The 56,262-nt window shown below is 64.9% G+C and carries 53 protein-coding genes and 1 tRNA gene; 12 read left to right on the plus strand and 42 right to left on the minus strand.

Going from position 1 to position 56,262, the window contains the following annotated elements; genetic code table 11:
* Positions 1–131: 131 nt before the first annotated feature.
* Positions 132–1,241, minus strand: a complete 1,110-nt coding sequence (locus SF06_RS13725) for a patatin-like phospholipase family protein (protein ID WP_437123613.1) — start codon at positions 1,239–1,241, stop codon at positions 132–134.
* Between the two features lie 108 nt (positions 1,242–1,349).
* On the opposite strand from SF06_RS13725, the gene SF06_RS13730 reads away from it, so the two are divergent.
* Both SF06_RS13730 and SF06_RS13735 read left to right on the plus strand, forming a co-directional pair.
* The gene (locus SF06_RS13730) at positions 1,350–2,666 is read left to right on the plus strand and encodes a Na+/H+ antiporter family protein (RefSeq protein WP_039562111.1); all 1,317 of its coding nucleotides are present in this window, start codon (positions 1,350–1,352) and stop codon (positions 2,664–2,666) included.
* Between the two features lie 112 nt (positions 2,667–2,778).
* On the plus strand, positions 2,779–3,855 hold the full coding sequence (locus SF06_RS13735; protein WP_039562113.1) for an AI-2E family transporter: 1,077 nt from the start codon (positions 2,779–2,781) through the stop codon (positions 3,853–3,855).
* Here SF06_RS13735 and nuoN read toward each other — a convergent pair.
* From nuoN to SF06_RS13845, 22 genes are all read right to left on the minus strand, one after another.
* A complete protein-coding gene (gene nuoN / locus SF06_RS13740; RefSeq protein ID WP_039562114.1) occupies positions 3,837–5,297 on the minus strand; it encodes an NADH-quinone oxidoreductase subunit NuoN in 1,461 nt (486 codons plus the stop codon). The genes SF06_RS13735 and nuoN overlap by 19 nt on opposite strands.
* Before the next feature lie 5 nt (positions 5,298–5,302).
* Positions 5,303–6,832 (minus strand): NADH-quinone oxidoreductase subunit M, encoded by a 1,530-nt coding sequence (gene nuoM / locus SF06_RS13745; protein WP_039562115.1) that lies wholly within the window; start codon positions 6,830–6,832, stop codon positions 5,303–5,305.
* A gap of 22 nt (positions 6,833–6,854) precedes the next feature.
* Positions 6,855–8,699: an NADH-quinone oxidoreductase subunit L gene (gene nuoL, locus SF06_RS13750; protein WP_039562117.1), complete on the minus strand. Its 1,845-nt coding sequence runs from the start codon at positions 8,697–8,699 to the stop codon at positions 6,855–6,857.
* The gene (gene nuoK, locus SF06_RS13755; RefSeq protein WP_027590934.1) at positions 8,696–9,004 is read right to left on the minus strand and encodes an NADH-quinone oxidoreductase subunit NuoK; all 309 of its coding nucleotides are present in this window, start codon (positions 9,002–9,004) and stop codon (positions 8,696–8,698) included. Before nuoK ends, nuoL begins: the two co-directional genes overlap by 4 nt.
* Before the next feature lie 8 nt (positions 9,005–9,012).
* Entirely contained in the window at positions 9,013–9,513 is a 501-nt protein-coding gene (gene nuoJ, locus SF06_RS13760; RefSeq protein ID WP_027590933.1) for an NADH-quinone oxidoreductase subunit J, read from the minus strand.
* A gap of 30 nt (positions 9,514–9,543) precedes the next feature.
* Positions 9,544–10,092, minus strand: coding sequence for an NADH-quinone oxidoreductase subunit NuoI (nuoI, locus tag SF06_RS13765; RefSeq protein ID WP_027590932.1), 549 nt, complete (start codon positions 10,090–10,092; stop codon positions 9,544–9,546).
* Between the two features lie 12 nt (positions 10,093–10,104).
* Complete coding sequence (nuoH, locus tag SF06_RS13770) at positions 10,105–11,097, minus strand: NADH-quinone oxidoreductase subunit NuoH (RefSeq protein ID WP_039562120.1); 993 nt, start codon at positions 11,095–11,097, stop codon at positions 10,105–10,107.
* Positions 11,094–13,796, minus strand: coding sequence for an NADH-quinone oxidoreductase subunit NuoG (gene nuoG, locus SF06_RS13775; protein ID WP_039562122.1), 2,703 nt, complete (start codon positions 13,794–13,796; stop codon positions 11,094–11,096). The genes nuoH and nuoG overlap by 4 nt, the downstream gene beginning before the upstream one ends.
* Positions 13,797–13,840: 44 nt before the next feature.
* Positions 13,841–15,181 carry an NADH-quinone oxidoreductase subunit NuoF gene (gene nuoF / locus SF06_RS13780; RefSeq protein WP_039562123.1) on the minus strand — a complete coding sequence of 447 codons (1,341 nt, stop codon included), beginning with the start codon at positions 15,179–15,181 and terminating at the stop codon, positions 13,841–13,843.
* Positions 15,178–15,675: an NADH-quinone oxidoreductase subunit NuoE gene (gene nuoE, locus SF06_RS13785; protein WP_039562124.1), complete on the minus strand. Its 498-nt coding sequence runs from the start codon at positions 15,673–15,675 to the stop codon at positions 15,178–15,180. The genes nuoF and nuoE overlap by 4 nt, the downstream gene beginning before the upstream one ends.
* A gap of 2 nt (positions 15,676–15,677) precedes the next feature.
* Positions 15,678–17,480, minus strand: coding sequence for an NADH-quinone oxidoreductase subunit C/D (nuoC, locus tag SF06_RS13790; protein WP_139182076.1), 1,803 nt, complete (start codon positions 17,478–17,480; stop codon positions 15,678–15,680).
* Positions 17,473–18,147: an NADH-quinone oxidoreductase subunit B gene (locus SF06_RS13795; RefSeq protein ID WP_027590926.1), complete on the minus strand. Its 675-nt coding sequence runs from the start codon at positions 18,145–18,147 to the stop codon at positions 17,473–17,475. Before SF06_RS13795 ends, nuoC begins: the two co-directional genes overlap by 8 nt.
* Positions 18,148–18,157: 10 nt before the next feature.
* Positions 18,158–18,568 (minus strand): NADH-quinone oxidoreductase subunit A, encoded by a 411-nt coding sequence (locus SF06_RS13800; RefSeq protein WP_027590925.1) that lies wholly within the window; start codon positions 18,566–18,568, stop codon positions 18,158–18,160.
* A 153-nt stretch (positions 18,569–18,721) separates the two neighbouring features.
* Positions 18,722–20,317: an isocitrate lyase gene (locus SF06_RS13805; protein WP_039562125.1), complete on the minus strand. Its 1,596-nt coding sequence runs from the start codon at positions 20,315–20,317 to the stop codon at positions 18,722–18,724.
* A 429-nt stretch (positions 20,318–20,746) separates the two neighbouring features.
* Positions 20,747–21,496, minus strand: a complete 750-nt coding sequence (locus tag SF06_RS13810; RefSeq protein ID WP_027590923.1) for a secretin N-terminal domain-containing protein — start codon at positions 21,494–21,496, stop codon at positions 20,747–20,749.
* A 51-nt stretch (positions 21,497–21,547) separates the two neighbouring features.
* Positions 21,548–21,976, minus strand: a complete 429-nt coding sequence (locus tag SF06_RS13815; RefSeq protein ID WP_027590922.1) for a GNAT family N-acetyltransferase — start codon at positions 21,974–21,976, stop codon at positions 21,548–21,550.
* On the minus strand, positions 21,966–23,135 hold the full coding sequence (locus SF06_RS13820; RefSeq protein WP_039562127.1) for a ribosomal protein uL16 3-hydroxylase: 1,170 nt from the start codon (positions 23,133–23,135) through the stop codon (positions 21,966–21,968). Before SF06_RS13820 ends, SF06_RS13815 begins: the two co-directional genes overlap by 11 nt.
* Positions 23,136–23,220: 85 nt before the next feature.
* Entirely contained in the window at positions 23,221–24,591 is a 1,371-nt protein-coding gene (purB, locus tag SF06_RS13825; protein ID WP_039562128.1) for an adenylosuccinate lyase, read from the minus strand.
* Between the two features lie 86 nt (positions 24,592–24,677).
* Complete coding sequence (gene hflD, locus SF06_RS13830; protein ID WP_027590919.1) at positions 24,678–25,301, minus strand: high frequency lysogenization protein HflD; 624 nt, start codon at positions 25,299–25,301, stop codon at positions 24,678–24,680.
* Positions 25,298–26,407, minus strand: a complete 1,110-nt coding sequence (mnmA, locus tag SF06_RS13835; RefSeq protein ID WP_267882109.1) for a tRNA 2-thiouridine(34) synthase MnmA — start codon at positions 26,405–26,407, stop codon at positions 25,298–25,300. Before mnmA ends, hflD begins: the two co-directional genes overlap by 4 nt.
* A gap of 11 nt (positions 26,408–26,418) precedes the next feature.
* Positions 26,419–26,856 (minus strand): NUDIX hydrolase, encoded by a 438-nt coding sequence (locus SF06_RS13840; protein ID WP_027590917.1) that lies wholly within the window; start codon positions 26,854–26,856, stop codon positions 26,419–26,421.
* 140 nt (positions 26,857–26,996) lie between these two features.
* Positions 26,997–29,222 (minus strand): NADP-dependent isocitrate dehydrogenase, encoded by a 2,226-nt coding sequence (locus SF06_RS13845; protein WP_027590916.1) that lies wholly within the window; start codon positions 29,220–29,222, stop codon positions 26,997–26,999.
* A 353-nt stretch (positions 29,223–29,575) separates the two neighbouring features.
* Here SF06_RS13845 and icd point away from each other — a divergent pair, with 353 nt between their 5' ends.
* Entirely contained in the window at positions 29,576–30,832 is a 1,257-nt protein-coding gene (gene icd, locus SF06_RS13850) for an NADP-dependent isocitrate dehydrogenase (RefSeq protein WP_027590915.1), read from the plus strand.
* A gap of 73 nt (positions 30,833–30,905) precedes the next feature.
* Here icd and cspD read toward each other — a convergent pair whose 3' ends face one another.
* A complete protein-coding gene (cspD, locus tag SF06_RS13855) occupies positions 30,906–31,163 on the minus strand; it encodes a cold shock domain-containing protein CspD (protein WP_027590914.1) in 258 nt (85 codons plus the stop codon).
* A gap of 213 nt (positions 31,164–31,376) precedes the next feature.
* On the opposite strand from cspD, the gene clpS reads away from it, so the two are divergent.
* The gene (gene clpS / locus SF06_RS13860; protein ID WP_027590913.1) at positions 31,377–31,739 is read left to right on the plus strand and encodes an ATP-dependent Clp protease adapter ClpS; all 363 of its coding nucleotides are present in this window, start codon (positions 31,377–31,379) and stop codon (positions 31,737–31,739) included.
* Between the two features lie 25 nt (positions 31,740–31,764).
* Positions 31,765–34,032, plus strand: a complete 2,268-nt coding sequence (gene clpA, locus SF06_RS13865) for an ATP-dependent Clp protease ATP-binding subunit ClpA (RefSeq protein ID WP_039562129.1) — start codon at positions 31,765–31,767, stop codon at positions 34,030–34,032.
* A 105-nt stretch (positions 34,033–34,137) separates the two neighbouring features.
* Here the strand turns inward: clpA and infA are convergent, their stop codons facing one another.
* The 4 genes from infA to trxB all read right to left on the minus strand — a co-directional run bounded on the left by infA (position 34,138) and on the right by trxB (position 36,884).
* Positions 34,138–34,356: a translation initiation factor IF-1 gene (gene infA, locus SF06_RS13870; RefSeq protein ID WP_027591103.1), complete on the minus strand. Its 219-nt coding sequence runs from the start codon at positions 34,354–34,356 to the stop codon at positions 34,138–34,140.
* Between the two features lie 97 nt (positions 34,357–34,453).
* Positions 34,454–35,161 (minus strand): arginyltransferase, encoded by a 708-nt coding sequence (locus SF06_RS13875; RefSeq protein ID WP_027591102.1) that lies wholly within the window; start codon positions 35,159–35,161, stop codon positions 34,454–34,456.
* A 55-nt stretch (positions 35,162–35,216) separates the two neighbouring features.
* Positions 35,217–35,897: a leucyl/phenylalanyl-tRNA--protein transferase gene (aat, locus tag SF06_RS13880; RefSeq protein ID WP_027591101.1), complete on the minus strand. Its 681-nt coding sequence runs from the start codon at positions 35,895–35,897 to the stop codon at positions 35,217–35,219.
* Positions 35,898–35,933: 36 nt separating this feature from the next.
* Positions 35,934–36,884, minus strand: coding sequence for a thioredoxin-disulfide reductase (trxB, locus tag SF06_RS13885; protein WP_027591100.1), 951 nt, complete (start codon positions 36,882–36,884; stop codon positions 35,934–35,936).
* Between the two features lie 293 nt (positions 36,885–37,177).
* On the opposite strand from trxB, the gene SF06_RS13890 reads away from it, so the two are divergent.
* The 6 genes from SF06_RS13890 to cysG all read left to right on the plus strand — a co-directional run bounded on the left by SF06_RS13890 (position 37,178) and on the right by cysG (position 44,713).
* A complete protein-coding gene (locus tag SF06_RS13890; RefSeq protein ID WP_052199829.1) occupies positions 37,178–39,532 on the plus strand; it encodes a DNA translocase FtsK in 2,355 nt (784 codons plus the stop codon).
* A 14-nt stretch (positions 39,533–39,546) separates the two neighbouring features.
* Positions 39,547–40,170 (plus strand): outer membrane lipoprotein periplasmic chaperone LolA, encoded by a 624-nt coding sequence (gene lolA / locus SF06_RS13895; RefSeq protein WP_027591098.1) that lies wholly within the window; start codon positions 39,547–39,549, stop codon positions 40,168–40,170.
* A 21-nt stretch (positions 40,171–40,191) separates the two neighbouring features.
* Positions 40,192–41,517, plus strand: coding sequence for a replication-associated recombination protein A (locus SF06_RS13900; protein WP_039562132.1), 1,326 nt, complete (start codon positions 40,192–40,194; stop codon positions 41,515–41,517).
* Positions 41,514–41,888 carry a fluoride efflux transporter CrcB gene (crcB, locus tag SF06_RS13905; RefSeq protein WP_039562133.1) on the plus strand — a complete coding sequence of 125 codons (375 nt, stop codon included), beginning with the start codon at positions 41,514–41,516 and terminating at the stop codon, positions 41,886–41,888. The genes SF06_RS13900 and crcB overlap by 4 nt, the downstream gene beginning before the upstream one ends.
* 15 nt (positions 41,889–41,903) lie before the next feature.
* Positions 41,904–43,184, plus strand: a complete 1,281-nt coding sequence (gene serS / locus SF06_RS13910; RefSeq protein ID WP_039562136.1) for a serine--tRNA ligase — start codon at positions 41,904–41,906, stop codon at positions 43,182–43,184.
* Between the two features lie 140 nt (positions 43,185–43,324).
* Entirely contained in the window at positions 43,325–44,713 is a 1,389-nt protein-coding gene (cysG, locus tag SF06_RS13915) for a siroheme synthase CysG (protein WP_039562137.1), read from the plus strand.
* A 45-nt stretch (positions 44,714–44,758) separates the two neighbouring features.
* Here cysG and SF06_RS13920 read toward each other — a convergent pair whose 3' ends face one another.
* The 7 genes from SF06_RS13920 to SF06_RS13950 form a co-directional block, all read right to left on the minus strand.
* Positions 44,759–45,766: a glutathione S-transferase family protein gene (locus tag SF06_RS13920; RefSeq protein WP_039562139.1), complete on the minus strand. Its 1,008-nt coding sequence runs from the start codon at positions 45,764–45,766 to the stop codon at positions 44,759–44,761.
* 81 nt (positions 45,767–45,847) lie between these two features.
* On the minus strand, positions 45,848–46,831 hold the full coding sequence (locus SF06_RS13925; protein WP_039562141.1) for a glycosyl transferase family protein: 984 nt from the start codon (positions 46,829–46,831) through the stop codon (positions 45,848–45,850).
* On the minus strand, positions 46,828–47,163 hold the full coding sequence (locus tag SF06_RS13930; protein WP_027591091.1) for a TusE/DsrC/DsvC family sulfur relay protein: 336 nt from the start codon (positions 47,161–47,163) through the stop codon (positions 46,828–46,830). The genes SF06_RS13925 and SF06_RS13930 overlap by 4 nt, the downstream gene beginning before the upstream one ends.
* The gene (tusB, locus tag SF06_RS13935; RefSeq protein ID WP_027591090.1) at positions 47,160–47,456 is read right to left on the minus strand and encodes a sulfurtransferase complex subunit TusB; all 297 of its coding nucleotides are present in this window, start codon (positions 47,454–47,456) and stop codon (positions 47,160–47,162) included. The genes SF06_RS13930 and tusB overlap by 4 nt, the downstream gene beginning before the upstream one ends.
* Positions 47,456–47,815 (minus strand): sulfurtransferase complex subunit TusC, encoded by a 360-nt coding sequence (tusC, locus tag SF06_RS13940; RefSeq protein WP_039562144.1) that lies wholly within the window; start codon positions 47,813–47,815, stop codon positions 47,456–47,458. Before tusC ends, tusB begins: the two co-directional genes overlap by 1 nt.
* A complete protein-coding gene (gene tusD / locus SF06_RS13945) occupies positions 47,815–48,207 on the minus strand; it encodes a sulfurtransferase complex subunit TusD (protein WP_039562146.1) in 393 nt (130 codons plus the stop codon). The genes tusC and tusD overlap by 1 nt, the downstream gene beginning before the upstream one ends.
* A gap of 98 nt (positions 48,208–48,305) precedes the next feature.
* A complete protein-coding gene (locus SF06_RS13950; protein WP_039562147.1) occupies positions 48,306–48,974 on the minus strand; it encodes a Bax inhibitor-1/YccA family protein in 669 nt (222 codons plus the stop codon).
* A 137-nt stretch (positions 48,975–49,111) separates the two neighbouring features.
* Between SF06_RS13950 and SF06_RS13955 the strand changes: the two genes are divergently transcribed.
* Positions 49,112–49,199: transfer RNA gene (locus tag SF06_RS13955), tRNA-Ser, on the plus strand.
* A 445-nt stretch (positions 49,200–49,644) separates the two neighbouring features.
* Here SF06_RS13955 and SF06_RS13960 read toward each other — a convergent pair.
* The 7 genes from SF06_RS13960 to SF06_RS13990 all read right to left on the minus strand — a co-directional run bounded on the left by SF06_RS13960 (position 49,645) and on the right by SF06_RS13990 (position 56,184).
* Entirely contained in the window at positions 49,645–50,424 is a 780-nt protein-coding gene (locus SF06_RS13960) for a PFL_4669 family integrating conjugative element protein (protein WP_052199825.1), read from the minus strand.
* Positions 50,425–50,579: 155 nt separating this feature from the next.
* On the minus strand, positions 50,580–51,842 hold the full coding sequence (locus SF06_RS13965; protein WP_039562149.1) for an STY4528 family pathogenicity island replication protein: 1,263 nt from the start codon (positions 51,840–51,842) through the stop codon (positions 50,580–50,582).
* Positions 51,839–52,396: a DUF2857 domain-containing protein gene (locus SF06_RS13970; protein ID WP_039562150.1), complete on the minus strand. Its 558-nt coding sequence runs from the start codon at positions 52,394–52,396 to the stop codon at positions 51,839–51,841. Before SF06_RS13970 ends, SF06_RS13965 begins: the two co-directional genes overlap by 4 nt.
* A 12-nt stretch (positions 52,397–52,408) precedes the next feature.
* Entirely contained in the window at positions 52,409–53,782 is a 1,374-nt protein-coding gene (locus SF06_RS13975; RefSeq protein ID WP_039562152.1) for a ParB family protein, read from the minus strand.
* Complete coding sequence (gene dnaB, locus SF06_RS13980; RefSeq protein WP_039562153.1) at positions 53,782–55,125, minus strand: replicative DNA helicase; 1,344 nt, start codon at positions 55,123–55,125, stop codon at positions 53,782–53,784. Before dnaB ends, SF06_RS13975 begins: the two co-directional genes overlap by 1 nt.
* Complete coding sequence (locus SF06_RS13985; protein ID WP_039562156.1) at positions 55,122–55,967, minus strand: ParA family protein; 846 nt, start codon at positions 55,965–55,967, stop codon at positions 55,122–55,124. The genes dnaB and SF06_RS13985 overlap by 4 nt, the downstream gene beginning before the upstream one ends.
* A gap of 4 nt (positions 55,968–55,971) precedes the next feature.
* The gene (locus tag SF06_RS13990) at positions 55,972–56,184 is read right to left on the minus strand and encodes an AlpA family phage regulatory protein (protein WP_039562157.1); all 213 of its coding nucleotides are present in this window, start codon (positions 56,182–56,184) and stop codon (positions 55,972–55,974) included.
* Positions 56,185–56,262 lie beyond the last annotated feature (78 nt).

Here is a 56,262-nt window from a genome sequence, read left to right on the forward strand (position 1 = left end):
CCATGTGAGAGTAGGTCATCGTCAAGCACCTAAAACCAAAACCCCAATCCGCAACCGCGGGTTGGGGTTTTGTCTTTTTCTGCTTAGAAAACAGCGAACTGCAGCCGACACCTCGGCCGCAGTTCACATGATCAAAGCGGCTTCAGGCGCTCCGACAGCTTTCCGTTTTCCACGAGATCCAAGAACTCATCACCCAGCCGCTGGCTTTCTGCCATGGCCTGACGCCAATAGCGAGCACGACCTTCATCATTCCCAAGGTAACGTTTGAAGTCGGTTCGGTCAGGCAGTTTTCCGTGCGGGAGGCCATCGAGGTATTCGGCTGACGGCGACAGCAGTACCACGCGGGAGAGCCTTTGTTGGTTGGCCTTACGCCAAGGCATGCTCTTATCGAACCAGCCGGGGATGACGCGATGGGTGAAGTGCGGGTAAAGAACCAGTCCCGGCTCCTGGTAGGGCAGGTCGAGGTGATAATCCAGCAATCCGCCGTCACGATAGGTGCCTGGTCCCGCTCCCGGAATATCGCGAATGCCTTCCATGACCAGCGGGATGGAGCCGGAAGCCAGCAACGCGGCTCGCAGATTGAGCCGATCCATTGGGATGCAGCGCGAGGGAAAATCGCTCAGTTCTCCGAGCGGGGGTGCCTGCCGCGGGTCATGCATGACGATACGCTCGAAATGGCCTGCCAGGCGTCGTCGGCTCAGCAAATTGCTGGCGATCACGGAGGTCAGGCCAAGGGCAACCTGCAGTCGGCGCTCACCCGCGAGCAGGCCCTGACTGCGAACGACCATCACGGTGAGCCGATAATGCGCATTGTCGAGGATCGCGTCGTCCTGATCCTGCAGCAGTGCTTCGAGCATTTCGCGGCAACTGCGGGTTACTTCGGCGATGCTTGTCTTGCGACCGAAACGCAGGCTGGTGTAGAGCTCGCCGAGGCGGCGGAAACCCGCCACGGGATCGGGCAGGCAAGCGCTGGCGAAGCGCCATGAGCCAATGGATGCCCCGATCAGCGTCCGTACGCGAGGTGCGCGTGGCAACCAGTCACCGAAGAGCGCCAGGTCCAGGCCCTGAATGCCAAGGGCCTTGGGTCCGCCAGCCGCCCCTGGGAGGATGGCGACATCTTCAGGATTCAGGCCGCGCTCGCGGATGTGTGCAAGGGCGAGGGATCCAGCACGTATTTCCAAGGCTGGACGGGAGATATGGATACTGCTCACGGGACGTCCTTCTACAAGCGGCGAACGCATTATACGGGTGCATGCCGCAAGGGACAGCCGGAGCGCAGGAACGCTGGATTTTTCGGGCTTAGATGCGGAGAATGCGCGTTTTTTCGCGCGTATTCGCAGAGAACTCCTATGAATGCTGTAGTCGTAGCCGTTGGCCTCATGCTGATCCTCAGCCTGTGCCGCGTGCATGTGGTGATTGCCCTGATTGTCGGTGCGCTGGCGGGTGGTCTGTTGGGTGGCCTGGGGCTTGAGGGTTCACTGAGTGCGTTCAACAAGGGGCTGGGCGGCGGTGCGACCGTTGCGCTGTCCTATGCTTTGTTGGGTGCTTTTGCGGTGGCCATCGCCAAGTCCGGTCTGGCGCATGCCCTGGCCGACAAGGCGCTGATTCTGGTCGGCCAGCAGGCCAAGCGGGGGACCGGGCTGCTCAAGTGGGCCATGATCGGTTTGCTGATGAGTGTGGCGATTTCCTCCCAGAACATCCTGCCCATCCACATCGCCTTCATCCCATTGCTGGTGCCGCCTCTGCTGTATGTACTTAGCCAGCTGAAGATCGATCGGCGCCTGATCGCCTGTGTGCTGACCTTTGGCCTGGTGACGCCGTACATGTTCCTGCCGGTGGGGTTCGGCAGCATCTTCCTGAACGACATCCTGCTGGCCAACGTGGCGCGCGCCGGGGTGGATACCAGCGGTATCCAGGTCACCCAGGCCATGCTGATTCCAGCACTCGGCATGGTGAGCGGTCTTCTCATCGCCCTGTTCAGTTATCGCAAGGCGCGCAGCTACGACATGGAGCGGATCGAGCAGACCAAGCGAGTGGCTGTCCGTTACAGCCCCAAGAGCATGCTGGTCGCCGTGTTGGCGGTCGCCGCGGCGTTCGTTATTCAGCTGTGGCTGGATTCGATGATCATCGGAGCGCTGATCGGTTTCGTGATTTTCTCGGCGTCCGGCGTCGTGCGGTGGCGCGAGGCGGATGACCTGTTTACTGAAGGCATGAAGATGATGGCCATGATCGGCTTCATCATGATTGCAGCCGCCGGTTTTGCCGAGGTGATGCGCGAAACCGGGCAGGTCGGTGCGCTGGTTGAAGCGTCGGTGGCCTGGATCGGCAACAGCAAGGCGTTGGGTGCGCTGCTGATGCTGCTGGTGGGCTTGCTGGTGACCATGGGCATCGGCTCCTCGTTCTCCACGGTGCCGATCATCGCGGCCATCTTCGTTCCGCTGGGCGTCGAGCTGGGCTTCAGCCCGCTGGCCATCGTCAGCCTGGTCGGCACCGCCGGCGCGCTGGGTGACGCGGGTTCGCCCGCTTCCGACTCGACCCTCGGCCCGACTGCGGGCCTGAACGTCGACGGCCAGCACAACCATGTCTGGGATACGGTCGTACCCACCTTCCTGCATTACAACCTGCCGCTGCTGGCCTTCGGCTGGTTGGCGGCGATGGTGCTCTGAGCATCGCCTGATCTGCCCCCAGATGGAGCCTTCGGGCTCCATTTGACTTTCCGGGCCGCACTTACCGCCAGCGGGAATGCCTAAGCCAGGGGACGCCTCGACAGGGATACCCATGGCCAATCACCGACTCGAGAACAAGGTCTTTCTGGCCTTGCTGCTGCTGGTCTCCATCGCCTTCATCTGGATATTGCTGCCGTTCTACGGCGCGGTGTTCTGGGCCGTCATCCTGGCCATCATCTTTGCGCCCCTGCAGCGTCGGCTTACGCGCCGGATGCCCGGGCGGCCCAATCTGACGGCGACCATCACCCTGTGTGCCACGTTGCTGGTCGCCGTTCTGCCGGTCGGCATCATCGGAACATTATTGGTGCAGGAGGGCGCGAACCTGTACCAGCGAATCGAAAGCGGCCAGCTGGATCTGGGGGCCTACCTGGAGTGGATTCGCGAGCGGCTGCCTCCTTCCCTGCAGCAACAGTTGAACCGGTTGGGAGTCGGCGACTTCCAGGACCTGCGTGAGCGGCTGTCCGGCCTGTTGCTGCAGGGCAGCCAGTTCCTCGCGACACGGGCGTTCAGCTTTGGGCAGAGCACCTTTGAGTTCCTGGTGCGACTGGCTGTCATGCTCTATCTGCTGTTTTTTCTCATCCGTGACGGCTCCGCCATGGTGGCCCGGGTGCGTAACGCCTTGCCGCTGGCCGATGTGCAGAAGCACCGGCTGTTCACCAAGTTCACCCAAGTGGTGCGGGCCACGGTGAAGGGCAATCTGGTGGTGGCGATCACCCAGGGGACCCTGGGCGGGTTGATCTTCTGGTTCCTTGGCATCCCCAGTGTGCTGCTGTGGGCGGTAGTAATGAGCTTCCTTTCGCTGTTGCCGGCGGTGGGAGCCGCGTTGATCTGGACGCCGGTGGCCATTTATTACCTGCTCAGCGGGCAGATCTGGCAGGGGGTGTTGCTGACGCTATACGGAGTCGGGGTCATCGGTCTGGTGGACAACGTGCTGCGCCCGATCCTCGTTGGCAAGGACACCAAGATGCCCGATTACATGGTGCTGATTTCCACGCTGGGTGGCCTGGCGCTGTTTGGGCTCAACGGTTTCGTCATCGGTCCACTGGTGGCCGCGCTGTTCATGTCCACCTGGGGGTTATTCACCGAGCGGGAGGAAGCAGCCGTCGACGATCATAGGCCGGCTGCCTGAGCCAGTTGCAGCAGGGGTTGTGGGTAGATGCCCAGGAAAAAGGCGAGTGCGGTGATGGCCAGCAGCATGATGCCGCCGGCGCGCTGCGGCCAGTTGATCGGTGGCTCCCGGCGCATCAGGCCCGGCTCGACCAGGTACAGGGTGACCATGACCCGCAGGTAGTAGAACAGGCCGATGGCGCTGCCGATGATCAATGCGCCGATCAGCCACCAGAGCTGCGCCTGCACGCCGGTGGCGAGGATGTAGAACTTGCCGATGAAGCCGGCGGTCAGCGGTATGCCGGCCAGGGACAGCATCATCACCGTGAGTACCGCGGTCAGGTAGGGCCGCCGCCAGAACAGCCCGCGGTATTCGAACAGGGCATCCGCGTCGCGTCCCTTGAACGGGCTGGACATCAGCGCCACCACCCCGAAAGCGCCGAGCGTGGTCAGCACATAGGTGACCAGGTACACGGCGATGGCCTCGCCGGCCAGCCCGCTGCTGGCAATCAGGGCGATCAGCAGGTAGCCGAAGTGGGCGATGGAGGAATAGCCCAGCAGGCGCTTGAGGTTGTTCTGCTGCAGGGCGAGCAGGTTGCCGATCAGGATCGAGGCGATGGCGATCACCGATAGCGTGCTATCCAGCCAGCCGCCATAGGTGGCCGGCGATAGCTGATACAGGCGTACCAGCACCACGAACACGCCGACCTTACTGGCCGTGGCCAGGTAGGCGGCCACCGGTGCCGGCGCACCCTGGTAAACGTCGGGTGTCCAGAGGTGGAAGGGCACCAGGGAAAGCTTGAAACCCAGACCGACCAGTATCATGACCATGCCCGCCTGCACCAGCGGGGCAAATTCGCCGGTACCCAGGCTGATGCCGATTCCGACGAAGTCCAGGCTGCCCGACTCGGCATACAGCAACGCCATGCCGAACAGCAGGAAGGCACTGCCGGCGGCGGACAGGACCATGTACTTCAGGCCGGCTTCCAGGGAATGGCGATTGAAGAAGGCGTAAGCCGCCAGGCCGTAAACCGGCACCGACAGCAGTTCCAAACCGATGAGCAGCGCCGCCAGGTGCTGGCTGGTGACCAGCACGATGCCGCCGGAGGCGGACAGCAGCATCAGCAGGTAGAGCTCCTCGCGGTTGCCGGGGAAGCCGCCTTCGCCCGGCTTGCGACCCAGGTAGGCGTGGGCCAGGGTAATGCAGGTCAGCGTCGCGACGAGCAGCAGTGCCGTGTAGAAGTAGCCGAAGGCATCCATGCGCAGCAGCGCCGTCACGTCGAGGGGGGCGGCCTCCAGGGCCGGCTGGATCGACAGCAGCGCCAGCAGCAGGCCCGCCACCGAGGCGATATAGGCAATGCGGTGGTTGCGCTTCCAGGCGATCAGCAGCATCACCGCGATGGCGGTGCCGGTGGTGACCAGCAGGGGCAGCAGGGCGATGAAGTGGGCGAACGTCAGGTCCATGCGGGCTACCGGATCGAGGCGAATGGGGTGATGGCCGTGCCTAGCCACTGACGGATTCCCTGCGCGCTGGCCTGCGCGGTATCCAGCGCCGGCTGCGGGTAGATGCCCAGCAGCACCAGCAGCACGACCAGCGTCAGGACCATGCCGATCTCGCGGCCATCCAGGCCAGGCAGCGGCTCCGGGGAGCTGGCGGGCCCGAAGTAGGCACGATGGACCATGGCCAGCGAGTAGACCGAGGACAGCACGAGGCCGAAGGTGGCGATCACCACCACCCAGGGATGTGCAGCAAAGGCACCGAACAGCACCAGGAACTCACCGATGAAGTTGCCGGTGCCCGGCAAGCCGAGCGAGGCCACGGCGAAGAACAGGCTCAGGGGGGGCAGCCAGGGCAGGCGACGCCACAGGCCCCCCATCTGTCGCATGTCACGGGTATGCACACGCTCGTACAACTGACCGCACAAAATGAACAGCGCAGCGGCGGACAGGCCGTGGGCGAGCATGAGGATCACCGCACCCTGCAGGGCCAGCTCGCTGCCCGAATAGATGCCGATCAGCACGAAGCCCATGTGGGAAATACTCGAGTAGGCCACCAGGCGCTTGATATCGGTCTGCGCGAAGGCCAGCAGGGCGCCGTAGAAGATGCCGATCAGCCCCAGCGTCATGGCGATCGGCGCGAACTCCGCCGAGGCGTTGGGAAACAGCGGCAAGGCGAAGCGGATCATGCCGTAGGCGGCGGTCTTGAGCAGGATGCCGGCCAGGTCGACCGAACCGGCAGTGGGCGCCTGGGCATGGGCGTCGGGCAGCCAGGCGTGGAAGGGCACCAGCGGGAACTTCACCGCGAAGGCGATGAAGAAACCGAGCATCAGCAGGTATTCGATGCCGGGGGTGAGTTCGGTTTCCAGCAGCCGGGCGTAGTCGAAGGTAACCACGCCGCTGTTCAGGTAGTGCACCAGCACCAGGCCGAGAATGGCCACCAGCATGAGCAGGCCGCTGGCCTGGGTGTAGATGAAGAACTTGGTCGCGGCGGTGATCCGCGTCTTCTTGCCGTCGCCGCTATGCCCCCACAACGCGATGAGGAAGTACATCGGCACCAGCATCATTTCCCAGAAGAAAAAGAACAGGAACAGGTCCATGGCCAGGAACACGCCGACCACGCCTCCCAGGATCCACAGCAGGTTGAGGTGAAAGAAGCCGACATGCCGCTGGATCTCGTTCCACGAACACAACACCGACAGCACCCCGAGCAGCCCGGTCAGCACCACCATCAACAACGAGAGTCCATCCAGCGCCAGGTGCAGGTTGATGCCCAGGCGGGCGATCCACACCTGCCGGTACTCCATGGCCCAGACCCCGGCGTCAGCGGGAGAGGGGGCCAGGCGGTAGTCGCCCAGCAGCCACAGCCACAGGCCCAGCGCGAGCAGCAGCCCCATGGCGAACAGGGCGATCCAGCGCGGCAGCGTCTGGTTGACGCGCTCGACCAGCCAGCAGAGCAGACCGCCGAGAAAGGGAACCAGGATCAGCCAGGGAAGCATCACGGTGTCGAATCCTTGCGCACGTTCAAATCAGGACCAGGCCAAGCAGCAGCACGGCTCCACCCACCAGGGACAGCGCGTACCAGCGCAACTGGCCAGTCTGGGTCCGACTGGTAGCCCGGTGCCCAGCCTGCGCCAGCTTCGCCAGCAGGCCCATGCCGCGATCGATGGGATCGCGACCCAGCAGGCGGCACAGCAGCAGGTAGGGCCGCACGAACAGCCTGTCGTAGAGCCAGTCGAATCCCCAGGCGGCCCGCCACCAGGCATGCAGCAGCCGTCCCGGCGGGCTCTGCGCGAGCGCCGTGACCCGCGTGCGCTTGCCAAGGAACAGCCCGGCGGCGAGCAGGATGCCGGCGACGGCAATCGCCCCCGAGGTGATTTCCAGTGTCATGCGCCCCTCGTCCGTGGTCTGCCCGGCGCCCGGCGGCAATACATCGGCCAGCGGCGGGCTGATCCAGGCGCCGAGGAAGGTGGACAGCAGGATCAGCACGACCAGTGGCAGACCGTGGGCCAGGCCGCGTCCCGCGTGAGCCTCGATACGTGGTGAGCCGTGGAAGACGATGAAGATCAGTCGGAAGCAGTAGAGCGAGGTCAGCAAGGCGCCGACCAGGCCGGCGAACAGCAGTCCGAGATGGCCGCTGGCGAAGGCTTCCCAGAGAATCGCGTCCTTGGAATAGAAGCCGGCGGTGAGCAGCGGCAGGGCCGCCAGCGCCGCGCCCCCCACCAGGAAACTGACATAGGCCAGCGGCAGGCGGCGCCATAACCCGCCCATGCGGAAGATGTTCTGTTCGTGGTGGCAGGCGTTGATCACCGCGCCGGCGGCGAGGAACAGCAGGGCCTTGAAGAAGGCGTGGGTCATCAGGTGGAAGATCGCCGCACTCCAGGCGCCCACGCCCAGGGCGAGGAACATGTAGCCGATCTGGCTCATGGTCGAGTAGGCCAGGATGCGCTTGATGTCGGTCTGCGCCAGGGCGGCGAAGCCGGCCAGCAGCAGGGTCGTGGCGCCGATAAGGCCGACCAGCTGCAAGACCTCCGGCGCCAGCAGGAAAAGGCCGTGGGTGCGGGCGATCAGGTAGACGCCGGCGGTGACCATGGTAGCGGCGTGGATCAGCGCGGAAACCGGCGTCGGGCCGGCCATGGCATCGGCCAGCCAGGTCTGCAGCGGCAGTTGCGCGGACTTGCCGACCGCGCCGCCGAGCAGCGCCAGCGCCGCCAGGCTGATCCACGGGTCGCCCTCGGCGAATCGCTGCGGCGCCAGGGCGAGCAGCGCCTGGATGTTCAGGGTGTCGAGCTGCACGAACAGGATGAACAGGCCGAAGGCCATTAGCACGTCGCCGACCCGGGTGACGATGAAGGCCTTGAGGGCCGCGTTACCGTTGGCCCGCTCGTCGTAATAGAAGCCGATCAGCAGGTAGGAGCACAGGCCGACGCCCTCCCAGCCGAAGTACAGCAGCAGCAGGTTATCGCCCAGCACCAGCAGCAGCATGCTGAAGATGAACAGGTTGGTGTAGGCGAAGAAGCGCGAATAGCCCTCTTCGCCACGCATGTACCAGCTGGCGAACAGGTGGATCAGGAAGCCGACCCCGGTCACCACGCCCAGCATTGTCAAGGACAGGCCATCCAGATGCAGGCCGACGCTGGCCTGCAGGCCCGCCACGTCCAGCCATTGCCATAGGCGCTGGGTGTGGATGCCGCCCGCCGGCGGCGAGGTGACGAACTCTACGGCGACCCAGGCCGTGACCAGCGCCGCCAGACCCACCGAGCCGACCCCGATGACGGCGGCCAGGCGATCCGGCAGGCGTCCACGCGAGAAGGCCAGCAGCAGGTAGCCGAGCAGGGGAAAGAGGAAGGTCAGGGGCAGCAGGTTCATCCACGCATCTCGCTGGCGGCATCCACGCTGAGGGTGTCGAAGCGGCGGTACAGCTGCAGCAGGATGGCCAGGCCGATGGCTGCCTCGGCGGCGGCCAGGCTGATCACCAGAATGAACATGATCTGCCCGTCGGGCTGCGCCCAGCGGCTGCCGGCCACCACGAAGGCCAGGCCGCAGGCGTTCATCATGATTTCCAGACTCATCAGCACGAAGAGGATGTCGCGACGCACCATCAGGCCGACCAGACCCAGGCAGAAGATCAGCGCGGCGACGGCCAGGCCATGTTCAAGGGGGATCGCATCGATCATGGCGGTCACTCCGTGGCCTCGTGGCGTCCCAGGTGGTAGGCGGCCACCAGCGCCGCCAGCAGCAGCAGCGAGGCCAGTTCCACGGCCAGCAGGTAGGGGCCGAACAGCGCGATGCCGACAGCCTTGGACGGTACATCTTCCAGCCCGAGGGGCACCTGGCTGGGCGCGGCGAACAGCGCCCACATCAACTGGCCGAACAACAGCAGCGCCAGCAGCCCGGGGCCGATCCAGACTCCCGGGGTCAGCCAGCTGCGCTCCTGGCGCGCGGTCTCCGGGCCGAGGTTGAGCATCATCACTACGAACACGAACAGCACCAGGATCGCCCCGGCATACACGATGATTTCAAGCGCCCCGGCGAACGGCGCGCCGAGGCTGAAGAAGCACATGGCCACGGCCAGCAGCGAGGTGATCAGGTAGAGCAGGGCGTGCACCGGATTGCTGCCAGTGATCACTCGGAAGCTGGCCACCACGGCCACGCCGGCGGAGAGGTAGAAGGCATATTCCATGTCAGGGCCTCGGCGAAACAGGTTGGCGGGTCATGGCAGCAACCCCTTCACATCGATCGGCGGCGCCTCGTCCCGGGCGGCGCCCTTGGGCTTGCCGGCGATGGCCATGCCGGCCACCCGGTAGTAGTTGTAGTCCGGATACTTGCCGGGGCCGGCGATCAGCAGGTCCTCCTTTTCGTACACCAGCTCCTGGCGCCGGTACTCGCCCATCTCGAAATCCGGGGTGAGCTGGATCGCCGTGGTCGGACAGGCTTCCTCGCACAGGCCACAGAAGATGCAGCGCGAGAAATTGATGCGGAAGAACTCCGGATACCAGCGGCCGTCTTCCTGCTCGGCCTTCTGCAGGGAAATGCAGGCCACCGGACAGGCCACCGCGCAGAGGTTGCAGGCCACGCAGCGCTCTTCGCCGTCGGGGTCGCGGGTCAGCACGATGCGGCCCCGGTAGCGCGGCGGCAGGTACACCGGCTCTTCCGGGTACTGCAGGGTGTCGCGTGGGCGAAAGCCGTGGCCGAAGATCATCACCAGGCTGCGCAGCTGGGTGAAGGTGCCGTGCACCACCTCGCCGATGTATTTGAGCATGGCTTCTTCTCCTCAGCGGGCTGCCAGCACCAGGGCGCCGGTCACCAGCAGGTTGAGCAGGGTCAGCGGCAGGCAGAACTTCCAGCCGAAGGCCATTACCTGGTCGTAGCGTGGACGCGGCAGCGAGGCGCGCAGCAGGACGAAGAACATGATGAAAAACCCGGTCTTCAGCGCGAACCAGACGAACGACAGCCATGGCAGCGCATCGAGGAACGGGCCGTGCCAGCCGCCGAAGAACAGTGTGGTCAACAACGCCGAAATCAGGACGATGCCGATGTACTCGCCGACGAAGAACATGCCCCATTTCATGCCGGCGTATTCGATGTGGTAGCCGTCGGCCAGCTCCTGCTCGGCTTCCGGCTGGTCGAAGGGATGCCGGTGGGTCACCGCTACGCCGGCGATGAGGAAGGTACAGAAGCCCAGGAACTGCGGCAGGATGAACCACAGGTGCTGCTGCTGGTACGCGACGATGTCGCGCAGGTTGAACGAACCCGTCTGCGCCACCACGCCCATCAGCGACAGGCCGAGGAACACCTCGTAGGACACGGTCTGCGCCGAGGCGCGCAGCGCGCCGAGCAGGGCGTACTTGTTGTCGCTCGCCCAGCCGGCGAACAGCACCGCGTAGACGGTCAGCCCGGCCATGGCGAAGAAGAACAGGATGCCGATGTTGAGGTCCGCCACGCCCCAGGTGGGGGTGATGGGCACCACGGCGAAGGCCATCAGCAACGAACTCATGGCCACCACCGGGGCCAGGGTGAACACCAGGCGGTCGGCGAACGGCGGCGTCCAATCCTCCTTGAAGAACATCTTCAGCATGTCGGCGGCCAGCTGGAACATGCCGAACGGGCCGACGCGGTTGGGACCGTAGCGGTCCTGCCACCAGCCCAGCAGGCGACGCTCGATGAAGCTCAGCAGGGCGCCGGCGATCACCACCGCCAGCATGATCACCAGCGCCTTGATGACCGCGATGAGGATGTCGACCACTTCGGGCGTCAGCCAGCTCATGGCGCGGCCTCCAGATCCATGGCCAGGCTGTCGGCGCGCAGCGGCGGTATGCCCGGTAAACCGCTGGGCAGACCGAGCAGGCCCGGGGCCAGGTGGTCACTCAGGCGCAGCGTGAGGCGCAGCCGCTGGTCATCGATGCGCAGGGTCACCGGCATGCCCTCACGCAGGCCGCGTCGTGCGGCCTCCTCGTGGCCCAGCAACGCATAGGCATCGGGCATGCGCGCCTGGATCGGCGCGGCGCGGGCGCTCAGCTCCTCGCTGCCGAACAGGTAATGCAGTGGCACCACATGCAGCAGCCCCGGCCGGGGCTCGAACACGGGCGGCGGTGAGCGCCAGGCAAGGTCGCCACGCGGGCCGTCGAGCAGTCGCACGCCCGGATCGCCGGCGCGCAGGTGGCCGCCGACTTCATCCTGGAAGCGATTCCACGCCTGCGGCGAATTCCAGCCCGGGGACCAGGCGAACGGGATCTGCTGCCGGGGTTCGGCGCTGCCGGCATAGCCTTCCATGGAGAAGGCGAAGGCGCTGTCACGGTCCTGGGGCTGGCGCGGCTCGTGCACGTTGAGGTTGGCGCGCATGGCGGTGCGGCCGCTGTAGCGATGCGGTTCGCGGGCGAGCTTGAGGCCGCGAATGCGAAAGCTTGCCCGGGGCGCGGCATCGCGGATGCCGGCCAGCAGCGGGTGAGCGGCGGCGCAATCCTCGGTGGCCTGGTCCAGCTCGGTCCAGTCCACCGGGCGGCTCTGCAGGGTGCAGTGCAGGGCATGTAGCCAGCGCCAGCCCTCGCGGATACGGCACTCAGGGTCGTAATAATCCGGCTCGAAGACCTGGAAGAAGCGCTGCGCGCGGCCTTCCTGGCTGACCAGGGTGCCGTCGGCCTCGGCGAAGCTGGCGGCGGGCAGCAGCAGGTGGGCGCGCGTGGCGGTGGCGGTCAACTGATGGTCGAGGACGACCAGTGTGGCCTGCTCCAGAGCGGCATCGATGTGCTGGGCGTCGGTGCGGCGGTACAGATCGTTCTCCAGCACCACAGCGGCCTGTGCTTCGCCACGCTGCAGGGCCTGCAGCGCGTCCTCCAGGGGGCTGCCGCCGAGCAGGCTCAGGCCGAGGCTGTTGGCTTCCGGCACTACCAGGCTGAGCGATGCGTTCTTCCGGCGATTCTTCAGCGCCTGGGCGATGTTGCCCACGGCGTCGAGCAACGCGGGCTCGCCCAGCGAGGTGCCGCCGATCAGCAGCGGCCGGCGGGCGGTCAGCAGGGCGGCGGCGATGCGCTCGGCATCCTCCCGGGTTGCTGGCTCCAGCCCCTCGACCGCCGGGGACTGCGGATCGATGGCGTGTGCCACGGCGAAGCCCAGGCGCGCCAGATCGCGCGGTGCAGCCCGGTGGCAATGCTCGGCCAGATCATCCAGGCGGGTGTGCTCCAGGCTGGCGATGAACAGCGGATTCAGCGCCCGCTGGGCGACGTTCTGCACGGCGGCCTGATGCCAGTCCGGGACCTGCAGCGCGGCGGCCATTTCCCCGGCCTTGCCGTGGGCGGCCTGGCGCACCGCCAGGGCCAGGCGGGCGGCGGTCTGGGTCAGGTCCTCGCCGAGAATGAACACCGCGTCGTGGCGTTCGATGTCGCGCATCGAGGCCACCGGCAACGGGCCCTTGTGCAGCAGGTCGCGGACGCGGTTCAGGCCGTCCAGCTCGGCGGCGCTCACCCCGCTGCAGAAATGTCGCTCGCCGACCAGCGTGCGCAGGGCGTGGTTGCTTTCCAGGCTGGCGCGCGGCGAGCCGATGCCGATCACCCGCTTGCCGCGCAGCAGTTCGGCGGCTTTGTCCAGTGCGGCATCAATGCCCAGCATGGCGTCCGCGCAGCGGGGCTGGCGCGGGCGGTCCGGGCGATTGACGAAGCCGTAGCCGAAGCGGCCGCGGTCGCAGAGGAAGTAGTGGTTGATCTCGCCGTGGTAGCGGTTCTCGATGCGGCGGATTTCCCCGTAGCGTTCGCCGGGGCTGATGTTGCAGCCGGCCGCGCAGCCGTGGCAGATGCCGGGTGCGTACTGCATGTCCCACTTGCGGGTGTAGCGCTCGGAGTGGGTTCGGTCGGTAAATACCCCGGTCGGGCAGACCTCGGTGAGGTTGCCGGCGAACTCGCTGTCCAGCGGGCCGTCCTCGACGCGGCCGAAGTACAGGTTGTCATGGGCGCCGAACACGCCCAGGTCGGTGCCGCCGGCGTAGTCGTTGTAGTAGCGCACGCAGCGGTAACAGGCGATGCAACGGTTCATCTCGTGGCCGATGAACGGTCCGAGGTCCTGGTTTGCGTGGGTGCGCTTGCTGAAGCGGTAGCGGCGCCGGCTGTGGCCGGTCATCACCGTCATGTCCTGCAGATGGCAATGCCCGCCTTCCTCGCATACCGGGCAGTCGTGCGGGTGGTTGATCATCAGCCACTCGACGACGCTGGCGCGGAACGCGCGGGCTTCCTCGTCGGCGATGGAGATCCAGGTGTTGTCGCTGGCCGGCGTCATGCAGGACATCACCAGCCGGCCCCGGGTATCGTGCTCGTCGCGGAACTGCTTCACCGCGCACTGGCGGCAGGCGCCGACGCTACCCAACGCCGGATGCCAGCAGAAGTAGGGAATGTCGAGGCCGAGCGACAGGCAGGCGTGCAGGAGGTTGTCCGCCCCGTCGACCTCGTATGCCTGTCCGTCTACATGAATGGTGGCCATGCTGCTGTCCTTCCTGTCCGCCGCAGCGGGGTTGCGGTTTCTCCTCAGGTTTGCGCGAGCCCTACGCGCGCGCGCGCCGAGGGCGCGATGCCGGCTTCGAACTCGTCGCGGAAGTACTTCAGGGCACTGCCCAGCGGCTCCACCGCGCCCGGCGCGTGGGCACAGAACGTCTTGCCCGGGCCGAGGAACTCGACCAGTTCGCCGAGCACCTGCAGGTCCTCGGGCGTGCCCTGGCCCTGCTCCAGCGCGCGCAGGATCTTCACGCTCCACGGCAGGCCGTCGCGGCACGGCGTACACCAGCCGCAGGACTCGCGGGCGAAGAACTCCTCCATGTTGCGCAGCAGCGACACCATGCTGACCGACGCATCGACGGCAAGTGCCAATCCGGTGCCCATGCGGGTGCCGACCGCGGCGATGCCGCCGGCGTGCATCGCCGCGTCCAGGTGTTCAGGCAACAGGAAGCCGGTGCCGGCGCCGCCGGGCTGCCAGCACTTGAGCTTATGGCCATCGCGCATGCCGCCGGCGTGGGTTTCCAACAGCTCGCGGGCGCTGATGCCGAAGGGCAGTTCCCACAGGCCGGGCGTGCGGACCCGGCCAGAGAAGCCCATCAGCTTGGTGCCCATGTCGTCGCTGCCGGAGCGGGCCAGGGAGCGGTACCAGTCCACGCCGTGCAGGATGATCGCCGGCACGTTGCACAGGGTTTCCACGTTATTGACACAGGTCGGTCGGCCCCAGGCGCCGACGCTGGCCGGGAAGGGCGGCTTGGCGCGCGGGTTGGCGCGGCGGCCTTCCAGCGAATTGATCAGCGCGGTTTCCTCGCCACAGATGTAGCGGCCGGCGCCGGTGTGCACGAACAGCTCGAAATCGAAGCCGCTACCGAGGATGTTGCGGCCCAGCAGGCCGGCGTCGCGGGCCTCTGCCAGGGCGCGGTTGAGGATGCGCGCCGCGTCGACATACTCGCCGCGCAGGAAGATGTAGCCGCGACCGGCTCGCAGCGCGTGGGCGCTGATCAGCATGCCTTCCACCAGCAGGTGCGGCAGCTGCTCCATGAGCAGCCGGTCCTTCCAGGTGTTGGGTTCCATCTCGTCCGCATTGCACAGCAGGTAGCGGATGTTCCGCGTGTCGTCGGCGGGCATCAGGCTCCATTTCACCCCGGTCGGAAAGCCTGCGCCGCCCCGTCCCTTGAGGCCGGAGTCCTTGACCGCCTGCACGGTGGCAGCCGGGGTCAGCTCGTCGAGGGCCTTGCGCAGCGCCTGGTAGCCGTTGGTACGGCGGTATTCGTCCAGCCACACCGGTTCGCCATCCTCGCGCAGGCGCCAGGTCAGCGGATGGGTGTCTTCGGCACGTGGTACGCGGTTGGCGGGACCGAGAGAGGCGAGTTTCATGGATAGGCCTCCAGCAGCCGGGCGAGGGCGTCGGCGCTCACGTTGCCGTAGGTGTCGTCATCGATCATCAGCGTGGGCGCCTTGTCGCAGTTGCCCAGGCAGCACACCGGCAGCAGCGTGAAGCGGCCATCGGCGCTGGTTTGCCCGGGCTCGATGCCGAGCTGGTCACGCAGGCGGACGAGCAGCGTCTCGTGACCGGCAATAAAGCAGGTCATGCTGTCGCACACGCGCAGGATGTGGCGGCCCACCGGTACGCGGAAGATCTGGCTATAGAAGGTGGCCACGCCTTCCACGTCGCTGGCAGGGATGCCCAGCAGTGCGCCAATGGCCTCGCAGGCGCCGTCCGGCACCCAGCCACGCTGTTGTTGCACGATCTTCAGCGCCTCGATGGAAACGGCCCGCGGGTCCTCGAAGTGCTGTTTTTCCTGCTCAATGGCCTGCCGTTCGGCCTCGCTCAGGGTGAATCGGTCGGTCTGGATCAGGGTCAGGCTCATGGTCAGCGGTCCACGTCGGCCATCACGAAATCGATGCTGCCCAGGTAGGCGATCAGGTCGGAGATCATGCTGCCGTTGATCACCGAGGGAATCTGCTGCAGGTGCGGGAAGCTGGGGGTGCGGATGCGCGTGCGGTAGCTCATGGTGCTGCCATCGCTGGTCAGGTAGTAGCTGTTGATGCCCTTGGTCGCCTCGATCATCTGCAGGCTTTCGTTGGCCGGCATCACCGGCCCCCAGGAGACCTGCAGGAAGTGGGTGATCAGCGTCTCGATGTGCTGCAGCGTGCGTTCCTTCGGCGGCGGCGTGGTCAGCGGATGGTCGGCCTTGTGGGGCCCTTCCGGCATGTTGCGCAGGCACTGTTCGATGATCTTCAGGCTCTCGCGCATCTCGCCCAGCTTCACCAGGCAGCGGTCGTAGGCATCGCCGTTGACGGCCAGCGGCACTTCGAACTCGAAGTGCTGGTAACCAGAGTAGGGACGCGCCTTGCGCAGGTCGAAGTCGCAGCCGGTGGCGCGCAGGCCGGCTCCGGTCACGCCCCAGTCCAGCGCGTCGCGGGTGGTGTAGGAGGCCACTCCCCTGGTACGTCCGATCAGGATGCTGTTCTTCAGGGCGGCCTTCTCGTACTCGTCCAGGCGCCGGGGCATCCAGGCGAGGAACTCGCGCACCAGGGTGTCCCAGCCGCGCGGCAGGTCGTGCGCCACACCGCCGATGCGGAACCAGGCCGGGTGCATGCGAAAGCCGGTGATCGCCTCCACCACCCGATAGGCCCGCTGGCGATCGGTGAAGGTGAAGAACACCGGGGTCATGGCACCGATGTCCTGGATATAGGTGCCGAGGAACAGCAGGTGGTTCAGGATGCGGAAGAACTCGGCGAGCATCACGCGGATGAAATCCACGCGGTCCGGCACCCGGATACCGGCGAGCTTTTCCACGGCCAGCACATAGGGCAGGTTGTTCATCACCCCGCCCAGGTAGTCGATGCGATCGGTGTAGGGGATGTAGCTGTGCCAGCTCTGGCGCTCGGCCATCTTCTCGGCGCCGCGGTGGTGGTAGCCGATCTCCGGCACGCAATCGACGATCTCCTCGCCGTCCAGCTGCAGGATGATGCGGAAGGCGCCGTGGGCCGAGGGATGGTTGGGGCCCAGGTTGAGGAACATGAAATCCTCGTGGGCGCCGCGCCGCTGCATGCCCCAGTCCTCGGGGCGGAAGCGCAGCGCCTCCTGCTCCAGATCCTGTTTGGCGGCGGTCAGGCTGTAGGGGTCGAACTCCGTGGCGCGGGCCGGGTAGTCCTTGCGCAGCGGGTGCCCCTCCCAGGTGGGCGGCATGAGGATGCGGGTCTGCAGCGGGTGGCCGCTGAAGCGGATGCCGAACATGTCCCAGATTTCCCGTTCGTACCAGTTGGCGTTCGGCCAGACGCCGGTGGCGCTCGGCAGTTCCGGATCGCCTTCCAGCAGCGCGACCTTGAGCATCAGGTCGCTGTTCCGCTCCAGTGAAATCAGTTGGTAGAAGACGCTGAAGTCGGCCGGAGGCAGTCCTTGGCGACGGGTGCGCAGGCGCTCATCCATGCCGTGCAGGTCATAGAGCATCGAATAGGGGCGGGGCAGCTGGCGCAGGAAACGCAGGATCTCGATCAGCCGCTCGCGCGCCACCCAGAGCACCGGCATGCCGGTCAGGGTCGGTTGCTCGGTGAAGGCGTCGGCGCCGAAACGAGCGTGAAGTTCGCTGACAATGCCGCGATCATCCTCCTGATAGGGCGGAATGTGCAGCGTTCCGCCGGGGTGCGTCGACTGTTTAGGCTCAGACATCATCGGGACTGCGCAGTTGAGTGACCTGGATGCGCCGTTCACGGTGCCGTTCGCGCTGCGAGGGCATTTCCGCCCTATAGACGCCCTGATCGCCAATGACCCAGGAGAGCGGACGGCGTTCCTGGCCGATCGACTCCTGCAGCAGCATCAGCCCCTGCAGGAAGGCCTCCGGACGGGGCGGGCAGCCGGGCACGTAGACATCCACCGGCAGGAACTTGTCGACGCCCTGTACCACCGAGTAGATGTCGTACATACCGCCGGAGTTGGCGCAGGAGCCCATGGAGATCACCCATTTCGGCTCGAGCATCTGCTCGTAGAGCCGCTGGATGATGGGCGCCATCTTGATGAAGCAGGTGCCCGCCACCACCATGAAGTCGGCCTGGCGCGGCGATGCGCGAATCACCTCGGCGCCGAAGCGGGCGATGTCATGGGGTGCGGTGAAGGCGGTGGTCATTTCCACGTAACAGCAGGAAAGCCCGAAGTTGTACGGCCACAGGGAGTTCTTGCGACCCCAGTTGACCGCGCCGTTGAGCACCTCCTCGAGCTTGCCCAGGAAGATGCTGCGGTGGACCTGATCCTCCAGCGGATCGCCTACCGTCGAGCGTTCACCGATCGGGTAGCGCGGGTTGGCCGCCTCCGGATCGATCCGCACAAGGTTGTATCGCATCACCCATGCCTCATTGTTTGTGCGTCGCCTGACGCGCACGGCGACGGCTGGGTGACCAGTCGAGCGCGCCGATCCGCCCCAGATAAACCAGGCCCGCCAACAGGATTGCCACGAAAATGGTCGCTTCGATGAAGCCGGCCCAGCCGCTTTCGCGTACCGAGATCGCCCAGGCGAAGAGGAACAGCGCCTCGACGTCGAAGATCACGAATAGCATTGCGACCAGATAGAACTTGGCGGACAGGCGCAGGCGGGCGCTGCCGGTGGAAACGATGCCGGACTCGAAAGGTTCGTTCTTGCTGCGGCCCCAGGACTTGCCGCCGAGCAGGCTGGAGACGCCGAGCATGAAGGCGCACAGGCCCAGGACGCCGGCCAGGAACACGGCAAAGGCCCAGTGGTGGGAAAGGGTGGCGATATCGGTCATGGCCAGGCTCCCGGGTGCCGGTGCGGCGGAAGGCGCCGGTGGGTGACTAGCCTAGACCCGGATACGGAAACGACAAGGCCCCGGTATCGCTACCGGGGCCTTGTCTGGACAGTCGCACCGGCCGGACGGGCCGACCGGGCGTGAGCCGGTTCCTTAGTGGAACTGGTTCATGGTGTTGTCCTTGCCGCTTGCCTTCAGAGCCGCTTCGCCAGCGAAGTACTCCTTGTGGTTGTCGCCGATGTCAGAACCAGCCATGTTCTGGTGCTTGACGCAGGCGATACCCTGGCGGATTTCCTGACGCTGCACGCCCTTCACGTAGGCCAGCATGCCCTGGTCGGCGAAGTAGCCCTTGGCCAGGTTGTCGGTGGACAGGGCCGCGGTGTGGTAGGTCGGCAGGGTGATCAGGTGGTGGAAGATGCCTGCGTTGGCGGAACCGTCGCGCTGGAAGGTACGGATCTTCTCGTCAGCCAGCTTGGCCAGTTCGCTGTCGTCGTACTCCACGCTCATCAGCTTGGCGCGGTCGTAGGCGGAAACGTCCTTGCCTTCGGCGACCATGGCGTCGAACACCTGCTGGCGGAAGTTCAGGGTCCAGTTGAAGGACGGGCTGTTGTTGTACACCAGCTTGGCGTTCGGGATGACTTCGCGGATGCGGTCAACCATGCCCTTGATCTGGCCAACGTGCGGCTTCTCGGTTTCGATCCACAGCAGGTCGGCGCCGTTCTGCAGGCTGGTGATGCAGTCCAGCACGCAGCGGTCTTCGCCGGTGCCCTTGCGGAACTGGAACAGGTTGGACGGCAGACGCTTCGGACGCAGCAGCTTGCCTTCACGCTTGATCACGACATCGCCGTTACCCAGTTCGGCTGCGGAGATTTCTTCGCAATCCAGGAAGGAGTTGTACAGGTCGCCCAGGTCGCCCGGCTCGTTGGTCACGGCGATCTGCTTGGTCAGGCCGGCACCCAGGGAGTCGGTACGGGCGACGATCACGCCGTTGTCGATACCCAGTTCCAGGAACGCGTAGCGAACAGCGTTGATCTTGGCGAGGAAGTCGGCATGCGGGACGGTTACCTTGCCGTCCTGGTGGCCACACTGCTTCTCGTCGGAAACCTGGTTCTCGATCTGGATGCAGCAGGCACCCGCTTCGATCATCTTCTTGGCCAGCAGGTAGGTGGCTTCCGGGTTACCGAAGCCGGCGTCGATGTCGGCGATGATCGGCACCACGTGGGTTTCGAAGTTGTCGATCTGAGCCTGGATCTCGGCTTCCTTGGCCTTGTCGCCAGCGGCGCGGGCAGCGTCCAGAGCGGTGAACAGCAGGTCCAGCTCACGGGCGTCAGCCTGGCGCAGGAAGGTGTACAGCTCTTCGATCAGGCTGGAGACGGCAGTCTTCTCGTGCATGGACTGGTCGGGCAGCGGGCCGAACTCGGAGCGCAGCGCGGCAACCATCCAGCCGGACAGGTACAGGTACTTCTTGTTGGTGGTCTTCAGGTGCTTCTTGATGGAGATCAGCTTCTGCTGACCGATGAAGCCGTGCCAGCAACCCAGGGACTGGGTGTATACGGACGAGTCGGCGTCGTACTCGGCCATGTCCTTGCGCATGATGTCAGCGGTGTACTGAGCGATTTCCAGACCGGTCTTGAAGCGGTTCTGGGCGCGCATGCGAGCGACGGATTCCGGGTTGATGGCGCTCCAGCTGCTGCCGTACTGCTCTTTCAGGGCGGCGATCGCCTTGATGTCGTTTTGATAAGCGGACATGGTCAATCCTTCACAATGGGTTGGTCTTTCACCGACTCCCGGTCGACCTGAGCAAGGTCGTGCGACGGGCGGCTCATGCAACCTGGAGGAGGATGGACGGAAACGAGGTCGTGCAGGTAGGGAGCGAGCAGAGGTACTACAGCATCTGCGATCTGCATAGGAAATATGCAGGAAAGGGCTGTGGATCCAAGGCTTCCCCGTCCCTCGGGACGACTACGTTCCAGTCGCAACCTCGTCGATCGCCCGGTAAGGCTGAATCGGCACGAAGAGACCCGGCTGGTTGGCTTGAGTCGCTTCGGGCTGCTCTTCGAAAAGAGCCTCCTGGTTAGCGGGAGCGGGCGCATGATGCGATGGAACGACAGGCGAGTCAAACGTTTTGTAGTGTTTTTTTTGCGGCACTACATTTTTGCTTTCAGGGTTGTCCGCACATCATTCGAGAGCGTCCACGCGGATGCGCAGCGGTTGCGCCTGGGCGGAGCGGGTGGCCAGCCGGTTGTGAGTGGCGGTGAGCTCCTCGCCAGTGATCTCGATCCATTCCCCGAGGCGACCAGTGACGTGGGTTTCGCCCAGCAGGGTATCTCGGGCCCCGTACAGAGCGGGGTCGATCTCGGTACGTCGGGCGCTCAGGTCCAGTTGCACGCCCGCGTCGCCGGTCAGTCTGGCCACCAGTTGCAGGGCGATGCCACTTTCCGTTTCCTGGCTTTGCAGGTAGGGCAGGCCATCCAGGTCGGCGCTGAAGCCGAGCCGGGGTTCGCTGCGCTCGAGTTGCACGAACGCGGGACGACCTTCGCTGGCGCGGATCTGCAGGGTTCGGTGGGGCTGTCCGGCCGTCAGGATGCGAGGGGCAGGGGCGCCACTCTGCGCCGGCAGGGCGGGGTGGGTCACCACTCGGTAACGGGGCTGCTGGTCGGGGCTGGTGTCCAGGCTGATCAGCAGCTGGCGAGCCGGCGCGTCCAGCTGGTTGACAACACCCCGCAACTCATTGATGCGTTCCAGGCTGGCACGCACCAGTAGCTGGCGATCATGGGCGGCCAGCGTCTCGCCTTCGTCGAGCAGTGCCTGGACGGCGGGCAGCAGCTCCTCGGCCGTGCGGTGCTGCAGCGGTATCAGGGCCGTGGCGGCAAACAGGGGCTGGGAAAGAGTCAACAGCAGGGCGATGACGGCTGGACGCAGGTGCATGCAGATTCTCCTTGAGCGGACGGAGTGCTCCGTCCGCATTTCAGGGCCCGCTCAGTTGCTGTGTCGGACCATGTCGACATGGGGGATGCCCGCCTCGAGGAATTCCTCGCTGACCACCCGGAAGCCCAGGCGCTCGTAGAAGGCAGTGGCGTGCACCTGGGCGGTGAGGTACTGGCGAGTCAGACCCGCCTGCTCGGCTTTCTCGATGGCCGCCTTCATCAACATCGCGCCGATGCCGCTGCCGCGCCAGTCCTTGAGCACGGCGACCCGGCCGATATGGCCGTCCGCCAGCAGGCGGGCGGTGCCAATGGGATAGTCGCCTGTGCAGGCCAGGAAGTGGGTGGCCTCCTGATCATCGGAATCCCACTCCAGCTCCGGCGGCACCGATTGTTCGTTGATGAACACCGCTTCGCGGATACGGCGCAGTTCGGCATTGTCCTTCTGCCAGTCGGCGACGCGGACACTCAGCTCATTCTTCATCGGCCAGCTCCAGACTCCCCTGTTTGACGAGCTCCAGGAGGAGGGTACGCGCTTCGTCATTGCCCAGCCATTGGCCGAGATTGTCCTGATGCAGGGCGTCGGCGGAGCAGATCAGCTTGAGCAGGTCGCGCAGCTCGGCGGGCAGCAGGCGGCTCTGGCCGCTGGCGAACAGCAACAGGCCGAGGTCTATTTCGCTCCAGGCCAGGCGCGAGCTGGGGTTGCGTACCAGCACGGCACCGTCCTCCAGGGCGTTCAGCAGCTCGTTCTCGTCGATGTCAGGGCCCGCGACCAGCTCGGGGTACTTCGGCTCGGTCATGAACTGGCCGAACCAGGTGAGCAGCAGGCGCTCATCGCCCATATGTTCTGCCAGCAGTGTCTTCAGGCGCACCAGTGCATCGCTCTGGATCTGGTAGGGATCGTCCTGTTGCGTCAGGTCGGCATCGCTGTAGCGGTCTTCGTCGGGGATGAACTGGGCCAGGAAGTCGGTGAAATGGGTCAGTACTTCGCTGGCGCTGGGGGCGCGGAAGCCTACGGAAATGGTCATGCACTCGTCTTCGGCGGTGCCGAAATGGGCCAGGCGTGGCGGCAGGTAGAGCATGTCGCCCGGTTCCAGCACCCATTCATCCGTGCCGGCAAAATCGGCAAGAATTTTCAGGTCGGCGTGTTCGAGCAGTGGGCTTTCGCTGTCGCACATCTGGCCGATGCGCCAGCGGCGCTTGCCGTAGCCCTGCAGCAGGAACACGTCGTAGTTGTCGTAATGCGGCCCGACGCCACCGCCCGGCGCGGCGTAGCTGATCATGATGTCGTCGATGCGCCAGTTGGGCAGGAAACGGAAGTGCTCCAGCAGCTCGGCGACCTCCGGAACGAACTGGTCGACGGCCTGTACCAGCAGGGTCCAGTCGCGCTCGGGCAGGTTCTGGTAGGTGTCTTCAGCGAAGGGGCCGCGGCGCAGCTCCCAGGGGTGTTCGCCGTGCTCCAGCACCAGGCGCGATTCGACTTCTTCTTCCAGCGACAGGCCGGCCAGCTCGTCCGGGCTGATCGGGCTCTGGAAATCAGGAATCGCCTGGCGAATCAGCAGGGGCTTCTTCTGCCAGTACTCGCGCAGGAATTGCTGCACGCTGATACCGCCCAGAAGTTGAAGTGGAGTATTAGAAGTCATTGCTAACACCTTGCTCTTTCGAGCGGAGCGGGAGTCGGAAATAAAAAACGCCCGGCGCGGCCGGGCGTCCTTGAACAGGCGCGGCTCAGATGCGCTTGGCTTGGGCCACGGCGTTGCCGATGTAGTTGGCCGGGGTCAGCTTGCGCAGCTCGGCCTTGGCCTCGGCGGGAATATCCAGGGTGTCGATGAAGGTTTGCAGGCCGTCCGGGCTGATGCCCTTGCCGCGAGTCAGTTCCTTGAGCTTCTCGTAGGCGTTTTCCACGGCGTAGCGGCGCATCACGGTCTGCACGGGCTCGGCGAGGACTTCCCAGCAGTTGTCCAGGTCTTCGGCGATGCGTGCGGCGTTCAGCTCCAGCTTGCCGATGCCCTTGAGGGAGGCTTCGTAGGCGATGATGCTGTGGGCAAAGCCGACACCCAGGTTGCGCAGAACGGTGGAGTCGGTCAGGTCACGCTGCCAGCGGGAGATCGGCAGCTTGCTGGCCAGGTGCTGGAAGATCGCGTTGGCGATGCCCAGGTTGCCTTCGGAGTTCTCGAAATCGATCGGGTTGACCTTGTGCGGCATGGTGGACGAGCCGATCTCGCCGGCCACGGTCTTCTGCTTGAAGTAGCCGAGGGAGATGTAGCCCCACACGTCGCGGTCGAAATCGATGAGGATGGTGTTGAAGCGCGCGATGGCGTCGAACAGCTCGGCGATGTAGTCGTGCGGCTCGATCTGGGTGGTATAGGGGTTCCAGGCCAGGCCCAGGTCCTGCTCGATGAATTCGCGGGCGTTGGCTTCCCAGTCCACGTCCGGATAGGCGGACAGGTGGGCGTTGTAGTTGCCCACGGCACCGTTGATCTTGCCGAGCAGCGGCACGGCGGCCACCTGGGCAATCTGGCGCTCCAGGCGATAGACGACGTTGGCCATTTCCTTGCCCAGGGTGGTGGGCGATGCCGGCTGGCCGTGGGTGCGCGACAGCATCGGCACGTCGGCGAACTTAATCGCCAGTTCGCGGATCGCCTCGGCGGTCTGGCGCATCAGCGGCAGCAGCACGCTGTCACGGCCCTCGCGCAGCATCAGCGCGTGGGACAGGTTGTTGATGTCCTCGCTGGTGCAGGCGAAGTGGATGAATTCGTTGACGGCAGCCAGCTCCGGCAGCTGCTTGGCCTGCTCCTTGAGCAGGTATTCCACGGCCTTCACGTCGTGGTTGGTGGTGCGCTCGAATTCCTTGACGCGCTCGGCATGCTCCAGCTGGAAGTTCTCGGCCAGGCTGTTCAGCAGCGCATTGGCTTCGGCAGAGAAGGGGGCCACTTCCGGAATACCGGAGTGCTGGGCCAGGCGCTGCAGCCAGCGCACTTCCACCAGGACGCGGTTCTTGATCAGGCCGAACTCGCTGAAGATCGGGCGCAGAGCGTTTGTCTTGCTGGCGTAACGGCCATCGACGGGGGAAACCGCGGTGAGCGAGGAGAGCTGCATGGGGTTATCTCGGCAATCGGGCAGAAAAAACAGGGCGCATAGCATACCCGAAAGATCGGTAGCCAGGGCGCCCGTGATGTGGGAGGTCAGGCGCTGCGTAGCAGCGGGTAGAGCTCCTTGAGCAGCTTGCGGCGGCTGAACACCAGTTGCCAGCGGCTGCCGCCCAGCTGTCGCCAGAGGCGCGCGGCGCGCACGCCGGCGAACAGCAGGGTGCGGATCTTGGCGGCATTGGCGCTCTGTTGCAGGTAGCGCATGTCGCCCTGCACCTGAATGCGCTGGCGGAAGGTGGACAGGGTGTCCTGGTACAGCGCGCCGAAGGAGGCGATGACGTTCTCATGGGTCGGACCGAAGTGCTCGACCTGCTGCTGGATCTGGCCGAGGCGCTTGCCGATCAGGTCCATCAGATCGCCGCGCTTGTCCAGCTGGCGCTCGAGGACCAGCAAGGTCAGCGCGTAGCGCAGCGAGTCGCGCGGCAGGCTGGCCGGCGTACGCTCCAGGGTGCTGGCCAGCGCGCGATAGCCGTCGCGCAGGTTGAGGTCGTCGCCGCCGAACACCTCCAGGGTGCTTTGCGGGTTGCGCGCCAGCAGGCTGCCGACCAGGCAGGCCACGGCGGCTTCGTTGCACTGTCCGGTGCGTGCCAGGCGGTCCACCTGGATGGCGGCGGTAAACACGGCCCCCAGGGCGATCAGTTGTTCCTGGGTGCGATTCATGCGCGTGCTCCGGTGCGGGGGAACCAGGGCTCGGCCAGTTCGATGACGCCGCCGCCCAGGCAGACCTCGCCGTCGTAGAACACCACCGACTGGCCAGGGGTGACGGCGCGCTGCGGCGCGTCGAACACGGCGCGATAGCCATCTTCGGTGCGCTCCAGGGTGCAGGCCTGATCCTGCTGGCGGTAGCGCACCTTGGCGGTCAGACGGCGCGGCTCGGCAAGCTCGACGGGATTGACCCAGTAGATCTCCGAGGCGCGCAGGGCACGGGAGAACAGCCAGGGATGCTCGCCCTGGCCGACGATCAGCACGTTACGCGCCAGGTCCTTCTCCAGCACGTACCAGGGCTCTTCGCTGGCGTTCTTCAGACCGCCGATGCCCAGCCCCTGACGCTGGCCGATGGTGTGGTACATCAGGCCGTGGTGGCGGCCGATCACCTGGCCGTCGGTGGTCTCGATGTCGCCGGGCTGGGCGGGCAGGTACTGCTTGAGGAAATCGCTGAAGCGACGCTCGCCGATGAAACAGATGCCGGTGGAGTCCTTCTTCCTGGCGGTGGCCAGGCCGTGCTGTTCGGCGATGGCGCGTACTTGGGGTTTTTCCAGTTCGCCCACCGGGAACAGGCTGCGGGCGATCTGCTCGCCGCCCACGGCGTGCAGGAAGTAGCTCTGGTCCTTGTTCGGGTCCAGGCCCTTGAGCAGTTCGCTGCGGCCATCGACATCGCGGCGGCGCACATAGTGGCCGGTGGCGATCAGGTCGGCGCCGAGCGTCAGCGCGTAATCGAGGAACGCCTTGAACTTGATTTCCCGGTTGCACAGGATGTCCGGGTTCGGCGTGCGCCCCGCCTTGTACTCGGCCAGGAAATGTTCGAACACGTTGTCCCAGTACTCGGCGGCGAAATTGGCCGTGTGCAGGTGGATGCCCAGCTTGTCGCAGACGGCCTGCGCGTCCGCTAGGTCTTCCTTGGCGGTGCAGTACTCGGTGCCGTCGTCCTCTTCCCAGTTCTTCATGAACAGGCCTTCGACCTGATAACCCTGTTGCTGCAGGAGCAGGGCGGAAACGGAGGAGTCCACGCCTCCGGACATGCCGACGATGATGCGTTTGCCGTTCACGGAGAAACCTTTCAGAAAATCAGCGAGAGGGGGTAGCGGTGGCCGGCCAGGTAGTGCTCGACCGCCTTGGCGACCAACGGGCTGCGCAGGCGCTCGGCCTCGGCCTGCATTTCGGCGGGCGTCAGCCACAGGGCGCGCTCGATGCCGGTATCCAGCGGGCGCTGGGCATCATGACTCAGTGGCCGGCCGAAGAACGTGGTGCGGTAATAGGTGACGCCGTTGCTGGGGGCGGTGTACAGACCGACCCCTACCAGCCCCTGGATCTCCACCGTCCAGCCGGTTTCCTCGAGGGTTTCGCGCAGGGCGGCTTCGATGAGGCTTTCGCCAGGCTCCAGATGGCCGGCGGGCTGATTGAGCACCAGGCGGCCACGCTGCTGCTCTTCGACCAGCAGGAATCGGCCGTTGTCTTCGATGACGGTGGCGACTGTGACGTGGGCGTGCCAGTTCATCCGCTCATTCCGAGGTTCTTCAGGGGAGCGGCATTATACGCGCTTGTCGTCACAGGGCGAGCGAGAGGCGGGAAATGCAAAACCCCGGCACGAGGCCGGGGTTTTGTTGCCGGTGACAGCTCACCGGCAAGGCTGCGAACTCAGGCCAGCTGTGCCAGCGCGCCATTGAAGGTTGCGCTGGGACGCATGGCCTTGCTGGCCAGCTCGAAGTTCGGCTGGTAGTAGCCGCCGATGTCCTGAGGCTTGCCCTGCGCATCGTTCAGCTCGGCCACGATTCGGGCTTCGTTCTCGGTCAGGCGCTTGGCCAGACCGCTGAACTGGGCTTGCAGCTCCAGGTCTTCGGTCTGCTCGGCCAGGGCCTGCGCCCAGTACAGGGCCAGGTAGAAGTGGCTGCCGCGGTTGTCGATCTGGCCGACCTTGCGAGCCGGGGACTTGTTGTTGTCCAGCAACTGGCCGGTGGCCTGGTCCAGGGTCTTGGCCAGTACCAGCGCCTTGCTGTTGCCGTAGCTGTTGCCCAGGTGCTCCAGGGAGGCGGCCAGGGCCAGGAACTCGCCCAGCGAATCCCAGCGCAGGTAGCCTTCCTCGTTGAACTGCTGGACGTGCTTGGGCGCGGAACCGCCGGCACCGGTCTCGAACAGGCCGCCGCCGCTCATCAGCGGAACGATGGACAGCATCTTGGCGCTGGTGCCCAGCTCCATGATCGGGAACAGGTCGGTGAGGTAGTCACGCAGCACATTGCCGGTCACCGAAATGGTGTCCTTGCCTTCGCGGATGCGCTTCAGGGACACGCGGGTGGCTTCGACCGGGGACAGGATGCTGATGTCCAGGCCGGTGGTGTCGTGGTCCTTCAGGTACTGCTGGACCTTCTCGATGACCAGGGCGTCATGCGGACGGTTGCTGTCCAGCCAGAAGATCGCCGGGGTGTTGCTCAGGCGCGCGCGGGTCACGGCGAGCTTGACCCAGTCCTGGATCGGTGCGTCCTTGACCTGGCACATGCGCCAGATGTCGCCGGCTTCCACTGCATGTTCCAGCAGCAGGTTGCCGTTCAGGTCGGTGACGCGCACGGTGCCGTCCGCCGGGATCTGGAACGTCTTGTCGTGGGAGCCGTATTCCTCCGCCTTCTGCGCCATCAGGCCGACGTTGGGGACACTACCCATGGTGGTCGGGTCGAATGCGCCGTTGGCCTTGCAGTCTTCGATCACGACCTGGTACACGCCGGCGTAGCAGCGGTCCGGAATCACCGCCTTGGCATCCTGCAGCTTGCCTTCGGCGTTCCACATCTTGCCGGAGTCGCGGATCATCGCGGGCATGGAGGCGTCGACGATCACGTCGCTCGGCACATGCAGGTTGGTGATGCCCTTGTCGGAGTTGACCATGGCCAGCTTGGCGCTGGACGCGTACACGGCCTGGATGTCTGCTTCGATCTCGGCCTGCTTCTCGGCGGGCAGCGTCTTGATGCGGGTGTAGAGGTCGCCGATGCCGTTGTTGGCATTGAAACCGACCGCCTTCAGCGCGTCGGCGTGCTTGGTCAGCACGGCGTCGTAATAGGCTTCGACGAACTGGCCGAACATGATCGGGTCGGAGACCTTCATCATGGTGGCCTTCAGGTGCACGGAGAACAGTACGCCGGTGCTCTTGGCGTCTTCGATCTGCGCGCTCACGAAGCTGCGCAGGGCCTTCTTGCTCATCACCGAGGCGTCGATGATCTCGCCGGCCAGCACCTTGGTCTTTTCCTTCAGGACGCGAACGCTGCCGTCGGCGGCAACCAGTTCGATCTTCACGCTGCCAGCGGCTTCGATCAGAGCGGCTTTCTCGCTGCCGTAGAAGTCACCCGCCTCCATGTGAGCCACGTGGGATTTGGAGTCGGCGCTCCAGGCGCCCATCTTGTGCGGGTTCTTGCGTGCGTAGTTCTTGACCGACAGCGGTGCGCGGCGGTCGGAGTTGCCTTCGCGCAGCACCGGGTTCACGGCGCTACCCTTGATCTTGTCGTAGCGGGCCTTGACGTCCTTCTCGGTGTCGTTGCTCGGTGCCTCGGGGTAATCGGGCAGCGCATAACCCTGCTGCTGCAGCTCCTTGATGGCGGCCTTGAGCTGCGGAACCGAGGCGCTGATGTTGGGGAGCTTGATGATATTGGCATCGGGAGTGGTAGCCATCTGGCCCAGCTCGGCCAGATCATCGGCGATGCGCTGTTCGGTGGTCAGGTAGTCGGGGAAAGTGGCGAGGATGCGTCCGGCGAGGGAGATGTCGCGTGTTTCTATCTGGATGCCGGAGGAGTGGGTGAAGGACTTGATGATCGGAAGCAGGGAGTAGGTGGCTAGCGCGGGTGCTTCGTCGGTAATGGTATAGATGATCGAGCGATTGGACATGTTTCGAATCGAGCCCTTGTGGGTGCTGTGGTTGCGAAAGCCGTGATGCGCGCCAGCAGTTCCTCTGCGGCGATCCAAGGCGCATCCAGGCTGAAAGGCGGATGTCTGCGGATGGTCAAGAAGGGGTAGTTTTCGACCATGAAGCGGGTTACTTCAGTCAGACTGGGATGTCCCTATGCTCCCGCGGCGGCGAACTATATCACAAGGCCCCTATCTCTCTGTAAGCGGGGCAAAGGCGGCCGGGCGGGACATCTCCGGGTGGGGCGGCGTGCGACGAGGGTATAGTTTCCACCGGGGGGGCAATTGGCTAAGCTCTGGCGCGGAAACACTCATCCAACGAAATGGAGTCCAGCATGGGTTACCAAAAGATCCAGGTCCCCGCGAACGGTGACAAAATCACCGTCAACGCCGACATGACCCTCAATGTGCCGAACAACCCCATCATTCCCTTTATCGAGGGTGACGGCATTGGCGTCGACATTAGCCCGGTAATGATCAAGGTCGTCGATGCTGCCGTGGAGAAGGCCTACGGCGGCAAGCGCAAGATCGCCTGGATGGAAGTCTATGCGGGTGAGAAGGCCACCCAGGTCTACGACCAGGACACCTGGCTGCCCAAGGAAACCCTGGAAGCCGTGCGTGACTATGTGGTGTCGATCAAGGGCCCGCTGACCACTCCGGTCGGGGGCGGCATCCGTTCCCTGAACGTGGCGCTGCGTCAGGAGCTGGACCTGTATGTCTGCCAGCGCCCGGTGCGCTGGTTCGAAGGCGTGCCCAGCCCGGTTAAGAAGCCTGGCGACGTGGACATGGTGATCTTTCGCGAAAACTCCGAAGACATCTATGCCGGTGTCGAGTGGAAGGCTGGCAGCCCCGAGGCCGAGAAGGTCATCAAGTTCCTCACCGAGGAAATGGGCGTCAAGAAGATCCGCTTCACCGAAAACTGTGGCATCGGCATCAAGCCGGTTTCCCAGGAAGGCACCAAGCGTCTGGTGCGCAAGGCGCTGCAGTACGCCGTGGACAACGATCGCAGCTCTGTGACCATCGTTCACAAGGGCAACATCATGAAGTTCACCGAAGGTGCCTTCAAGGAGTGGGGCTACGAGGTGGCGCGTGACGAGTTTGGCGCCGAGCTGCTGGATGGCGGCCCGTGGATGCAGTTCAAGAACCCCAATACCGGCAAGACCATCGTGGTAAAGGACGCCATTGCTGACGCCATGCTGCAGCAGATTCTGCTGCGTCCGGCCGAGTATGATGTCATCGCCACCCTGAACCTGAACGGCGACTACCTCTCCGACGCCCTGGCGGCCGAGGTGGGTGGCATTGGCATCGCGCCTGGCGCCAACCTGTCCGATACCGTGGCCATGTTCGAAGCGACCCACGGCACCGCGCCGAAGTATGCCGGTCAGGACAAGGTCAACCCGGGCTCCATCATCCTCTCCGCCGAGATGATGCTGCGCCACATGGGTTGGACCGAAGCCGCCGACCTGATCATCAAGGGCACCAACGGTGCCATCGGCGCCAAGACGGTCACCTATGACTTCGAGCGTCTGATGGACGGCGCGACTCTGCTGTCCTGCTCCGCCTTCGGCGACGCCATGATCAAGCACATGTAAGACTGTTTCGGCACGCAAAAGAAAGCCGACCCGCAAGGGTCGGCTTTTTTATTGGTTTTGTACCGTCCTGGCGTCAGGCGCCTTGTGTCTGCGGTGTCTTGGTGACGGGGGACGCAACCTCGACGGAGGCGATCGAGCGTATGTTCACCGCGTGCAGGCCCTTGGGACCCTGGAGTATTTCGAAGTGGACCGGCTGGCCGGCCTTGAGTGTCTTGTATCCGTCCATCTGGATTGCTGAGTAGTGGGCGAACAGATCCTCATCTCGGCCGTCAGCAACGATGAACCCGTAGCCCTTGGCGTTGTTGAACCACTTGACCTTACCGCTGAGCATGCTGATTTTCCCTCTGCAAAGGACTCCATCACTGGAGTATCATCGACTTCAATTCCATGTGAAGGCGAAACGGCCGTGGCATGGAACCACCGGTTACCCGAAGGGGTACACTTTGTTTGTATCACCGATTTCCCGAGAGTCAAGGAAGTGAGCGGGCGGCTGAGACGCCGGTCAAACCCATCACCTGTCAGCTTTTTGATCCCCTTTCCGAGCATGCAAGCAGATCAGCAGATTCGACTAACATTCAATCAGGACCGTCCCGATTGGCATGAAGATGACGATTCCGGCCTGCTCGTCGGAGAGGCCAGGCCGGCACTGCAGACGCCGCCTCTGTACAAGGTCGTCATGTATAACGACGACTACACCCCGATGGATTTCGTGGTGGAGGTATTGGAGCGGTTCTTCGCGCTGAATCGGGAACAGGCAACAAGAATCATGCTGACCGTGCACACCGAGGGCCGGGCTGTCTGCGGATTGTTCACTCGCGATATCGCCGAGACGAAGGCCGAGCAAGTCAACGAATACGCCCGTACATGCCAGCATCCGCTACTCTGTGAGATCGAGAAGGACGGCTGAATCCGGCCGCGTGGGGAGGTAAGCCATGTTGAACCGAGAGCTCGAAGTCACCCTCAATCTGGCGTTCAAAGAGGCGCGGGCCAAACGTCACGAGTTCATGACTGTCGAACACCTGCTGCTTGCCTTGCTGGATAACGAGGCGGCAGCCAGTGTGCTGCGTGCTTGTGGGGCCGACCTGGACAAGCTGCGTCATGACCTCCGGGAGTTCATCGATTCGACCACGCCGCTGATTCCGCCGCATGACGAGGAGCGGGAAACCCAGCCGACGCTGGGCTTCCAGCGCGTTCTGCAACGCGCCGTCTTCCATGTGCAGAGCTCCGGCAAGCGGGAAGTGACCGGTGCCAACGTGCTGGTCGCGATCTTCAGCGAGCAGGAGAGCCAGGCAGTCTTCCTGCTCAAGCAGCAGACCGTGGCGCGCATCGATGTGGTCAACTACATCGCCCATGGCATCTCGCGTGTGCCTGGCCAGGCCGACCACGCGGATAACGAGGACATGCAGGACGAGGAGGGCGGTGAGTCCAGCAGTGCTGGTCATCCCCTGGATGCCTATGCCACCAATCTCAACGAGCTGGCGCGCCAGGGGCGCATCGATCCGTTGGTCGGCCGCGAGCCGGAGGTGGAGCGTGTCGCGCAGATCCTGGCGCGGCGTCGCAAGAACAATCCCCTGCTGGTGGGCGAGGCGGGGGTCGGCAAGACGGCGATCGCCGAAGGTCTGGCCAAGCGTATCGTTGATCGCCAGGTGCCCGATCTGCTGGCCGATAGCGTCGTCTATTCCCTGGATCTGGGCGCGCTGCTCGCCGGGACCAAGTACCGTGGCGATTTCGAAAAGCGCTTCAAGGCACTGCTCAACGAATTGCGCAAGCGGCCGCACGCCATCCTGTTCATCGACGAGATCCACACCATCATCGGTGCCGGCGCGGCCTCGGGCGGGGTGATGGATGCTTCCAATCTGCTCAAGCCGTTGCTGTCGTCCGGCGAGATCCGCTGCATCGGCTCCACGACCTTCCAGGAATTCCGCGGCATCTTTGAGAAGGACCGGGCACTGGCGCGGCGCTTCCAGAAGGTGGATGTCACCGAGCCCTCGGTCGAAGACACCATCGGTATCCTGCGCGGACTCAAGGGCCGCTTCGAAAGCCACCACGAGATCGAGTATACCGACGAAGCGCTACGCGCCGCCGCCGAGCTGGCTGCCCGTTACATCAATGATCGGCACATGCCAGACAAGGCCATCGACGTGATCGACGAAGCGGGCGCCTATCAGCGCCTGCAGCCGGCCGACCGCCGAGTGAAATGCGTCGATGTCGCGCAGGTCGAGGACATCGTTGCCAAGATTGCGCGCATTCCGCCCAAGCATGTTTCCAGCTCCGACAAGGAGCTGCTGCGCAACCTGGAGCGTGACCTCAAGCTCACCGTGTTCGGCCAGGACGAGGCCATCGACTCGCTGGCCACGGCCATCAAACTGTCCCGCGCAGGGCTCAAGGCGCCGGACAAGCCAGTCGGTTCGTTCCTGTTCGCCGGTCCCACCGGCGTGGGCAAGACCGAGGTGGCGCGTCAGCTGGCGCGTTCGCTGGGCGTCGAGTTGGTGCGCTTCGACATGTCCGAATACATGGAGCGGCATACCGTGTCCCGCCTGATCGGCGCACCGCCCGGCTATGTGGGTTTCGACCAGGGCGGGCTGCTCACCGAGGCCATCACCAAGCAGCCGCATTGCGTGCTGCTGCTGGACGAAATCGAGAAGGCGCATCCGGAAGTCTTCAACCTGCTGCTGCAGGTCATGGACCACGGCACCCTGACCGACAACAACGGACGCAAGGCGGATTTCCGCAACGTCATCCTGATCATGACCACCAACGCTGGCGCCGAGACCGCTTCGCGTGCCTCCATCGGTTTCACGATGCAGGATCACTCCACGGATGCCATGGAAGTGATCAAGAAGACCTTCTCGCCCGAGTTCCGCAACCGCCTGGACACCATCATCCAGTTCGGCCGGCTCAGTCACGAGGTCATCAAGAGCATCGTCGACAAGTTCCTCACCGAACTGCAGGCCCAGCTCGAGGACAAGCGTGTGCAGCTGGATGTCAGCAACGCCGCGCGGGGCTGGCTGGCCGAGCGCGGCTACGACGTACAGATGGGCGCTCGGCCCATGGCGCGGCTCATCCAGGACAAGATCAAGCGGCCGCTGGCCGAGGAGATCCTGTTTGGCGAGCTGGCCGAGCATGGCGGTGTGGTGCACATCGATGTGGCGGGTGATGAGCTGGTCTTCGAATACGAGACCAGCGCCGAGGTCGCCTGATCACCAGTGGCAAAAAAGCCCGGGTCATGCCCGGGCTTTTTTTGCCACGAAAATGGCGCACAAACAAAAACGCCCGGCAGGGCCGGGCGTTCGGGCAACTCGGTTTCAGCGGGCGCGGTAGGTGATGCGGCCCTTGCTGAGGTCGTAAGGCGTCAGTTCGACGCGCACCTTGTCGCCGGTCAGGATGCGGATGTAGTTCTTGCGCATCTTTCCGGAGATGTGCGCGGTTACGACATGCCCATTCTCCAACTCCACACGGAACATGGTGTTGGGGAGGGTGTCGACGACAGTGCCTTCCATTTCCAAGCTGTCTTCTTTCGACATGCAGTATTGCCCTCGGTATTCATGAAAGCCGGGTCGCCTATGGACCCTGGCAAAAGCGGCGTGCATTGTGCCCGAAAATGCCCCGCCACGCCAAGTCTCAGGTCAGGCTGACCCAGCGCTGGTTGACCAGCAGCTCGATGGGGCGGTACTCCGTCTTGTAATTCATCTTCCGGCAATTCTTGATCCAGTAGCCCAGATAGACATCGGAAAGTTCCAGGCGTGCGGCTTCGTTGATCTGCCAGAGGATGGCGTAGCGGCCCAGGCTGCGATGTTCCTCTTCCGGCGCGTAGAAGGTGTACACAGCGGAAAGGCCGTTAGGCAGCACATCGGTGACCGCCACAGCCATCAGGTAACCGTCCTTGCGGAACTCGAAGAAGCGGGCAAAGGCCAGGTTGCGTACCAGGAAGGTCTGGAACTGCTCGCGGCTGGGCGGGTACATGTCGCCGTCGGCATGCCGCTGCTCTATATAGCGGGCGTACAGCGCATAGAGCTCCTCGCTGAAGTGCGGCGGCCGTGATGTAACCTGCAGGTCAGCGTTGCGCTTGAGGATGCGGCGCTGCTGTCGATTGGGGTGGAAGCGGGTGACCGGGATGCGCGCAGGGATGCAGGCGTTGCAATGCTGGCAGTGGGGGCGATACAGGTGATCACCGCTGCGCCGAAAGCCCATTTCCGAGAGCTCGGCGTACATGTGCGCATCCATGGGCTGGCTGGGGTCGAGAAAGAGCGTGGTGGCCTGCTCTCCCGGCAGGTAGCTGCAAGGATGGGGCTGGGTGGCATAGAACTTCAGGCGAGCCAGCTCGGTCATGGGTCGCTTACCTCAATGGATTGAGGGGGAGTGTAAGTCAGCCGGTCTGGAACGCCTAGGCGCGCCAGCTGGCTGAACTGGGCTGGTCCAGATGGCGGTGCAGGTAGGTGGCGAATTCGGCACGTGGAATGGAGCGGGCGCCAAGGCTTTCCAGGTGGCGCGTTGGCATCTGGCAGTCAATTAGGACGAAGCCCCAGTCCTGCAGGTGTCGCACCAGCGTGACGAAGCCGACCTTGGAAGCGTTGGTGGTCCGGCTGAACATGGACTCACCGAAGAACAGCTGCCCCATCGCCAGACCGTACAGGCCGCCAACGAGTTGGTCCGCTTGCCATACTTCGACCGAATGGGCGATGCCGAGTTCGTGCAGCTGCCGGTAGGCTTGTTGCATCGGGTGGGTGATCCAGGTGCCATCGCTGTTGCGACGTGGCCCGGCGCAGGCATCGATCACCTCGGCGAAGGCCTGGTCGAAGGTGACACGAAACACCTGCTGGCGCAGGCACTTGGCAAGGCTGCGCGAGACGTGCAGCTCCTCGGGGAACAGAACGGTGCGCGGATCGGGCGACCACCAGAGCGGCGGCTGGCCGTCCTGGAACCAGGGAAAGCAGCCGTGGCGGTAGGCCCGGATGAGCCGTTCGGGGCGCAGGTCGCCGCCCGCCGCGAGCAGCCCATTGGGTTCTCGCAGCGCCTGTTCGAGGGGAGGGAAGTCGAGAGTATCTCGATCCAGCCAGGCAAGCATGGGCGGAGGAGGGCGGCCGAACGGCCGCCCGCTCAATCAGAGACTGTCGAGATACTTTTCGGCGTCCAGCGCGGCCATGCAGCCGGCGCCCGCCGAGGTGATCGCCTGGCGATAGACGTGGTCGGCCACGTCGCCGGCGGCGAATACGCCCGGGATATTGGTGGCCGTGGCGTTGCCCTCGATGCCGCCGTTGATCACCAGGTAGCCGTCGCGCATGTTCAGCTGGCCGCTGAACAGGTCGGTGTTCGGCTTGTGACCGATGGCAATGAATACGCCTGCCAGATCCAGGGTCTTCTCGATGCCACTCTGGGTGTCCTTCAGGCGTACGCCGGTAACGCCACTGTTGTCACCCAGCACTTCTTCCAGGGTGTGGTTCCAGTGCAGGCGGATGTTGCCGGTGGCAGCGCGTTCAAGGATCTTGTCCTGCAGGATCTTCTCGGAGCGCAGCTTGTCGCGGCGGTGGATCAGGTGCACTTCCTTGGCGATGTTGGCCAGGTAGAGCGCTTCCTCGACCGCCGTGTTGCCGCCGCCAACCACTGCCACCACCTGGTTGCGATAGAAGAAACCGTCGCAGGTGGCGCAGGCGGATACGCCCTTGCCGGAGAATGCTTCCTCGGAAGGCAGGCCCAGATATTGAGCCGAGGCGCCGGTGGCTATGATCAGAGCATCGCAGCTGTAGGTGCCGCTATCACCCTTGAGAATAAAGGGACGCTGCTGCAACTCGGCGGTGTGGATGTGGTCGTAGACGATCTCGGTGTCAAAGCGCTCGGCATGCTTCTGCATGCGCTCCATCAACGCGGGACCGGTCAGGCCTTCGACATCGCCCGGCCAGTTGTCGACCTCGGTGGTGGTGGTCAGTTGGCCACCGGGCTGGATGCCGGTAATGACCAGTGGCTTGAGGTTGGCGCGCGCGGCATACACGGCGGCGGTATAGCCGGCTGGGCCGGAGCCCAGAATGATCAGCCGCGAATGCTTGACTTCATTCATAAAAAAACCTCATAAGCCTTTGTTCGATAAAGAGTGCGTGGTCCAATTCAGGCCGGCCCGAAAAAACTGCCGGTAATCCTACACCGAAGGTTGCGAACGCGGGAACGCGCTCCGCTCTATCATGGCGATAGCTTGCGTGGCGACAGGCGTGCAAAGCCGTAGAATGCGACCTGATCCACGCCCGCCCCAGATGCAGGAAACGCGTTTTGAAGAAAACTTCCACCCGCAGTGTTGAGACTCCCGAATGGCGCCGGCAGTTGCCGGTGCGCCTGAAGGAGGGCGCCCTGATTGCCATGGGCGCGCTCTGCCTCTACCTGATCATGGCCCTGCTGACGTACGAACGCACCGATCCGGGTCTGTTCCGCAGCGGGCGGGTCGATCAGGTGCAGAACGCCGCCGGACGGGCCGGTGCCTGGTTCGCCGATTTGCTGTTTGGTGGGGTTGGCTATTTCGCCTATCTGTTTCCCGTGCTGCTGGCGCTCAAGTGCTGGCGCATGTTCCAGCTGCGCCATGCATCCTGGCATGTGAGTGGCTGGCTGATTTCCTGGCGGGCTATCGGCCTGGTCTTCCTGGTGCTTTCCGGGGCGGCGCTGGCGCATCTGCATTTTGAACCGGCGGCCTGGCTGCCGGCCTCTGCGGGCGGCGCCCTGGGGGAAAGCCTCGGCTACCTGGCCGAGCAGACCCTGAACGTGCAGGGCAGCACCCTGATGTTCCTGGCCCTGTTCCTCTTCGGCCTGACGGTATTCACCGATCTCTCCTGGTTCCGCGTCATGGACCTGCTGGGCAAGATCGTCCTGGACCTTGGCGAGCTGATCCAGAGCGCCATCGCCAACTGGTGGACGACGCGCCAGGCTACGCGCGCCGCCCAACCGGTGGTATCACGGAGGGTCGAGGAGCCGGTGCTGGGCGACGTTGTCGAGCCGCCCTTGCTGGAGGACGCCGAGGAGCTCAAGCGTGCGCGTCAGCGGCTGCTGGCTCGCGAGAAGAAGCCGGTGGCGGCACCCGAGCCCCGGGCAGCACAGCCGCCGGTCGTAGAACCTGTGCCGCGCAAAGCGCCAGTGATCAGTGAGCTGCCGCCTCCGCCGCGGCTGGATGACCCGGTTTTCGCGACACCCAAGCTCAAACCCGCCGCGGTTCCCGCCAATGCGCTGGAAGGCACCCTGCCGCCGCTGTCCATCCTCGATGCGGTGGAAAAGAAGGCCAGCGGCTATTCGGAAGAAGCGCTGCAAGCCATGTCGCGGCTGCTGGAGCTCAAGCTCAAGGAGTTCGGTGTAGAGGTGACGGTCGAGAACGTCTACCCCGGCCCGGTGATCACCCGTTTCGAGATCCAGCCGGCGCCCGGCATCAAGGTCAGCCGCATTTCCAACCTGGCCAAGGACCTGGCGCGCTCCCTGGCGATCATCAGCGTGCGCGTGGTGGAAGTCATCCCCGGCAAGACCACCGTGGGCATCGAGATTCCCAACGAAGACCGGCAGATCGTGCACTTCTCCGAGGTGCTCTCCGCGCCGGAGTACGAAAGCGCCAAGTCGCCGGTCACTCTGGCGCTGGGGCATGACATCGGCGGCCGCCCGGTGTTTGCCGACCTGGCCAAGATGCCGCACCTGCTGGTGGCCGGCACCACGGGTTCGGGCAAGTCGGTGGGCGTCAACGCCATGATCCTGTCGATCCTGTTCAAGTCCACGCCCGAAGACGCGCGGCTGATCATGATCGACCCCAAGATGCTGGAGCTGTCCATCTACGAAGGCATTCCGCACCTGCTGTGCCCGGTGGTCACCGACATGAAGGAGGCCGCCAACGCGCTGCGCTGGAGCGTCGCCGAGATGGAACGGCGCTACAAGCTGATGGCCGCCATGGGTGTGCGCAACCTGGCCGGCTTCAACCGCAAGATCAAGGAGGCCGAGGAAGCCGGCACGCCGCTCACCGACCCGCTGTACAAGCGGCAGAACTTCGAGGACGAGCCGCCGCTGCTGAAGAAGCTGCCGACCATCGTGGTGGTGGTCGACGAATTCGCCGACATGATGATGATCGTCGGCAAGAAGGTGGAAGAGCTGATCGCGCGCATCGCCCAGAAGGCCCGCGCCGCTGGCATCCATCTGATCCTGGCCACCCAGCGTCCTTCGGTGGACGTGATCACCGGTCTGATCAAGGCCAACATTCCGACGCGCATGGCGTTCCAGGTGTCCAGCAAGATCGACTCGCGCACTATCCTCGACCAGGGCGGTGCCGAACAGCTGCTCGGCCACGGCGACATGCTGTTCCTGCCGCCGGGCACCGGGCTGCCGATGCGCGTGCATGGCGCCTTCGTGTCCGATGACGAGGTGCACCGGGTCGTCGAGGCCTGGAAGCAGCGCGGCGCCCCCGACTATATCGAGGACATCCTGTCCGGTGCTGACGAAGGCGGCGCCGGCAGCTTCGAGGGGGGCGGCGAAGGCGGCGAGGGCAGCGAGGAAGATCCGCTCTACGACGAGGCGGTGCGCTTCGTCACCGAAAGCCGGCGCGCCTCCATTTCCGCCGTGCAGCGCAAGCTGAAGATCGGCTACAACCGCGCCGCGCGCATGATCGAGGCCATGGAAATGGCCGGGGTCGTGACGCCCATGAACACCAACGGCTCGCGCGAAGTGATTGCGCCGGCGCCGATCCGCGACTGACTGCGAGGAATTCAATGAACCTGTTGCGCCTTCTGATACTGGCCGTTGGCCTTGCCGTCCTTCCCGCGCAGGCGGACAATGCCGCCGCGGTGAAGCGGCTGACTGACCTGCTCGGAAAATCCCAGACCCTGTCGGGGCGTTTCTCCCAGCTGACCCTGGATGCCTCCGGCACCAACCTGCAGGAATCCACCGGCGAGATGGCGCTCAAGCGCCCCGGCCAGTTCCGCTGGCATACCGATCCGCCGCTGGAACAGCTGCTGGTCTCCGACGGCAAGCAGGTCTGGCTGTATGACCCGGACCTGGAGCAGGTGACCATCCAGAAGCTGGATCAGCGCCTGACCCATACCCCGGCGCTGCTGCTGTCCGGCGACGTGTCGCGGATCAGCGACAATTTCGAGGTCAGCTATCAGGAAACCAGTGGCGTGGCCGATTTCATCCTGCGGCCCAAGGCCAAGGACAGCCTGTTCGATAACCTGCGCCTGTCGTTTCGCAATGGCGTGATCAACGACATGCAACTGATCGACAGCGTCGGCCAGCGCACCAACATCCTGTTTTCCGGCGTGCGGATGAACCTGCCGCTGGAGCAGAAACTGTTCAGTTTCCAGCCTCCGCCGGGAACCGATGTGATTCACGATTAACCGAGGCATGCCAGCGTTTCCATGGACCTGTTCCAGCAAACCCCTCCCGCCCAGCCCCTGGCCGCTCGCCTGCGCGCGGCCAATCTGGACGAGTACGTTGGGCAGGAACACCTGCTGGCGCGCGGCAAGCCGCTGCGCGAGGCGCTGGAACAGGGCGCGCTGCACTCGATGATCTTCTGGGGCCCGCCCGGGGTCGGCAAGACCACCCTGGCGCGGCTGCTGGCGCAGGTTTCCGACGCGCACTTCGAGACGATTTCCGCCGTTCTGTCCGGCGTGAAGGAAATCCGTCAGGCCGTGGAAATCGCCCGGCAGCACGCCGCCCAGTCTGGCCGACGAACCATCCTGTTCGTCGATGAAGTGCACCGCTTCAACAAGAGTCAGCAGGACGCCTTTCTGCCCTATGTGGAAGACGGCACGCTGATCTTCATCGGCGCCACCACCGAAAATCCGTCCTTCGAGCTGAACAACGCGCTGCTGTCCCGCGCCCGCGTCTATGTGCTGAAAAGCCTCGACGAGGCGGCGCTGCGCAAGCTGGTGCAGCGCGCCCTGAGCGAAGAGAAGGGCCTGGGCGCCCGCCGGCTCAGCCTGCCCGAGGAAAGCCTACAGATCCTGCTGGCCGCCGCCGACGGCGATGGGCGCCGCCTGCTCAACCTGCTGGAGAACGCTTCCGACCTGGTCGAGGACGGCGAGGCCATCAGCCCTGAAGCCCTGCAGAACCTGCTCGGCGACACCCGGCGGCGCTTCGACAAGGGTGGCGAAGCCTTTTACGACCAGATATCCGCGCTGCACAAATCGGTGCGCGGCTCCAACCCGGACGCCGCCCTGTACTGGTTCGCCCGCATGCTCGATGGCGGCTGCGACCCGCTGTACATCGCCCGGCGCGTGGTGCGCATGGCCAGCGAGGAAGTCGGCAATGCCGACCCGCGCGCGCTGACCCTGTGCCTGAATGCCTGGGATGTGCAGGAACGCCTCGGCAGCCCGGAAGGCGAACTGGCCGTGGCCCAGGCGATCGTCTATCTGGCCTGCGCGCCGAAGAGCAACGCCGTGTACACCGCCTACAACGCGGCGCGCCGCGACGTGGAGGCGTCCGGCTCGCTGGAAGTGCCGCTGCACCTGCGCAATGCACCCACCAAGCTGATGAAGCAGTTGGGCTACGGCGACGAATACCGCTACGCCCACGACGAGCCGGACGCTTACGCCGCCGGCGAGGACTATTTCCCCGAAGCGCTCGAGCCGCGCCGTTACTACCAGCCGGTGCCGCGCGGCCTGGAGCTGAAGATCCGCGACAAGCTCGAGCACCTGGCCGCGCTGGATCGCAACAGCACCCGGCAGCGGAGGCGCCCATGATCAGTGTCGTGCTCGCTGTGGCGGGCGGTGGCGCGCTGGGCAGCCTGCTGCGGTTTGCCGCCGCCAACTGGGTGACCGCCCACTGGCCGCACCATTTTTTCCTGGCCACCCTGGCGGTAAACCTTGTCGGCTGCCTGCTGATCGGCTATCTCTTCGGCCTGTTCCTGCTGCGCCCGGAATTGCCGCTGGAGCTGCGTGCCGGCCTGATCGTCGGCTTCCTGGGCGGGCTGACCACCTTTTCCTCCTTTTCCCTGGATACCCTGCGCCTGCTGGAAAGCGGCCAGCTCGCGACCGCCCTCGGCTATGCCTTGGCCAGCGTGGTCATCAGCCTGCTGGCCACCTGGGCGGGCCTGGCTTTGAACAAACTCTGACAGACGAGAACAGACATGCTCGATTACAAACTGGTACGCACCCAGCTGCAGGACGTCGCCGCCCGCCTGGCGACCCGTGGCTACGACCTGGATGTGGCACGCATCGACGCGCTGGAAAGCCAGCGCAAGAGCGTCCAGGTGCGTACCGAGCAGCTGCAGGCCGAGCGCAACAGCCGCTCCAAGTCCATCGGCCAGGCCAAGGCCCGCGGCGAGGACATCGCGCCGCTGCTGGCCGAAGTCGACCGCATGGGTGGTGACCTGGATCAGGCCAAGCGCGAGCTGGACGCCATCCAGGCCGAGCTGGACGCGCTGATGCTGACCATCCCCAACCTGCCGCACGAATCCGTGCCGGTGGGCGGCGACGAGGAGCAGAACGTCGAGGTGTCGCGCTGGGGTACGCCGCTCACGTTCGATTTCGAGGTCAAGGACCACGTGGCCCTGGGCGAGCAGCACGGCTGGTTGGATTTCGAGACCGCCGCCAAGCTCTCCGGCGCCCGTTTCGCCCTGATGCGCGGGCCCATCGCGCGTCTGCACCGCGCCCTGGCGCAGTTCATGATCGACCTGCACACCCGCGAGCACGGCTACGAGGAGTGCTACACCCCGTATCTGGTGCAGGCACCGGCCCTGCAGGGCACCGGCCAGCTGCCCAAGTTCGAGGAAGACCTGTTCAAGATCAGCCGTGGCGAGCAGGCCGACCTGTACCTGATCCCCACCGCCGAGGTGTCGCTGACCAACGTTGTCTCCGGCGAAATCCTCGATGCTAAGCAACTGCCGCTGAAGCTCACCGCCCACACCCCGTGCTTCCGCAGCGAGGCGGGCGCCTCCGGTCGCGATACCCGCGGCATGATCCGCCAGCACCAGTTCGACAAGGTCGAGATGGTGCAGATCGTCGAGCCGTCGAAGTCCTTCGAGGCGCTGGAGGAACTCACCGGCCATGCCGAGCGCGTGCTGCAACTGCTTGAACTGCCGTATCGCAAGCTGGCGCTGTGCACCGGCGACATGGGCTTCGGCGCCACCAAGACCTACGACCTGGAAGTCTGGATCCCCAGCCAGGACAAGTACCGCGAGATTTCCTCCTGCTCCAACTGCGGCGACTTCCAGGCCCGCCGCATGCAGGCGCGCTACCGCAACCCGGAAACCGGCAAGCCGGAGCTGGTGCACACCCTCAACGGTTCCGGCCTGGCAGTCGGTCGCACCCTGGTGGCCGTGCTGGAGAACTACCAGCAGGCCGATGGCACCATTCGGGTGCCGGCCGCACTGAAGCCGTACATGGGCGGCATCGAAGTGATCGGTTAAAGGGCACAGACAGGCCGGCGCAAGCCGGCCTGTCTCATTTGGGGGCAGTGGCACGGAAACTGCTCGACTTGATTTCCGACAAGCGCTGAACTTGCGCGCATGGGCTTTGATGAAGCCTGGCCCCAAAAGGTAAAGATTCCATGGATTTTCTTCCTCTATTCCACAACCTCAAGAACGCTCCGGTGCTGGTGATCGGTGGCGGCGAGGTGGCGTTACGCAAGATTCGCCTGCTGACCGATGCCGGCGCGGTGCCTCGGGTGGTCACCCACGAAGCGCTGGATGAGCTGGCGGCTCTGGTGGCCCGCCATGGCGGCGAGCTGCATCTGCGTGATTACCGAGAGGAGGATCTGAATGGGGTTCGTCTGGCAGTCGCTGCGACCGACGACGAACCGCTCAATGCCCGGATTTCCCGTGAAGCCCAGGCGCGGGGCATCCCGGTCAACGTGGTGGATGCACCGGAATTGTGCTCGGTGATCTTTCCGGCCATCGTCGATCGCTCGCCGCTGATGGTGGCGGTGTCCAGCGGTGGCGACGCGCCGGTGCTGGCGCGCTTGATCCGCGCCCGCATCGAGACCTGGATTCCCGCCGCCTACGGGCAGTTGGCCGGGCTGGCCAAGAAATTCCGTTCGCGGGTCAAGGCAGCGCTGCCGGATGTGCAACAGCGCCGGGTGTTCTGGGAAGAAGCCTTCCAGGGCCAGATCGCCGAGAGCCTGTTCGCCGGCAAACCGGCCGAGGCCGAGCGTCTGCTGGAGGAGAAGCTGGCGGGCAGTTCTGCCCGGTCGCTGGGTGAGGTATATCTGGTCGGCGCAGGTCCCGGCGATCCGGACCTGCTGACCTTCCGTGCCCTGCGCCTGATGCAGCAGGCCGATGTGGTGCTCTACGACCGCCTGGTGGCGCCGGCAATCATCGAACTGTGCCGCCGAGATGCCGAGCGCATCTACGTCGGCAAGCAGCGCGCCGAGCATGCGCTGCCCCAGGAACAGATCAATCGGCGCCTGGTGGAGCTGGCCAAGCAGGGTAAGCGCGTGCTGCGCCTGAAGGGCGGCGACCCGTTCATCTTCGGTCGGGGCGGCGAGGAGATCGAGGAGTTGGCCGCCGAGGGCATTCCCTTCCAGGTGGTGCCGGGCATTACCGCCGCCTCCGGTTGTTCCGCCTATGCGGGTATTCCGCTGACCCACCGTGACCATGCCCAGTCGGTGCGCTTTGTCACCGGTCACCTCAAGGATGGCAGCTGCGATCTGCCCTGGCGGGATCTGGTCGCGCCGGGGCAGACCCTGGTGTTCTACATGGGACTGGTCGGCCTGCCGGTGATCTGCGAACAGCTGATGCGCCACGGCCGTGGTGCCGATACCCCGATCGCGCTGGTGGAGCAGGGCACCACGGTCAACCAGCGGGTGATTACCGGCACCCTGGCCGATATGCCGCAGCGCGTCGCCGAGCAAGCCGTGCGGGCGCCAACCCTGGTGATCGTCGGTGAAGTGGTGCGCCTGCGCGACAAGCTGGCCTGGTTCGAAGGAGCGCAGCGCTAGACATCTAGCCGCCGGCTCGGTGGCCAAGGCTTTGCCTTGACCACCCTACGGTTGGCGGCGCTGCCAGATGCCCTTGCCCGGCAAACTATCGCGTCCATGTGGCGCGAACAGGTCCAGCGCCGGACCCTTGGGCACGATGCCGGTCGGGTTGATGGTCTGGTGACTGGCGTGGTAGTGGTGCTTGATGTGGGTGAAGTCCACGGTGGCTGCCACGCCCGGCCACTGGTACAGCTCACGCAGCCAGCCATGCAGGCTCGGATAGTCGAGGATGCGTTGCTGGTTGCACTTGAAGTGACCGTGGTAGACCGCGTCGAAGCGGATCAGGGTGGTGAACAGGCGCCAGTCTGCCTCGGTCAGGTACTCGCCGGCCAGGTAGCGCTGCCGGCTCAGGCGTTGTTCAAGCCAGTCCAGCTCGCTGAACAGGTCGTCGTAGGCTTCTTCGTAGGCGTCCTGGGTGGTCGCGAAGCCGGCCCGGTACACGCCGTTGTTCACCCGTGGGTAGATGCGCGCGTTGAGCGCGTCGATCTCGCCATGCAGGGGCTCGGGATACAGGTCGAGGGTCGAGCCGGTCAGGCCATCGAAGGCGCTGTTGAACATGCGCAGGATGTCCGCCGATTCGTTGCTGACGATGCGCTGCTGACGCTTGTCCCAGAGCATCGGTACCGTCACCCGGCCGGTGTAGTGCGGATCGTCCTGCCGGTAGCGCTGGTGGAGAAACTCCAGATCATCCAGGGCATCGCCGCTCGAGCCGGTCTGGGGGTCGAAGGTCCAGCCGTGCTCGCGCATCAGCCAGCTCACCACCGAAACCTGAATGATGTCCTCCAGCCCCTTGAGCGCCCGGGCGATCAGGGTGCGGTGCGCCCAGGGGCAGGCCAGGCTCACGTACAGGTGGTAGCGCCCGGCCTCGGCTGCGAAACCGCCGGCTCCCGTGGGGCCGGCGCTGCCGTCGGGAGTGATCCAGTGGCGGCGCTGCGCCTGTTCGCGCTCGAAACGGCCATCGCGGGCGGTGTCATACCACTGGTCATGCCAGTGGCCATCGATCAGAAGACCCATCGTCTATTCCCCTCTGTGTGCAGAGGAGTCTAGCGGCGCCAGGCTGATGGATGGGTGAGCTGTTCCGGTCGTTTCTATCGATCAGTTCGATCTGTTGCGCTCAGCCCAGTAGCGCTCGGCAAGGGCAAAGGCCTGCTCGCGCTCATGGCCCAGACCGTGCAACGCCAGGGCGATGGTCGCCTGCACCGCCAGCTCGCCATAGGCATCTGTCGCCTCGCCGCGCCAGACTGCCAGCAGCTCTACCGGGTCCAGCCGCTCGGGCTTCGTGTGCCGTTGCGCGGAGAGCGCCGGCCAGCTCTCGTCGCGGGTTTCGCCGGCGGCGGTCAGATAGAGCGTGGCAGGGCTGTCCGGATTGACCTCGATCTCGCCGCCTTCGCCCTTGATGACGATGGCGGTGTCGCCGAGCAATTGGCTGGCGCTGCGGTGAATCTCCTGATAGCCGGGATGGAAGATGCTCTGCAGCCCACATCGCGCGCCCAGCGGGTTGAGCAGGCGCGCCAGGGAATGAATCGGCGAGCGCAGGCCCAGCACGTTGCGCAAGCCGATCATGTGCTGCAGGCGCGGCATCCACGCGCCCAGCGGGATGAAGGCCAGGTTGTGCCGGTCGAGCGCGTCGCTGACCTGTTGCCAGTCCTGGCACTGTGGAATGCCCAGCAAGGCGAGGACATCCTCGGTATACAACCGTCCGGCGGTGTGGTCACCGGCGCCATGCACCAGGGTGCGTACGCCTTGGTCGGCCAGGCACTTGATGGCCAGCAGATACCAGGGCAAATGACGCTTCTTGCCGGCGTAGCTGGGCCAGTCGATATCCACCGCAATCGGCGGGGCGTCGAGGCGAGCACGCACCGCCTCGGTAAAACCGGCCATCTCCTCGGCGCTTTCCTCCTTGTGGCGCAGCAGCATCAGGAAGGCGCCCAGCTGCACCTCCTCGACCTGGCCGTCGAGCAGCATGCCCATGGCGTCGCGGGCCTCCTCGCGGGTCAGTCCCCGGGAGCCGCGCTGGCCCTTGCCGAGGATGCGCACGTACTGGGCAAAGGGATGTTCGAGCGAGGTATCGAGCGTCATATGCAGTTCGTCGGCTTTGGCAGGCCGGCCAGCTTGGCGGCCAGTTTGGCGGGAGTGCCCTTGAACAGGCGGTTGAGGTGCAGGCTGTTGCCCTTGTCCGGCCCCAGCTTCAGGGCTACGTACTTGATCAGCGGCCGGGTTGCCGGCGACAGCTGGAACTCGGCATAGAAAGCCTGCAGCAGGTGCAGGATTTCCCAGTGCTCTGCGGTCAGTTCCAGCCCTTCTCGCGCTGCCAGTGCCGCGGCGATGGCGTCGTTCCAGTCGTGACGGTCGGCCAGGTAGCCGTCCTTGTCCAAGGCGATGGTCTGCCCGTTGACCTGCAAGTCGCTCATAGCCAGCCGTTCACCTTGTCGTATTGCGCGCACAGCTCGACGAACGCCGGGTAGTCCACTGGAGTAACCCGTTCGGCTGCGCCAAGATTGCGGGCCTGCAGGTCTTCCTGCAGGGCATACAGACGAACCGTTGCGGGCAGGGTTTGCAACAGGGACCAGGCCTCGCTGCCGGTATGCAGCGCCTGGCAGGCATCGCCGCACAGCAGCAGGGCGTCGTCGGCACCCAGCAGGCGCAGGACACTGTCCAGCGGCTGGCGCCAGGGGGATTGGCTGAGCAGGTGCAAGGTAGTCATCAGAGAGTCATCACCAGATCGAAACGGGCCAGCAGCGCCGGCAGTTCAGCGCCGTGCAGCGGGGTCACCGGCAGGCTGAGCGTGGCATCGGTCAGGCCGCGACGTGCCAGGCTTGCCTGGCACACATACAGATCATCCACGCCGAACAGCGGCAGGGCCTGCAGGTTGGCGCTCAGGTCCTTCTGCTCCAGCGCGGTCGCCTGCTGACCGACTGGCAGCTGGAACACGCCGTCGTCCATGAACAGCAGGGCAATGGGCAGCTCGAACGCTCCACCGGCAAGGGCGATATCCAGTGCCTCGCGCGCGGCGGTGCCAGCCCAGGGTGACTGGCGGCAGATCAATAGGAGGGACTTGGCCATCAGTCGCCTCCGAAGCAGACCAGGCGGTCCGCCAGTTGCGCTGCTTCGTGCAGCTGGCCAAGCCCCGACAGCTCCCACGGCGCGCCGGTGCTGATCGCCTCGCGCTCGTAGCGGCGGGCTTCCTCGGCATTCAGTACGCCACGGCGTAGGGCGGCGGCGATGCACACCACGCTGTCCAACCGGTGCTCTGCCACGAATGCGCGCCATTGCGCCGCCATGTCCAGCTCGTCCTGCGGCGCGACCATTGCGCAAGAGGCGTTGTAGACACCGTCCCGGTAGAAGAACAGGCGGACGATCTCGTGTCCGCTGGCCAACACCGCCTCAGCGAAGCGCAGGGCCCGCCGCGACGCAGGCGCATGAGGTGGGGAGAAGAGGGCAATGGCAAATTTCATGGCTCGGATACCGCGACTACAGGCCGTCATCATACCCGCGACGGCACCGGAAACGAAAAGGCCCGCGCGAGGCGGGCCCTTTCATTAGAGGCAACCGATCAGTCGTCGCTGCCCATGATCCCGAAGATCTGCAGCAGGCTGATGAACAGGTTGTAGATCGACACATACAGGCTGATGGTGGCCATGATGTAGTTGCGTTCGCCACCGTGGATGATCTCGCTGGTCTGGTAGAGAATCACCGCCGAGGAGAACAGCACGAAACCGGCGCTGATCGCCAGCTGCAGGCCGCTGATCTGGAAGAACAGGCTGGCCAGCACAGCCGCCAGGAGCACGAAGAAGCCGGCAGTGATGAAACCACTCAGGAAGCTCATGTCCTTGCGGGTGGTCAGCACATAGGCGGACAGGCCGAAGAACACCAGGGCGGTCATGGCGAACGCGGAGCTGATCACCTCGGCGCCATTGGCCATGCCCAGGTAGTGGTTGAGAATCGGGCCCAGGGTGTAACCCATGAAGCCGGTGAGGGCGAAGGTGGACAGCAGGCCCCAGCCGGAGTTGCGCAGCTTGGCGGTGAGGAAGAACAGGCCGTAGAAGCCGATCAGCACCACGAAGATGTTCGGGTAGGGCAGACGCATCTGCTGGGAGACATAAGCGACGATGCCGCTGAACGCCAGGGTCAGTGCCAGCAGGCCGTAGGTGTTGCGCAGCACGCCGCTGACTTCGCGCTGTTCCACCTGCGCGTGATTCAGTGCGTAGTTACGTTCTTGCATGAGGCTCTCCTGTCGAGGAAGGCATTTGAGATGGCCGGATCATAGCAAAACCCCGTGGCAGAGGAACCCGCAGTGTTTGACAGTGTGTTGCGATCCGGTACTATTGCCGCCCGCGCCGGACGGCGCGGTTTCTTTTCGGAAGTGTGGCCGAGTGGTTTAAGGCAGCGGTCTTGAAAACCGCCGACGGGCAACCGTCCCAGAGTTCGAATCTCTGCGCTTCCGCCATACATATCGCTGAAAGCCCCGTGCTGCGGGGCTTTCGCGTTTCTGCAGGTTGGTAATTTTCTCCTGACCCACAACTTGACCCACACCATTGGTAATGGCTCAGCTCTACAGGCGACTAATGATGCAAAACCACGCCGCCAAGAAGCAGAGGCAAATTGGCGGGGTTGTCGATCTCGGCGATCCGATGCGCCGCGAGAAACGGTTGTGGGCCATGCCGGTAGGAGGATGTTGGGGTATTTCGGCGAACCGCGCACCTGATGGAGATGCAGATCAGGGCCGCAAGACCCTGCATTGTCGGACAGTATTTCCAGCCCCCATGGCCCGGGATGCGGAGCCTCCCGGGCCATGGGGGCTTTTCCGAAAAGCAACGATCCCATTGGTAGGATCGCCGCCTAGCGTGACGTGAGCAAATGAGAGTAGGGCTTGGCCTCCGACGTTGTGGTGGTCAATCCCGACTCTGTATCAAGCGAGGTACTGGCTGTGACGGGCACGCCACGATTCGCCGCAGGTTAGGTTGGGGTGGCATCTTGTCAGGAGGAAGACTGGTGATGAGGCTGGCACGCCGCTGAGAAACCGTCGGTGCGTACTGCGAGCGCTGCACTCCGCTGAGGATATCGTCTGGCAGTGGACCCAGGCGTGCGCGGATGGCCTGCGCCTCGGCATGGTTGGCCCGAAAGTCCTCGCGGCACAATCCCGATGGCTTGCAGCGCTGCGCCAGGTCGAACAGGCTGCGTAGCTGGTGGCCTCCACTGTCCAGAATGGTCGCCATCTCCCGCTGACCCATCAGCGCGGTGTGGTGGGCCAGCAGGGCGCGACGAGCCAGCATGTCGTAGTCGGTCAGCAGGTAAACGCCGAGAAAACCCAGCGGGCTGCCGATGTACAGCGGCAGGACGACCGGGTGCTGGTTGAGATTGTCGCCCACCTCGACCTGTTCGGGCCTGTCCTGGTGGATGCGCTCCAGGTGCTGGATCAGCTCGCCTATGCGGGCCTTAGCGCTCGCCAGTTTCGCTTCCAGCTGGCACATGGCCCAGTCGGCATAAGGGTCGTCGGCGGCCGCTGCCTGCCTGAGCTGATTGGTGATCTGGATGTACCCGGCCATGCCGAGGATCGGCCGTGCCCCGAGGCGCGCCGTGCGGCCACGCCAGATCAGTGCCGCATGAAAGGTGTGCAGGGTCAGGCTGATGTTGCTGCGCAAAGCGCCCAGTTCGATCTGAAACGAGTCCACGGTGAGGTCCCCGCGTCGGCGTAGTTGGCCTGATGATGCGCAATGCCGTTGGCCAATACAGCCAGAAAACTGAATGTCGACCGCTCGGTTATTTCGCTTCCGGGTCCGGTGGTTTATGCCAGTGGCATAACCGGCAGCGAGCCGGGCGACAGGGATTATTCCGCGGGCGGAACGGATCCGGTGTCGCGTCTGCATCGGCTGTGCTGACGCAGTTCATCCAGGCAGACCTGCACCTGTGCGGATACCGGGTCGCCAGGTTGGCGTTTGGGCTGCGCCGGGCGTTCGGGCGGTGGCGGTTGGCTGGGCGGTTTGGCTGGCAACGCGCTTTCGGGCGCTCCGGCGGCGGCCCAAGGCTTGAACTCGCCATGCCGGGCGCGCTGGATCAGCGCGGTCAGGTAGGCCGCGGGCTCGCGGATACCACCGGCCCGGCAGCGGGCCGCGGCCTCGTCCAGCACGGCCTGACGCTGCGCCGGTGGGAGGCTGAGCAGGGCCTGGCTGACCTGCCGCCGTGCGCTGCGGGTGAGCTTCAGAGCGTTCAGTCCATCGTGGCATGAGCCAAGCGCTGAATCCTCCTGCGCGCGCGGTACTGTACAGGTATCAATGCTTGTATCTGTACGTACTGTACTCGGCGAGTTCGGATTCCGAACCGGTTGGTAAGTCATTGATTTCAGGCTTGATTCGGATTCCGAACCGGGCGCTGAGTGATTCCGAACCCGGGCAGGCGCGATTCCGAACCGGGCGAAATCACCGGGTTCGGAGTCGTGCGGTGGCATGACGGTGCGTAGTCCTGGGCGTTGGTCGGCCCGGTGCGGCCGGTGTGCGCGGGGGGTGGGTATCTGCGTGGGGCCAACGGCGGGGTCATGCTTCAGTTCGTCGAGAACCCGCTCCGCCACCTGGCGCACGGCCTTGGCCGCGTGCACCAGGCTGTCTTGGATCAGTTGGCAATAGTGTGGGTCGATCGCCAGGGCCTGGGCCGGGCTCAGCGGTTCGTCGTACAGCACGTACAGCGCTTTCTGCAACTGCCCGGTGTGGGCGTCGCGTCCCCGGGAGACCCGGCTGAGCCAGCGCGTCAGGCGCAGCAGGGACAGCACGCGTGCGACGGTTTCCCGCGAGGCGCGCGTGCCGCCGGGAACGGTGGACAGATAATGCTGCAGATCGCCGTAGTGGGGTTGTGCCGCTGCGGATTCGTGGCTCAGAAGGCGAATGACCAGCCAGGCATTGCGCTCCAGAGGGGTCAGACGCCTGTCGAGCAGCAGCGCGCGCGGCACGCGGTCATGGCACGCGCCGCTGTAACGGAAAGGGCTGCGCCCTTCGTCCTGAATCTCGATGGCGTCGCCCGGGGCGGATCGGTGCGGCTGCTCGGCGACCGGCAGGCGGGTGGCCTGCTGAATGATCCGCTTCCAGCGCGCTGCGCTCATTGGCGTTCGCCATGCAGAGCCACTTGCTGCCAGACGTGCGCCACGCTGATCTGCTGCTCTTCGGCCAGCAACAGCATGGCTTCAAACTGCTCGGTGGGATCCCGGCTGTGCTCCTTGGGACGCAACTGCAGCCACCTGCGCCAGAGGGCGTGTTGCTGGGCCTCGCTGAGCTGCTGGGGGCGTCCCTTGCGGACCGGGACGTTCAGCAGCCGCCTGCGCAGTGCGGTTTCCGAGTACAGCAGGCCGAAACACTCGTACATGATGGAGCTGCTGGCGCCGAGGCGGATCGCCCGGTTGATCAGCATCTCGAGCTGCTCGTCCCGTTCGCCTTGCACAATGATGCGCCGGAACGTCTGGAGATCGATGCGCACCTGCACCCAGGGCACCGGTGCGTGCGCCAGGCTCGCCAGAATGCCGTAGGGCAGGGTGCGCAGCAGCTCCAGATCCTCCTCGCCCAGGCCCAGTGCCTTGCAGCGCTCCCGGTTGCCGGCCCGCAGGTCATGCAGAATCTGCAGCAGCATGGCGTTGTTGAGACTGTGGAAGGAGAGACTCATCGGGTACTCCTTTCAGGTGGCAGGTGGGGATTCCAGGTCGATCAGGCGTCGGCTCAGGCGGATCAGGCGAAACAGCTGCGTCAGCAACGCATCCGGCAGACGCGCCAGGCCGATGTCTTCAGCGGGCCGGCCAGGAAGCGGCAGCTGATAGCTGCCCAGCAGCACCTGTCCGAACAACGCGGCCGGCAGATGCTGGCAGTCTTGCCAATCACCCGGATCATGCGCGCGCAGCAGGGCGCCCAGGAGCAAGTGCACCGACAGCGCCAGAGGCGTCTCGGCGGGGCTGGGCCGCCAGGCAAAGCCCAGCCCGTAGTCGGTGGGGATGACCGCCTCGGGAATGCCGGCGGCCGTTGCCAGCGCACCGGCCAGGCGGTGTATCTCCCTGCGCAGCGGCGCGGGGCTGTCGAGTTCGGCGCTGATCGGCCACAGGGCCGAGTCGCGGTCGAGTCCGGTATCCGCCTCAGGAGCACCGAGCGGCTGACGTACTGGCTCGTTGTGGTCCGCTGGGGGGAGGGCCGGCCGGTCGCAGTCCGGTTGCGGATCGGCGGGATGCTCTGTGGCGGTTGTCGGCGGCGCCGGCTTCAGTTGACTCAGCAGATGCTCGCTCAGCGCCTCGATGGGCGGAATTCCCGCGGTGTCGAATGCCTGCAGGGCGCGTGTCCAGACGTGGCTGAAGTCTTCGCCGGCCTGTGGCAGTTGCGCCCACAGGCCCTGCGCCTGTTTGCGCAGGGCCAGCAGCCGCGTGATCTGGGGTTTGCCCAGGCCGGCCCGCAAGGCCAAGGGCAGGCCTGGCAGCAGATGTTCGAGGGTTTCCAGCAGGCGGCTGATGTGCGATTGCGAGACGGGATAGCCGCCGGCGGTCAGGCGCCTGGCCAGTTCCTGCTGGCTGAGCGCAGGACCCTCCTGTTCATAGAGGGACTTGAGGCGGTCCACGGCGAAGGCGCGTTCGATGAAGCTGAGCTGGGCATGCAGGTCGTTCTCGGCAAGATGGCCGAGCAGCGCGCTGGATTCATCGGTCCATGGCTTGAACAGGCAGTCGAGGTAAAAGAAGCGCTCGTCGGCGGTTTCCTGCCAGAGCTCGTTGAGGATGGCCAGGCGGGTGTTGCCGCCATTGCGAACGATGTAGTGGCGTTCCCCGGGGCGCCGGGTAATGGTCGGTGGCTGATCCAGCCCGCGTTCCCGGATCGAGGCTTTCAACTGGTCGTGGAGCGGATTGCGCAGGGTGCGCGGGTTGTGTTCGTAGGGACGCAGTTGCTCCAGGCTGACGCGGATCGGCGTGTCGCTTAGCGGGTCGGCCAGCGTCAGGTCCGGTGGCGCCTCGCGTTGAGTCGACAGCAACTGCTGGGCAATGTGGTCCAGGGTGGTGTGGGCATGGCGAGGCGGCATCACTCCGGCCTCCAGCTGGAGGGCGAGGCCAGGGAAGCGAAGCGCGCTTGTTCGGCCAGAAACGCACAGTGCACCGTGCCGGTTGGACCGTTGCGGTGTTTGCCGATGATCAGCTCCGCCGTGCCGCGCGCTTCGCTGTCCGCGTGGTAGACCTCGTCGCGGTAGACGAACAGGATAAGGTCGGCGTCCTGCTCGATGGCGCCGGATTCCCGCAGGTCCGACAGCAGCGGGCGCTTGTTGCCGCGCTGCTCCAAGGCGCGGTTGAGTTGGGACAGGGCGATCACCGGGCAGTTGAGCTCCTTGGCCAGGGCCTTGAGCGCGCCGGTGATCTCGGTGACTTCCAGGTTGCGGTTTTCCCGGGGGGAGGAGCGCATCAGCTGCAGGTAATCGATCATCACCAGGGCCGGCATGCCGAAGCGCCGGCTGGCGCGCCGGGCGCGCGCCCGCAGGGCCGCGCAGCTCAGCGCGGGGGTGTCATCGATGATCAGCCGCTCGCCGAACTGGCTGAGCTTGCCCGCCGCCGCGCTCAGGCGTGGCCAGTCATCATCCTGCAGGGTGCCCTTGAGCAGGCTGGACAGCGACAGCTGGCCGAGAATCGCCAGCAGGCGATAGACCAGGGCGCGCGCCGGCATTTCCAGGCTGTAGATCTGCACGCTGTGCTGGGGCCGGGCGAGCAGGGCGCTCTCCAGCAGGCTCAGCGCCAGGCTGGTTTTGCCCATCGACGGGCGCGCCGCGATGATGATCAGATCGGCCGGCTGAAAACCCGCCGTGTGCTCATCGAGGACCGTCAGTCCACTGGGTAAACCGGTGGTGACGCTGCCCGCGTTGAAGTGGCGGTCGATTTCATCGATGACCGTTCCCAGGCACTGGCGCAGGTCGAGGAATTCGTGCGTTTGCAGGTGCTGGCCAAGGCCGAACAGCCGCTGCTCGAAGCGCTCCTGCAGGTCCGTGACGATCACCTCGGACTCGTTGGCTTCGCGATAGCAGGCGAAGCCGAACTGCATCAGGCGGCGCCGATGGGCGCGGTCGCGGACGATCTGCGCATAGGTGGGGAGGTTGGCCACCGAGGGGATGTTCTTCGCCAGTTCGCCCAGGTACGCCAAGCCTCCCGCTTCCGGCTGGCTCTCCAGGTGCTCGGCCAGCGTCACCACATCGAAGGGTGTGTTCTGGTTGGCCAGGGTTTCGATGGCGCGAAAGATCAGCCGGTGCTCCGCGCGAAAGAAGTCTTCGCCGCAGAGCAGGTCGGCAACCAGGTCCCAGGCCTGGTTATCCAGCAGCAGTCCGCCCAGGACAGCCTGTTCCGCTTCATCCGAGTAGGGCGGCATCACGGGAGTGAGGGTCATCGCCGGTCTCCCGCGTCCAGGGTCAGCTGTGTCAGTTGCGGTTGCCACTGCGGAAACAGTTCGATTGCCAGCGCCTGCACTGAGCTCAGGCAGGAGGGCGCCTTGCGACCGTGGGGCTGACGCGGTTCGAAACGGTGTGCCGGCAGCCCGAGCGTGGCGGCCTGCCGGTAGGCGACCAGGCCGGGAATGCTGGTATTGAGCAGCAGCAGGGGCGGCGTATGACTGAAGGAGCGACGCAGGCCGGCGGTAATCAGGCGGCCGTCGTTGCTGATGCCTTCCGTGCGATTGAGCAGCAGGGCCAGTGCGGGTGTGCGGATGCCCATCCGTTGCAGCGGCTGCAGGTCGGCCAGCAACTGCAGGGTGCCGCCATGCACTTCCCGGGCGGCCAGCATTTCCGGGAGCACCGGCGACAGCGCGCGATCCGCGGCCAGCACGGCCATTTCCAGCACGACGCTGCGCGAACCCTGGGTATCGATCAGGACCAGGTCATAGGCGCTGGCCAGGCGGGGCAGCAGGTTGCGCAGGCGGACCCGGCCATCGGGCGCGTGGAGCAGGAGCGTGGCCAGTTGGCCGGTCGGGTCATTGGAGCGGATCAGGTCCAGCCCGGCAATCTCGGTGCGCGACACGACCTGGCGCGGATCCAGCTGGTGCTGGGCGATGAGCTCGAGCGTCCCGCACGGCGCTCGGCTGGTCAGGGAAAAGTAGCTGGACAGGGTCGGCTGGCTGTCCAGATCGATCAGTAACACGCGCAATCCCGCGTCGGCGAGCAGTGCGCCCAGGTTGGCGGTGATGGTGGTTTTGCCCACCCCGCCCTTGGTGGAGATGATCGAAAGCACGTACATGCGCTCAGCTCCTGTCCAGGCGGGCGGCAATCCACTGCTCGATCTCCTGGGAGTCCCAGCCCACCGCCCGCAGGCCGATGCGTCTGGCGTGCGGGAATTTGTCGAGCTTCATCAGGTTGTAGATGTGCGCACGTCGGAAGCCGGTTCGACGCATGACTTCATTGAGGCGAAGGATATGGCGTGCGGGGTGGGCGAGGGGCTGCTTGGGGCTTTGCATGGTCACTCCTTGGCGCGTGATGGCGCGTGATGGGTGACCTGAAGAAAGACCGGCACTGCGCAGCGGTAAACCGTATTG

The sequence above is a fragment of the Pseudomonas flexibilis genome (assembly GCF_000802425.1).
Lineage (GTDB): Bacteria > Pseudomonadota > Gammaproteobacteria > Pseudomonadales > Pseudomonadaceae > Serpens > Serpens flexibilis.

Bases quoted from the DNA above. Each gene is read 5' to 3' on its own strand.
- SF06_RS13820 (WP_039562127.1), bottom strand. From the start codon at position 23,135: ATGACTTCTAATACTCCACTTCAACTTCTGGGCGGTATCAGCGTGCAG.
- SF06_RS13845 (WP_027590916.1), bottom strand. From the start codon at position 29,222: ATGTCCAATCGCTCGATCATCTATACCATTACCGACGAAGCACCCGCG.
- cysG (WP_039562137.1), top strand. From the start codon at position 43,325: ATGGATTTTCTTCCTCTATTCCACAACCTCAAGAACGCTCCGGTGCTG.
- SF06_RS13730 (WP_039562111.1), top strand. From the start codon at position 1,350: ATGAATGCTGTAGTCGTAGCCGTTGGCCTCATGCTGATCCTCAGCCTG.
- purB (WP_039562128.1), bottom strand. From the start codon at position 24,591: ATGCAGCTCTCCTCGCTCACCGCGGTTTCCCCCGTCGATGGCCGTTAC.
- trxB (WP_027591100.1), bottom strand. From the start codon at position 36,884: ATGAATGAAGTCAAGCATTCGCGGCTGATCATTCTGGGCTCCGGCCCA.
- serS (WP_039562136.1), top strand. From the start codon at position 41,904: ATGCTCGATTACAAACTGGTACGCACCCAGCTGCAGGACGTCGCCGCC.
- tusB (WP_027591090.1), bottom strand. From the start codon at position 47,456: ATGACTACCTTGCACCTGCTCAGCCAATCCCCCTGGCGCCAGCCGCTG.
- tusC (WP_039562144.1), bottom strand. From the start codon at position 47,815: ATGGCCAAGTCCCTCCTATTGATCTGCCGCCAGTCACCCTGGGCTGGC.
- nuoG (WP_039562122.1), bottom strand. From the start codon at position 13,796: ATGGCCACCATTCATGTAGACGGACAGGCATACGAGGTCGACGGGGCG.
- SF06_RS13795 (WP_027590926.1), bottom strand. From the start codon at position 18,147: ATGCGATACAACCTTGTGCGGATCGATCCGGAGGCGGCCAACCCGCGC.
- SF06_RS13800 (WP_027590925.1), bottom strand. From the start codon at position 18,568: ATGACCGATATCGCCACCCTTTCCCACCACTGGGCCTTTGCCGTGTTC.
- nuoI (WP_027590932.1), bottom strand. From the start codon at position 10,092: ATGCTCAAATACATCGGCGAGGTGGTGCACGGCACCTTCACCCAGCTG.
- crcB (WP_039562133.1), top strand. From the start codon at position 41,514: ATGATCAGTGTCGTGCTCGCTGTGGCGGGCGGTGGCGCGCTGGGCAGC.
- icd (WP_027590915.1), top strand. From the start codon at position 29,576: ATGGGTTACCAAAAGATCCAGGTCCCCGCGAACGGTGACAAAATCACC.
- nuoE (WP_039562124.1), bottom strand. From the start codon at position 15,675: ATGAGCCTGACCCTGATCCAGACCGACCGATTCACCCTGAGCGAGGCC.
- SF06_RS13950 (WP_039562147.1), bottom strand. From the start codon at position 48,974: ATGCAAGAACGTAACTACGCACTGAATCACGCGCAGGTGGAACAGCGC.
- SF06_RS13970 (WP_039562150.1), bottom strand. From the start codon at position 52,396: ATGAGTCTCTCCTTCCACAGTCTCAACAACGCCATGCTGCTGCAGATT.
- SF06_RS13735 (WP_039562113.1), top strand. From the start codon at position 2,779: ATGGCCAATCACCGACTCGAGAACAAGGTCTTTCTGGCCTTGCTGCTG.
- cspD (WP_027590914.1), bottom strand. From the start codon at position 31,163: ATGCTCAGCGGTAAGGTCAAGTGGTTCAACAACGCCAAGGGCTACGGG.
- hflD (WP_027590919.1), bottom strand. From the start codon at position 25,301: ATGAATCGCACCCAGGAACAACTGATCGCCCTGGGGGCCGTGTTTACC.
- infA (WP_027591103.1), bottom strand. From the start codon at position 34,356: ATGTCGAAAGAAGACAGCTTGGAAATGGAAGGCACTGTCGTCGACACC.
- nuoL (WP_039562117.1), bottom strand. From the start codon at position 8,699: ATGAACCTGCTGCCCCTGACCTTCCTCTTTCCCCTGCTCGGCTACCTG.
- nuoN (WP_039562114.1), bottom strand. From the start codon at position 5,297: ATGGACCTGACGTTCGCCCACTTCATCGCCCTGCTGCCCCTGCTGGTC.
- SF06_RS13805 (WP_039562125.1), bottom strand. From the start codon at position 20,317: ATGTCCGCTTATCAAAACGACATCAAGGCGATCGCCGCCCTGAAAGAG.
- SF06_RS13965 (WP_039562149.1), bottom strand. From the start codon at position 51,842: ATGAGCGCAGCGCGCTGGAAGCGGATCATTCAGCAGGCCACCCGCCTG.
- SF06_RS13900 (WP_039562132.1), top strand. From the start codon at position 40,192: ATGGACCTGTTCCAGCAAACCCCTCCCGCCCAGCCCCTGGCCGCTCGC.
- clpA (WP_039562129.1), top strand. From the start codon at position 31,765: ATGTTGAACCGAGAGCTCGAAGTCACCCTCAATCTGGCGTTCAAAGAG.
- SF06_RS13890 (WP_052199829.1), top strand. From the start codon at position 37,178: ATGGGCGCGCTCTGCCTCTACCTGATCATGGCCCTGCTGACGTACGAA.
- clpS (WP_027590913.1), top strand. From the start codon at position 31,377: ATGCAAGCAGATCAGCAGATTCGACTAACATTCAATCAGGACCGTCCC.
- SF06_RS13815 (WP_027590922.1), bottom strand. From the start codon at position 21,976: ATGAAGAATGAGCTGAGTGTCCGCGTCGCCGACTGGCAGAAGGACAAT.
- dnaB (WP_039562153.1), bottom strand. From the start codon at position 55,125: ATGACCCTCACTCCCGTGATGCCGCCCTACTCGGATGAAGCGGAACAG.
- SF06_RS13875 (WP_027591102.1), bottom strand. From the start codon at position 35,161: ATGACCGAGCTGGCTCGCCTGAAGTTCTATGCCACCCAGCCCCATCCT.
- aat (WP_027591101.1), bottom strand. From the start codon at position 35,897: ATGCTTGCCTGGCTGGATCGAGATACTCTCGACTTCCCTCCCCTCGAA.
- nuoJ (WP_027590933.1), bottom strand. From the start codon at position 9,513: ATGGAATATGCCTTCTACCTCTCCGCCGGCGTGGCCGTGGTGGCCAGC.
- nuoC (WP_139182076.1), bottom strand. From the start codon at position 17,480: ATGTCTGAGCCTAAACAGTCGACGCACCCCGGCGGAACGCTGCACATT.
- SF06_RS13930 (WP_027591091.1), bottom strand. From the start codon at position 47,163: ATGAGCGACTTGCAGGTCAACGGGCAGACCATCGCCTTGGACAAGGAC.
- SF06_RS13985 (WP_039562156.1), bottom strand. From the start codon at position 55,967: ATGTACGTGCTTTCGATCATCTCCACCAAGGGCGGGGTGGGCAAAACC.
- SF06_RS13810 (WP_027590923.1), bottom strand. From the start codon at position 21,496: ATGCACCTGCGTCCAGCCGTCATCGCCCTGCTGTTGACTCTTTCCCAG.
- lolA (WP_027591098.1), top strand. From the start codon at position 39,547: ATGAACCTGTTGCGCCTTCTGATACTGGCCGTTGGCCTTGCCGTCCTT.
- nuoH (WP_039562120.1), bottom strand. From the start codon at position 11,097: ATGAGCTGGCTGACGCCCGAAGTGGTCGACATCCTCATCGCGGTCATC.
- SF06_RS13975 (WP_039562152.1), bottom strand. From the start codon at position 53,782: ATGCCGCCTCGCCATGCCCACACCACCCTGGACCACATTGCCCAGCAG.
- nuoF (WP_039562123.1), bottom strand. From the start codon at position 15,181: ATGAAACTCGCCTCTCTCGGTCCCGCCAACCGCGTACCACGTGCCGAA.
- SF06_RS13925 (WP_039562141.1), bottom strand. From the start codon at position 46,831: ATGACGCTCGATACCTCGCTCGAACATCCCTTTGCCCAGTACGTGCGC.
- tusD (WP_039562146.1), bottom strand. From the start codon at position 48,207: ATGAAATTTGCCATTGCCCTCTTCTCCCCACCTCATGCGCCTGCGTCG.
- SF06_RS13840 (WP_027590917.1), bottom strand. From the start codon at position 26,856: ATGAACTGGCACGCCCACGTCACAGTCGCCACCGTCATCGAAGACAAC.
- SF06_RS13725 (WP_437123613.1), bottom strand. From the start codon at position 1,241: ATGCGTTCGCCGCTTGTAGAAGGACGTCCCGTGAGCAGTATCCATATC.
- SF06_RS13920 (WP_039562139.1), bottom strand. From the start codon at position 45,766: ATGGGTCTTCTGATCGATGGCCACTGGCATGACCAGTGGTATGACACC.
- SF06_RS13990 (WP_039562157.1), bottom strand. From the start codon at position 56,184: ATGCAAAGCCCCAAGCAGCCCCTCGCCCACCCCGCACGCCATATCCTT.